Origin of the sequence: Brevibacterium sp. CBA3109 (genome assembly GCF_040256645.1) — a bacterium.
In the GTDB taxonomy this organism is placed as follows: domain Bacteria; phylum Actinomycetota; class Actinomycetes; order Actinomycetales; family Brevibacteriaceae; genus Brevibacterium; species Brevibacterium koreense.
In genome coordinates this window covers 917776-973946 of sequence record NZ_CP158281.1, presented here as the reverse complement: position 1 = coordinate 973946, position 56171 = coordinate 917776, and the positions used below count along the sequence as shown (strand labels likewise).

The following is a 56171-nucleotide window of genomic DNA, read 5'->3' as shown; positions in this document are numbered from 1 at the left end:
ATCACCCCCGCCTCCGCGAGAGGGGCGAGCGCATAGATCAACGGTGCGGAACGGGACCCGGGCGCGATGACGACCTCGGTGACTCCGGACGAGACCAACCCACGGGCAATCTGCTGCGCCACTGCGCTCGAATTCAACATCACCTGATATTCAACCACTAACCCACCTGCAGTTCACATTGGCTCCCTACGGTTGACCCATGCGCCGATCGATTCTCATCGCAGTTGGGGCGCGTGCAATCCGTTCGCTGACCGCCGCCCGTTCCCGCAGCGGACGCTTCCCCGCCCTCGACCAGAACAGCTCATTCCTCGGCCCTGAGCCTCAGGGCAAGGACACGAGGAAATGGCACATCCGAGACAAACGCAAACTCTCGAACCGGCTGCGGGAGTTCTTCATCTACTCCCCCGCACTCGGTCGCACCGTCGGCGTGCGTGTACTGCTACCGGGCATCCCGCAGGAGGTCAGCCCGGTCATCCACCTCTACCACGGTAGCGGAGACGACTTTCGGTCATGGACGGACTTCGGGTCTGCCGAGGAGCTCACACTCGACTCGCCCTACCTGGTGGTCATGCCCGATGCCGGAGCCGGCACCTACTCTCGAGTAGCGGTCGACCGCGAGGTCCACGACTGGCCGACCTTCCACACCAAGGAGATCCCGGAATTCCTGCGTAAGAACTTCTCCGTAGACTTCGCACCAGAGAACCAACTCCTGGCGGGACTGTCCATGGGCGGATACGGGGCGATGAAATACGCCGCCTGGCACCCGGACCGCTACAGCTGGGCCGCAGCCTTCTCCTCACCACTCGACCCGCTGTCAGCGATCCCGGCATTCGACATCATCGCGATGCGGGAGGGCGCAAAGTCGATGACACTGTTCGGCGATCCCGTCACCGACCGCAGCGAATGGATCGCCAACTCCCCCTACGGCCTCGCGGAGAACCTGCACGGCCTGCACTTGTGGCTCAGTGCGGGCTCCGGCAGTCTCGAAGAGTCAAGGGACCGCGACCTCCTCGAAACGATGGTCAACCAGCAGGGTGAGCGTTTCTCAGCGCGATTGAATGCGCTGGACATCCGCCACTCGTGGTTTCCCCGCACCACGGGCCTGCACAACTGGACCAGTTGGGAGCGAGAGCTGGGCGCTTGGCTGAAGACCCTGCGCCGTCAGCGCGACTATGCCAGCTCCGATCACCGCAGCATCGAGCGCCGAGGCGGCAGTCCCGATGCTTACCGAGGTGGCAATTCCAGCATCCGCCGAGGCAAGCCACGTGTCGCGGACGGTGGCGAGTTCTCCTATCTGACCGGACATGCCCTGTTCGACATCCACGGATGGAGAGTTGAGATCTCACGACGCAGAGCACAGATCGTGTGTTTCGGCTCCGTGAGCACAGCCGGATTCTCCCTGACCGGGACAGGAAGCTTCCGGGTCCGCACACCGGGCCTGTACGATCCCGGTCGCCGGTACGACGTCTCCGTCAGCGGACCAACAGGCTCAAGCAACTATTCGCAGCGCGCCGACAAGAAGGGGCGGCTGACGTTCACCGGGCGATTGGCGGCGGCCATGCACGACCCGATCATCCCGAGCAAGCGCACTCAGCATTTCTCGACGGTGGGCCAGTCCGAGGTCACGACGGTGCACATCGCATCGGCACCGGATGATTCGACTGTGCCGGATACGGCACATGCCGATGCGGATTCTCACTTGGAGACTACCTCTGGTGATAGAGGCTTTCGCGGTACCGTGTCCTTCACACCTGCAACTGAAGGCTGACGTCGAGAGGTCACCCATGAAACCCGTATTCTTAGCCGTCGCTCTCATCGCCGGACTGAGTCTGACTGGCTGTTCGGGAGCTGACTCCCAGACTGGTTCGGCAGAGGAAACGGACAGCGCCGCCAAGCCCACTGCGGAGGAGCCTCCGCAGGTCACGCGGCTCGACGTGAACCAGCTCAAGCAGATCATCGAATCCACTGAGGTCGACGGCCGGACGTTCAAAACCCACGACGTCGGTGCGGTCTCCGGCAGCGAAGCAGCCAAGGCCGATGACACCGCCGACTACGAACCTGCCGAATGCAAGCAATTCTCGATGGCCGCCCCCAACGCCACCGAAGCAGGCAACGGGACCGCCCTCTCCGGCGTGTCCTCGGACTCGACGATGAGCGTGGAACTCATCAGCCTGGCCGATGAGACCGCCGCTGGTTCACAGCTGGCGCACTCAACCGAGCTCGCCGAGGCGTGCAGCGAAGTGACCGTCAAGTTCCAGAGTATGGAGACGACCATGTCCTATGCGACCTTTGATGTCACCGTCGCCGGTGCCGACGAAAGCGTGGGAGTCTGTGCCGCCATCGATGCTGGAGGGAAGGCGGTCCTCAACTCCGACACCGTCACCAGCCGCGTCGGCGACACCATCGTCACCATCGCCAGCCTCGCCGACACAGCAGATGAGCAGGTGGTGACCACGACCGCCGAGGAATTCGTCGCCTCGGTCAACAACGTCGGCTGAACCCCACTCGTTCTTTCGCGTCAGTGACGCGCACTGGGCAGAGACGGCCGCAGAGCATTCCAGCACTCGTGCAGTCGCGTCGACCACCAGTCGAATCGTCCCGGCTCCACGGCCAGCCTCTCCAGCCGCTGCGGGTCCGGGACGATTCGCCTCACCGGGATCTGACCATCGACAGGGCTCAGGCTCAGATCCGGGTTCACGACATCTTCGGCGAGCAGTCGCCCCGTGCCCAGACCACACGCAGGGTGCTCACCGAGGAGTTCCCGACTCAACTGCGTGCGCGGCAGTGTCGCCGCCAGTTGGGCACCAGCGGCCAGCCCGACAGAGGATTCCAAGGCAGAAGACACCACAGCGGGCAGACCGCAGGCTTCGAGGACCGAACGTGCGGCAGTGATGCCACCCAGTGGCTGGACCTTGACGATGACAACCTCGGCGGCTCCCAGCTCTGCCACACGTAGTGGGTCCTCTGCCTTGCGAATCGACTCATCAGCAGCCAGGACCACAGGCAGTCCGCGTCCGGACAGCTGTTCGCGCAGCCGCGCCATATCCTCAACGCCCGCGACGGGCTGTTCGAAGTACTGCAGGTCAAAAGCCGCGAACTCAGCACAGGCGATGAGCGCTTCGGGAAGCGTATACCCAGCATTCGCATCGAGTCGCAGTGTCGTTGTGGGAGACAGCCGACGGAATTCTCGCAGCCGCTCCAGATCCTCGGACAGGGAAGCGATCCCGTGTTCGGCCACCTTCGCCTTGACCGTACCGACGGACCCGTAGCGGGCCAGGATCGACTCGACTTCGGATGTCGCACACGCAGGCAGGGTCGCGTTGACGGTGACGGATCGGGCGACTGCCTCACCCGAGGAGCTGCCAGCAGAGTCCAGACCCGCAGATCCCAGCTCGGCGGCTCCCGGCAACAGCCCTGCGAACTCGAGTGCGGCCTGCAGCCACCGTGAGGATTCGGCTGCGCCGTATTCGGTGAACGGGGAGAATTCCGCCCACCCATCAGGTCCTTCGAAGAGCATGACCTCACGCTCGGTGATTGACCGAAATCGGGTCACCATGGGCAGCTTGAGAACGTGGAAATTCGGCACGAGTTCGGCGATCGACTCGGGGATCTGCTCCATTTCAGCCATGGAGCAACTCTAGCTCTCAGACGACAGACGATAGGCTTGGGGCCATGACGGTTTCTGAAATCTTTGACCCCTCCCAGTGGCGTGAAGTCTCCGGATTCGACTTCACCGACATCACCTACCACCGCGCGGTCAAACCCGACGGCAGCGACCTGGGATGCGTGCGCATCGCCTTCGACCGTCCCGATATCCGCAATGCCTTCCGCCCCCACACAGTCGACGAGCTCTTCCGAGCCCTCGACCACGCCCGCCAGACCTCGGACGTCGGCGCGGTGCTGCTCACGGGCAACGGCCCCAGTTCACGCGACGGCGGCTGGGCCTTCTGCTCCGGCGGCGACCAGCGCATCCGCGGTCGTTCGGGCTACCAGTACGCCTCCGGTGAGACCCGCGAGTCCGTGGACCCGGCCCGTGCCGGTCGCCTCCACATCCTCGAGGTCCAACGACTCATCCGCACCATGCCCAAGGTCGTCATCGCCGTCGTCCCAGGCTGGGCGGCCGGCGGCGGCCACAGCCTCCACGTCGTCTGCGACATCACCATCGCCTCCCGCCAGCACGCAAAGTTCAAACAGACCGATGCCGATGTCGGCTCCTATGACGCCGGCTATGGCTCCGCCTACCTGGCGAAGATGGTAGGACAGAAGAAGGCCCGCGAAATCTTCTTCCTCGGCCGCACCTACTCGGCTCAGGACATGGCAGACATGGGCGCCGTCAACGAGGTCGTCGACCACGAGGACCTTGAGACCGCGGCCCTGACCATGGCCAAGGAGATCCTCGGCAAGTCCCCCAACGCCCAGCGGATGCTGAAATTCGCATTCAACCTCGTCGATGACGGTCTCATGGGCCAGCAGGTCTTCGCAGGTGAGGCCACCCGTCTGGGGTATATGACCGACGAGGCCGTCGAGGGCCGTGACTCCTTCCTGGAAAAGCGCGACCCCGACTGGTCCCCCTACCCCTGGTACTACTGAGCGCCTCGACTCCATGAACGCACAGTCCGTTGAGGATCTGCCCAGCGCGATTGATCGCGCCCTGGACGGCCGGTCGATCCTCATCCTGCCCCGCACCCGTGATGCTGCCGTCACCGAGGTGGCTCACAGTCAGTGGGCGGGTTCCGGCCGGGCGCCGGCGCTGGTGCTCTTCACCTCTGGTTCCACAGGCACGGCCAAGGCCGTCGCCCTGTCCGCCGAGGCCCTGACCACCTCGGCGCGTGCAACCGAGCGGTTCCTGGCCGGTCCCGGCGATTGGCTCCTGAGTCTGCCCATCAACCACATTGCGGGATTCCAGGTGGAGCTTCGCGCCCGGCTCGCGGGACGGGAGCCGATCAGGACCACCTCGGCGACATTCACCGCCGAGGCCTTCGCCGACGAGGCTGAACACCTGTTCGCACACTCCGGGCAACGGCCGACCTACACCTCCCTGGTGCCCACCCAACTACACCGGATCCTTGCCAACGAACGGGCCACACTCACCGCGACGAAGTTCGACGCCATGCTCCTCGGCGGATCCGCGATCTCACCCGTCCTGCTTGAGCGCGCCGCCGGTCGAGGCCTACACATAGTGCGCACCTACGGGATGAGCGAAACCGCAGGTGGATGCGTGTACAACGGGGTTCCCTTCGACGGTGTGGAGATCACAATCACCGAGTCCTCGACGATCGACCTGCGAGGTCGCGTCGTGGCCGATTCCTACGTCGAAATCACCGCTGAGGGCCACATCGCCCCCGTCGACACCCCGGGCCTGACCACCGACGATGACGGTGCACGGACCATGCACACGAGCGATCTGGGTCGGATCGACGAAGGGGTGCTCACGGTGCTCGGTCGCTCCGACGACATCATCGTCTCCGGAGGCACGAACGTCTCGCCTCATGCCCTCGAGACCGGACTGCTGCCCACCTGGCAGCACCACGGGATCGCCGAGGTGCTCGTGACCTGGGTGCCCGATGATGAGTGGGGCAAACTGCTTGTCGCCCTCGTCCGCATTGATGATCAGGTGCCCAAGCCCGTGGCTGAATCGATGGGTTCACCGTATGAGTTCGCGCGCTGTCTGGACGGGCTCGCCCATGGAATGCACGACCAGCTTCTGCCTCGGCTGGTTTTTCCTGTTGCTGAGATCCCCAAACGTTCGATCGGCAAACCCGACCGACAGGCTGCGGCCCGGGTTGCGGCGAAGCTGGCCGAGACAAAGATCCACGGAGCCCCAACGCCCGAATACCCTAATGAGTGAACAATCGCTAATATGAGACGGTTCAAATTTTCATGAGGAAGGTATCGCGCCCAATGGCAACTGCCGCGCAGTGGATCTCCGGAGCCCGACTACGAACATTGCCACTGGCTGTTGCCCCCGTTCTCATCGGAACCGGCGCCGCAATCGGCTCCGTCGGCGGCTTCACCTCATTCATCATCGACGACTACACGCGCAACGGCCACGACCATTCGCTGCCGCAGATCTTTCTCCGGGCGGCGCTTGCCCTCATCGTCTCGCTCTGCCTGCAGATCGGGTCGAACTTCGCCAATGACTACTCCGACGGCGTCCGCGGCACCGACGATGTACGCGTCGGTCCCGTCCGACTCACGGCCGCCGGCCTCGCCGAGCCGAGCACGGTCAAACGTGCAGCGTTGCTGTTCTTCGGTATCGCGGGAGTGGCAGGAATCGTCCTCGTCCTCATCTCACAGGCGTGGTGGTTCCTCATCGTCGGCGCCGCCGCTGTGGCGGCTGCCTGGTTCTATACGGGCGGCCGGAAACCCTACGGGTACATGGGGCTGGGCGAAGTCTTCGTCTTCGTCTTCTTCGGCCTGGTGGCCACGCTGGGCACGATGTGGATGCAGGTCGGCGGACTCAGCCTCAGCGGCTGGGCCGGTGCGATCGCCATCGGTTCACTCGCCTCGGCGGTGCTCATGGTCAACAACCTGCGCGACATCCCGACCGACATCGAGGCCGACAAGATCACTCTGGCCGTTCGCCTCGGGGACAACCGGTCACGGATCGCGTATGCAAGCCTCGTACTCGTACCCTTCGTCCTGCTGGTACTGCCCATCCTCGATGGGCATCCGGCCGTAGCGCTGGCCATCCTCGCACTGGTGCTCGCGCTCAACCCGTTGAAGACCGTGATGCGTGGAACCACAGGCCCCGGGCTGATCCCGCCGATCAAGTCGACGGGTCTCACCGCTCTGGCCTTCGCCGCCCTGATGGGACTGGGACTGGCTCTCTAGTCTGGTTCAGCCCTCGTCGTCGACGTCTTCGTCGTCGACGATCTTGTCTTCTGCATCCTCGTCGGCGCTCTTCCGGTGAGGGGTCTTGGCCCGCTTCGCCACCCGTTTCTCGATGTCGTCTGCCACCTTAGCGCGCATGCCGCCCAGAAAGAGGTAGCTGAGGATCGCGCCGACGATGATTGCAGCCATCGCCATCACAAGGTTGAATCCGAGGAATGGCTGCAGAATCAGCCCAACGGCGACGATGATGCCCAGACGAGCCAAAGTATAGATCCAGAAGTTGCGCATTGGGCCTATTTTAGTCCGTCCACATCAGTGATTCATCACCGCCCATGTGGGCGTGTGTTCAGCTTAGTGGACTATCCTGGTTGTATGGCTCGAATACTCATTGCCGCGATCGTACTTGCGGCAGCAGTCACATTGTACGGACTCTTCGATTGCCTTTTGCGCGATCGTGGTCTGATCCGAGTCCTGCCCAAACCTGTCTGGGCGATCATCATCCTGTTCATCCCCGTGATCGGCTTCGTTCTTTGGCACCTCTTCGGCCGCGGAACTGAGGACAAGCCCACAGCCGCACCTCGTCGTCGCGGCCCCAGTGCCCCAGACGATGACGACGACTACCTGCGGAAGGTCGATCGCGACGTCAAGTTCGGAAAGCACGCTCCCGAGGCGCAGAAGCCAGAGGACAAGACTCCCGATGCAGACGACATCGGTGATGATGCCTCCACCGATTCCAACACACATTCCGCCGACACCGACGATAACGGTCCCGGCGGTCCCTCCGGCGATGGCCGCGGCCACTCGAACTGAACTTTGCTTTGCCCCGCACTGGCCCCGGCGGAGCGCACCGGCCCTGGCGGAGCGCTGAGCAAGCCCTCCAGCGCCCTAGGAGGCCCTGCTCTCAGGCTGATGTCCTGAGCCTCACACCCTCGTCGAGATCCTCTTGACTGCGCACAGCAGTTGCACACCGCCGTTGCGCACAGCAGTTGCACACCGCCGTTGCCGGCCGCTCAAGGCCCTTGCAGACCGCAGAAGGTCTTGATTAGGCGCATCGCCCCTGAATGGGCGCATCGACCGCAGATCAGCGATAGACCATCGAACTCCGACGTGATCTGCCTCGGAGCTCCGGCGTGATCTGCCTCGGCTCTGCCGTCGACAGATGGCACGTTCATCGCACGAGTCCGGGACAGAGATTGCCCACCGAACGCGGTCGAGGACTTATCGTCCCGGCAGGGCTGAGATAACGCCTCTCAAACCGTTCCCGGTCACCGCTGTACAGCCGTGACCGCCGTGCAGGCGCGCCACTCAGCCCTGGCTGCAGATCAGCCGAGTCCCGAGTACGAGTGCAAGCCGTTGAAGTACATGTTGACGACGGTGAAGTTGAAGATCACGGTGGCGATGCCGACGAGGTTGAGCACGGCGACCTTAGTCGGTCCCCAGCCACGTGTGGCGCGGGCATGCAGGTATGCGGCGTAGATGACCCAGACGACGAACGTCCAGATCTCCTTCGAGTCCCAGCCCCAGTAGCGGCTCCAGGCCACCTCGGCCCAGATGGCGCCGGCGATGAGGGTGAACGTCCACGTGATGAATCCGACTGCGGCGATCGTGTAGGAGAACCGTTCCAGGTCGATGCTGGAGGGCATGCGGCGCATGAACCGCAGCCGCTTCGGGTCCTTGATCTCATGTGCGTTCTTGAGGAGCTGGAATACGGCCAGGATTGCGGAGATGTAGAGCAGCGAGGTCGACAGGATTGCGATGGGCACGTGGATGGCGATCCAGTACGAATCCAGTGCCGGAATGACCTTCGCAGCTGGTGTGTAGAAGACGGTGATGGCCAATCCCAAGCACAGGAGCACTCCCCCGGCCACGATGGTTCCCAGGTAGCGGATGTCCTTCTTCACGTTGACGATGAGGAAGATGATGACGGTGATCGCAGTGGCGGTGAGGACGTACTCCATCATGTTGCCCCAGGGCACACGCATCACAGACAGCGCGCGGGTGAGCACAGCGGCCACATGGAGGAGGCCGGCGAGAACGAGGAGCGAGGTGCCGATCCGCGCCCCACGCCGAGGCTTTTCCCTGCCTGAGCCGGTCGTGATCTCGGCCGAAGCCTCGGTCTCTGGCGGGTCGAGAAGTGCCGTGGTGGCCTTCCTGTTCGTGCGTCGCACATTCGAAGGTTTGGCGAAGTTCCTCACGCCGGCTTCGGTCTGTTTGAGTTCGCGCCCGCCGAACAGGTCGAAAGCATAGAAGATCATTGCGACGGCGTAGACGACCATCGCCGAGATGATGAGCTGGTTCGACCACATTGCGAGGTCAGTGTTGACGTCCATACATCCTCCGCACCTTACGGTGCTCTTCCATTGCGTTGTGGGTGTTGCTGTAGTCGGGCCACCCGTGTCGGTGCCGACCCGCGACAATTCTACTCCGCGTAGTACCTAAAGCGAATCATTCGTCTCCCCCGGCATTCCGGGCCTGTGCAGTTCGAGCCTATACATTCCGATCGTCAGGATCATCAGCAGGATCGTCGGCGAGGTCCTTCGCCAGGTCCTTCGCCGCCCGTTCGACCATCTGGTCCTCACCGCGGGCCAGAGCCGCAACTTCGGCCTGACCGTCCTTGATACGTACCCACATGCGTCGGCGTGGGATGAACAGGGACAGACCCAATCCCAACAGCACGGCGATCGCGCTGACAAGCATCAGTCCCTGTGTCGGGTCCTGGGAGATATCGACGGCGATGTAGCGTTTGACTCCGTCGAAGGTCACCGAACCGCCGTCAGGCAGCTCCTGTGTCTCACCCTCGGCGAGTTGTATGAGCAGAGGATTGCCCGTGGCATCGGTCATCTCCGTCATGTTCTCGGCATCGATCGTGTACACCGACTGCGGAGTTCCGTCGTCGAGGCCCAGGTCACCGGTGTAGCCGCTCATCACGAGGTAGGGGTTGCGCAGACCGGCGAAGCTCGAGACCAGTTCGCCGTTCTCGTTCTGAGTCGCGGTCGGCAGGAAGACACCGACGAAGCCCAGCTGGGTTCCGGCGGAATCGGGGACCTTGATGACACCCTCCGAGGTGTATCCCGGGTCTCCACCATCGGGGATGAACACCTGCGGCCCGGACTGTACGACCTGCCCCTTGGCGTCCTTGACCGTGACCTCCGGGGCATACCCGTTTCCGGTCAGGTACACGCCGGTGCCGTTCACGCGCACGGGTTCGTTGACGCGCAGTGTGTGCTGCTGACTCTTCCCGCCGGCGGTGGCCGTGACCTTCGCGTCGAAGGTCCTGGGCTGACCGAACTGGCTGCCTGGGGCCTGATCGTCGAAGACGGCCTCGAAGTCATCGAGCCTGAGTCGGAAGTCCGACAGATTGTCCGCGTTGTAATAGGAGCCTGGCTCGAAGGAGTCGTAGGCCACCAGGGAGTTCGTGAAGGTGTCGCCCTCGACGAGGATCCGCTGGCCCTGATAGCCGAACAGGGAACCGATCGCCATCGTCAGAGTCGCGACGAGGAGGGCGATGTGGAAGACCAGGTTGCCGGTCTCACGCAGATAGCCGCGTTCGGCAGACACATGATCCTGGTTGCGCACGGTCCGGTAGCCGAGCTTCTTCAGCCGGGCCTGAGCAGCATCGAGGAAATCCTGATCTGCGGCCTCACGTGTTTCGGCTGATCCGGTCGCCGAGGTGAAGGTTTCGTATCCGGGCATCCGACCCAACCGCCTCGGCGCCTTGGGTGGGGCCGAACGCATGGCCTTCCAATGCTGGGCCGAGCGTGGGATCACGCAGCCGATCAGCGAGATCATGAGCAGAAGGTAGATCGCGGAGAACCAGATCGAGGAGTACACGTCGAACATCTGTATGCGATCGAGGAACTGGCCCCACGCACCATTGGATTCGAGGAACGTGTTGACCCGGCCCGGATCCTGAATGCGCTGCGGCAGCAGGGAGCCCGGGATCGCTGCCAGGGCGAGGACGAGGAGGAGGATCAGTGCCACCCGCATCGTCGTCAGCTGACGCCACGCCCACCGGCACATGCCGATGAATCCCAGCTGCGGCTGCGTCACAGCAAGTTTGCTGCTCCCAGCGTGCTTGCTGCTCCCAGCGTGCTTGCTGCTCCCAGCGTGCTTGCTGCTCCCAGCGTGCTTGTCGGCGGTCTTCTTCGCCACTAGATCACCACTTCGAAATCATAGATCAGACCCTGCAGAGAGGTCATCCATACGTTCCACAGCCCCGAGGCCATGAGAACGCCCAACACAATGAGCACGATGCCGCCGGCACGGACGATCGCCGTCTGGTGTCTGCGCACCCAGGTCAGGCGACCGGCGCCCTTGTGGATCGCCACTGCCAGGATGATGAACGGAACGCCCAGGCCAAGGCAGTAGACAAAGGCCAGCAGTGCTCCGCGCCAGATGGTTCCGTCTCCGCCGAAGCTCACCGACATCGACAGAACTGCCGACAGCGTCGGGCCCACGCAGGGAGCCCAACCGAGGGCGAAGGTGGCACCGAGTACCGGCGCACCCCAAAGTCCGGCCTTGGGTCGTGCCCGGATCCGGTGCTCGGTCTGGAGCAGACCGAAACCGCCCATGAAGACGAAGCCGGCGATGATGACGACGACGCCCAGGATCCTGATGAGCAGGCCCTGCCACTGTGAGAACAGCGCCCCCAGGGCCGAGAACCCGGTCCCCAGCAGGACGAAGACGACGGTGAACCCGAGGACGAATAGGGTGATTCCAACGACGACCCGCCAGGTTTCCTTGTCCTTGAGGGAGGATCCGCTCAGCCCGGTGACATAGCCGACGTAGCCGGGGACCAATGGCAGCACGCAGGGCGAGACGAAGGAGACGAGACCGGCCAGTGCGGCCGCGCCGGCGGCCAGAAGCAGCGGCCCGTCGAGAACCGTTTGGGCGAAGTCCGCCCCGATTCCACTCACTCCGCCTGCACGTCCTCGATGAGTCCTTTGAGCGTCGACTCATCGACCTCTCCCACGATTCGGGCCGCGGCGCGACCCTTCGCATCGAGGACAACCGTGGAGGGGGTGGCCTGCGGCGGGAGGACTCCCGAGAGCAGAGCCACCATGTCGCCGTTGGTGTCGAGCATGTTCGCGTAGGGAATCTGGTAGTTCGAGACGAAGGCGTTGGCGGCGGCTTCCTGGTCGCGGACGTTGACGCCGAGAAACTGGACGTCATCGCCGAATCCCTCGGCCAGGGACTTCAATGCCGGAGCTTCCTTCCGGCAGGGCGGGCAGGCCGCGTACCAGAGGTTGATGACAACCGGGGTGGGCCGGATGTCGGCCAATGACATCGATTTCCCGTCGAGGGTCTCGAAGTTCAGCTCCAGAGGTTCGCCGCGCTTGTCCCGGGCCACCTGTGACACGACACCGGATCCGGACACATACCCTTGATCGGATCCGGCCTGATCAGCCAATTTGTCATTTTCGCTGCAGGCGCTGAGCACCAGAGCCGTGCCGGCGACCAGTCCGGTCAGGACGGTGCGACGGTTCATCGGGTTGCGGGCATTCATGCCCCCGCCACCGCTTGCCCGGGCTGCAGATCTGCACAGATGCTCTCGTAACTCACGGATACAAGTGTGGACGATTCGAATGTGAAACTGGTGATAGATGCCAGGTCACATTCCCGTTTCCTAGGGTCGTGGACGAGTGAGCGCTGCTCCCCCGCCCGGCGTGTCATCCAGATCGGCAGCTGATGGGAGACGATGACTCCCTCAGCCTCGGGCCCGTGTTTGGCGAGTTTGGCGCGCAGGCTGGCCATGGCCGCCTGCATCCGCAGCACGATCTGCCGGTAGGGCTCACCCCAGGACGGTGTCAGCGGGTTGTACAGCCGCAGCAGATTGCGTGGTTCGCTCAGTCTGCGGGCGTTGACCTGCTGGCCTTCGAAGAAGTTCGCGGCTTCGATCACGCGGTCGTCGGTGAAGACTGGCAGCTCGAGTCGTTGGCGCAGCGGTGTGATCGTCTGTTGGGCCCGCAGCAGCGGGGAGCACACGAGCTCCACCGGGGGCGCCGAGGCTGTGGCGAAGTGTTCGCCGACGCGTCGGGCCATCTCATGTCCGCGTTCGGTGAGCCCGAAGTTCGGCAGCCGCCCGTAGAGGATGCCCTCGGGGTTATCGACCTCCCCGTGCCTGACCAGGTGGATCCTCGCCATCAGTTCCCCTGCGTGTTCGGTACGTCAGCTGCGGCCTTGGCCGCGGCAGGCAGTGCTGTGATGATCCGATCGAGGATCTCATCGGTGTGGGCGTAGGAGAGGAACCAGGCTTCGAACGCACTCGGCGGCATGTGGATGCCCTGGTCGAGCATGGCGTTGAAGAACGCGGAGTAGCGCTCGACGTTCTGCATCCGAGCGCCGTCGTAGTTGATGACCTCACGGTCGGTGAAGAAGACAGAGAACATCGAGTTCGCCGACTGAATGGTGTGTTCGACGCCTTCGGCCTCCAGGCTCGCAGCGACTGCGGGCCGCAGGATGTCCGCGGCGCGCGAGATGTGTGAGTACACGTCGAGTTCGGTTGTCAGCTTCAATGTGGTCAGGCCGGCGGCGGTGGCCACCGGGTTTCCGGACAGGGTTCCCGCCTGGTAGACCGGGCCTGTCGGTGCCAGATGCTCCATCACGTCGGCGCGTCCGCCGAAGGCCGCGGCGGGGAAGCCGCCGCCCATGACCTTGCCGAAGGTGAACAGGTCGGCAGGCCCGTCCGGGTAGCCGAGTGATTCGGAGTCGAAGCCGTACCAGCCTGCTGCAGAGACGCGGAAGCCGGTCATCACCTCGTCGCTGACCATCAGCGCACCGTGGGCCTTGGTCAAACGACGGATGGTGTTGGTGAAGCCATCACGAGGAGGCACGACGCCCATGTTTCCTGGACTGGCCTCTGTGATGACGCAGGCGATCTCATCACCGTGTTCGGCGAAGACGGCCTCCAGGCCGGCCGTGTCGTTGTAGTCGACGACGATCGTGTCCGACGCCTGAGCACCGGTTACGCCCGGGGTGTCGGGCAGGGAGAAGGTGGCCAGACCGGATCCGGCTTGGGCCAGAAGCGCGTCGACGTGCCCGTGGTAGCAGCCGGCGAACTTCACGATCTTCGCCCGGCCCGTGTATCCGCGGGCCAGTCGGATGGCGCTCATGGTCGCCTCGGTGCCCGAGGACACGAGCCGGACCTGTTCGACGGGGTCGACGCGGGCGACGATCTCCTCGGCGAGTTCGACTTCACCGGTCGACGGGGTGCCGAAGGAGAACCCCTTGACTGCGGCTTCCTGCACAGCGGCGACCACCTCGGGGCGGGAATGGCCCATGATCATGGGGCCCCACGAGCCGATGAGGTCGATGTAGTCATTGCCGTCGGCGTCGCGCAGCCATGCTCCGGTCGCCGAGGTGATGAAGCGCGGGGTGCCTCCGACGGCCTTGAAGGCCCGCACCGGTGAGTTCACTCCACCGGGGATGACGTGTTCGGCGCGCTCGAACAGCGCGGCCGACTTCGCAGTCTCTTGTTTCATGGGTTCTCCTGAAGAAGTCGCCGGATCGGTGGTCGGTTCAGATGTTAGCTGAGTCAGTGCACTCAGGTGCAGACGTCGAGGCTTCGACATCGGCCGGTGGTGTGTCGACGGGGCCCTTGCCGATCTCAAGCATGTGAGCGGTGACCTTTCCGAACACCCGCCCCAGGGTCGCCATCTCCTCTGGTTCGAGCAGGTCGACGAGGTGGTCGCGGACGCCTCCCACATGTGTGGGGGCCGTGGTGACCAGGAGCTCCCAGCCTGCCTCGGTCATCTGGCAGTTGACTCCGCGTCCGTCTTCGGGGATCGAGAAGCGTTCGAGGAGACCCTTCTTCTCCATCCGGGTCACACTGTGAGTGAGGCGGGAACGCGACATGGTCGTGTCCATCGCGAGAAGCGCCATCCGCATCGTCCGGTTCTCATGTTCGCTCAGCCGCACCAGGATCTCGTATTCGGGCAAGCCGATGCCGTGATTGTCCCGAATCTCCTTATCCAGCTGCACGGTCAGCAGCTGCGAACCGGTGAGATAGCTCCTCCAGGCCTTCTGATCGGGACCGCTCAGCCAGCGCGGCTCGCTCATCAGCGTGCTCCGCCCGGAGTCTCTGAGGTGAGTCGCTGCGCGACTTCCGTGGCCCAATAGGTGAGGATCGCGTCGGCACCGGCACGCTTGAACGCGACAAGGGACTCCTCAATCGCGCGTTCGCGTTCGATGGCGCCGGTGGCGGCCGCGAACTCGATCATCGCGTATTCCCCCGACACCTGGTAGGCCCACACTGGCACCGGTGATTCGCAGGCCACCTCGGCGAGGACGTCGAGGTAGGGCATGCCGGGCTTGACCATGACGATATCGGCGCCCTCGGCCAGGTCGAGGTCGAGTTCACGCATGGCCTCACGGCCGTTCGCGGGATCCTGCTGGTAGCTCTTGCGGTCGCCCTGGAGCTCCGAATCCACCGCCTCGCGGAAGGGACCGAAGAACGCAGAGGCGTACTTCGCGGAGTAGGCCATCACGACCACGTCGGTGAAGCCTTCGAGGTCCAGAGCCTCCCGGCAGGCCGCGACCTGACCGTCCATCATCCCGGAGAGTCCCACCACGTGGGCTCCGGCGCGAGCCTGCGCCACGGCCATAGAGGCATAGCGCTCAAGCGTTGCGTCATTGTCGACGCCGCCCGCGGAATCGAGGACTCCGCAGTGCCCGTGTGAGGTGAACTCGTCGAGGCACAGATCTGCCATGATGACCGTCGTATCGCCGAGGTTGTCCCGCAGCAGGGTCAATGCTCGGTTGAGGATGCCCGCGGGGGCATCGGCTTGGGAGCCCTCATTGTCCTTGTGCTCAGGAATTCCGAAGAGCATCAGTCCGCCGACTCCGGAGTCCACAGCCTCGTTGGCTGCTTCGAGAAGGGAGTCCAGCGTGTGCTGGACGACGCCGGGCATGCTGGTCAGCGGCGCTGGTTCGCTCAGCGTCTCCTTGACGAACATGGGCAGGATCAGATCGGCCGGGTGCAGGCGCGTCTCGGAGACGAGACGGCGCAGGGCCGGTGTCGTTCGCAGCCGACGGGGCCGAACGGTGCCGGGGACCAATGTCATGTCAGGCCTTCTTTCTGCGGCGCTTCTGGCTGGGGCGCGTCGGGGTGATTCCCGCCGCCAGGTCGTCCTCGCGTGCCGACATCGCGAATTCGACCAATCCGTCAATAAGGGAGGTGAGATTGGCTTCCTCTGCGAGGACGTCGACTCGCAGGCCGTGTTCGGCTGCGGTGTTCGCCGTGGCGGGTCCGATGCAGCAGATCACCGAGGTGGAAGCCGGTTTTCCGGCGATCCCGACGAGGTTGCGCACCGTAGAGGAGGAGGTGAAGAGGAAGGCGTCGAAGTCACCGGCTTTGATGGCTTCCCGGATGGGAGCCGGAGGCGGTGAGGCGCGCACCGTCCGGTAGGCCGTGACGTCGTCTGGGTCCCAGCCCTTCTCGAGGAGTCCTGCTACAAGCACCTCGGTGGCGATGTCGGCGCGCGGCAGCAGCACGGTGTTCATGGGGTCGATATCGTCGACGTAGTCCGGCCAGGCCGCGGCCAAGCCACGAGCCGAGTGTTCGCCGTCGGGGACGAGGTCGGGGGTGATGCCCCAATCGATGAGTGAGGCGGCGGTGCGGCCGCCGACGGCCGCAACCTTGACACCAGAGAGCGAGCGGGAGTCGAGACCGAAGTCCTCGAACCACATGCGCACCGCGCGAACAGCGTTCACCGAGGTGAAGCCCACCCATTCGTAGGACCCGTCGACGAGGCCCCGGATCGCCTTCTCCATCTGAGTCGGTGTGCGCGGGGGCTGGACAGCGATCGTCGGCACAACAGTGCCGACAGCACCCAGCTCCCCCAGCGCCTCGGCGGTGGAGGTGCCCTGTTCCTTCGTCCGTGGGACGAGTACCTGCCAGCCGAAGAGCGGCTTGGTCTCGAACCAGCTGAGTGCGCCTCGCGATTCCACGCCTTGTCCCATGATGACCACCATACGTTCTCCACCGGTCTGAGCCATCGTCAGGGCCTGTCCCAGTGTGGTCTCCACACTCGTCTGATCGGTTGTGGAGATGCCCCACCCCAGGAGCACCTTCGTATCCACGTCCCATCCGTCGTCGAGCAGAGCCCGGATCGCCTGTTCGTGGTCGGCTGAAGTGCCTGTGAGCACATGGGTCGTGTTGCGGTGTCTGGAGACATCGACGTGGGTCTGCGGACCGGCCTCGATGAACCGGACCGAGCGCACGCGGTTCGTCGTCAGCGCGGTGCCGGTGTATGCGGAGGTAGCCGCGGACAGTCCGACTCCAGGGACGATTTCAACGTCGACGTCGGCCTTGCGACACACGGCGGCTTCTGCTGTAGTCGTCGTGAATAGGATGCCGTCATCAGAGCTCAGACGCACCACAGTCTTATCAGGTCGTGCCAACTCAGCGAGCTTACGTCCCCGTGTGGAGGCGGTCGCACCGAGCTGAGCAGCCTCGATGATCTCCGTGGCCTGCGGCACGTAGGCGGTGACGATCTCCGAATGCACGTGGGTGTCGTAGACGACGATCTCGGCGTACGCGAGGATATCGGCGCCTCGAATCGTCATCAGACCCGATTCACCGGGCCCGCTGCCGACGAAGACGACGCGAGGTGAGACGGGCAGAAGACGACGGGGCTGAACCTGGCCGGTGGTCATACCTGCTCCTGGACTTTGACAGGGGTGAGGTGATCCGCGGACTTCGCGGGATCGATGCCGAGGCGTCCCAGCAGGTCTTCGGCCGCTGCGGTGCCGAGTTCGTCAGCGAGCCGAGCCAGCTCCTTGCCGGTGATCGACAGTTGGTTCGCACTGCTCGAGTCCAGATCCACGTCCGGAGTCATGGGCAGTGGGGCGCTCTGGCGAGTGCGGGCGAGGTTCCCGTCGTCATCGGCCATGACCGCGTCGACGACGAAGTCCGAACCCTGGATCGTGGCGAGTGCTCCGATGGGGGCTGAACATCCGGCCTCTGCCCGGGAGAGGATCGCCCTCTCGCAGGTCACGGCCAGGTCAGTGGTCTCATCGTGGAGGCGCTTGAGTGCGTCGCGGACCTCAGCATCGGCTGCCATGACCTCGTTGTCGAGGGCGAAGGGGCTGTCTGCTCCCCGCGTCTCAATGGCCAGGGCTCCCTGCCCGGGGGCCGGGAGCATCGTGTCGAAGTCGAGGGAGTCGGTGGCCTCGGCCAAGCGACCGATGCGACGGACTCCGGCCGCGGCCAGCACGACGGCGTCGAGTCGTCCGTCACGGACGTGGGCGATACGGGTGTCGACGTTTCCGCGCACTCCGCGGACCTCGATGTCGGGCCGGGCGGCGCGCAGCTGCACGGCGCGGCGCGGAGAACCGGTGCCGATTACGCTGCCCGCAGGCAGATCCGCGAAGCTCAGGCCATCACGGCCGATGAGGACATCGGCAGGATCGACCCGGGGCGGGATGGCAGCCATCTGAATGCCCGCCTCGGGGGTAGTGGGCAGATCCTTGAGCGAGTGCACTGCGATGTCGATCTTTCCCTGGTGCAGGGCCTGCCGGACGGCGGAGACGAAGACGCCTGTGCCGCCGAAACCGGTCAGGGGCGACATGTTGACGTCGCCTTCGGTCACGACCTCGACGATCTCCACGCGCCAGCCGGTCAGTGCCGCCAGCTGGTGGGCGATCGCTGTGGACTGGGAGCGTGCGAGCTTCGAGCGGCGGGTGCCCAGGCGGATCGTGCGACCGGAGAAGTGCTCGGGTTCGACGATGTCGAGGGTGTGGTCGGCTACTGGCCGCACACCGTCCGCCTCAACGTAGTTGGCACTCGAAGCAGTGGCGACCTTGGTCTCTGGCTTCGCAATCGAATGGGCGACCTTGTTCGTCGGCAGGTCGAAGAGCTGCATGAGCGCCTGTGCGTAGTCGACGTCAGATTCGGTGACGGCCAGTTCCTTGACCTTGACCGTCGGCGTGTGGATCAGCTTCTCCGCCACCCGGTGCAGGGATTTGCGGATCTCGGCGAAGGCCTTGTCACCGACATCGGCACCGATCTTCTTCTCCAGCCGACTCGTCTCCGCATCGAGCACGTCCTCGGCGTGGCTGCGCAGTGCCGTGACTGTGGGTGCGACAGCTCGTTCCTTGGCGCCGGATTCGAGCTTGGTCAGCTCCTCGGCGATGATTGCGCGCACTGCCTCGACGGTTTCGACGACCGCGGCGTCGCGCTGGTTCGCGGAACTGGTGAGCAGGGTGCGGATCTCGCCGAGACCGAAGAGCGCAACATGTTCGAACTCGCGCACCGTGGGGTCGATGTCGTGCGGCAGGGCGAGGTCGACGAAGGCCTTGTTCGCTGCGCCCTTGGGATTCTGGGACAGACCGGCCTGGATGTCTTCGCGGGTGACGACGACTCCTCGGGCACCGGTGCAGGAGATGATGAGGTCGGCGTCGGCGATTTCCTCGGCGAGGATCCGCGAGGTCAGTTCGCGGGCACGGCCGCCCACCTCGGCGACGAGACGCTCTGCTGTGTCCACGGTCCGATTGAGCACCGTGGTCCGCGCCACGCCCTCCTTGTGCAGGCCTGAGACGACGAGGCCTGACATGGCTCCAGCACCGATGACCAGTGCATTCGCGGCGCGCAGGGAACCGATGTGTGCCTGGGCGGCTTCAAGTGCTGCGCTGAACAGTGAGCGGGCGACCTCGTCGAGACCGGTCTCCGAATGCGCTCTTTTGCCCACCCGCAGGCTCTGCTGCAGTGCGTGGGAGAGACCGGAGGTCAGTGCCCCGGCCGAGAGTGAGTCGGTGAATGTCGAGCGCAGCTGTCCCAAGATCTGGGCCTCGCCGATCGCCATCGAGTCGAGACCGCAGGAGACCTTGAGCAGGTGTTCCTGGGCCTGAGTGTCGTAGTGGGCGTAGAAGTGCCCGGCGATGTCCTGCCATTCCTTGTCGATCGAGGACACGAGGGCATTGCCGAGGTCGGAGAGGCCGCCGTGGAAGGCGGTGACATCGGCGATGAGCTCCAGGCGGTTGCACGTCGAGAGAACCGCGAGTCCCTCCACATTGTCGCCGGCCAAAGCGTCGGCGCGCAGTGATCCGACCTCACCGGAGCCGAATGCCAGAGCGTCCAACATGTCGATCGGGGCCGAATGATGGGATATGCCGAGAACCAAGAGAGTCAATTCCTGTGCTCCTCAAAACCTGGATTGAGCGGTGCCGAATCAAGCGCCGAATAGTATGCGAGTACTTGCAGCTCACTGGCCAGATCGACCTGATGCACGCGGATAGAATCCGGGGCGTCGAGCACGGTGGGTGCGAAGTTCAGAATGCCGCGTACGCCTGCCTCGGCGGCGATGTGTGCCGCCGCCGGTGCCGCGGACGCGGGTACTGCCATGACGACGAGGTCGATGTCCTCGGGCCAGGTGGCAAGTTCGGTGAGGTCGGAGACCGGCAGAGTGCCGATCACGGTTCCGATCTTGGCCTCATCGGTGTCGAAGATTGCGGTGAGTGAGAGTCCGCGGCGTTTGAATCCTGCGTAGTCGGCCAGGGCCGAACCCAGGCGGCCGGCGCCGATGATGGCAACGCTGCGCGCCCGGTCGAGACCGAGGAATGTGCGCAGAGTCGAGGCGAGGTCCTCACAGGAGTAGCCGACTCCGCGACGACCCGAGCGTCCCAGTTGAGACAGGTCCTTGCGCAGGATCGACGACGACACGCCGCTGCGGGCCGCCAACGCCTCCGAGGAGATCGTTGCCTGGCCCGTTGCGGCGATCGTCTCAACCGTCTGCAGGTAGATCGGGAGTCGGGAGATGACGCGTTCGGGCACGTCCTTGCGAACGACACCCTCAATGCTGTTGGCGGACAGTATCTCGCCCACGAAAACGCGTCACTCCTTCAATCGATCTCATGCGCCCAAAGCCTCTAGGGCTCTCGACAGCCGGTCCGAATCGACCCGATGGAAGCTGTGCTGCCGACCGTTGAGCAGCACGACTGGGACGTCCCAGCCGTACTGTCCGGCAAGATCATCATCGCTGTCGATGTCGATCTCACTCACGCTGACGTCTCTGCCGGCCACAGCCTCGGCGATGGCATCCCTGGCGGTTTCGCACAGGTGGCAGTCGGCGCGTGTCAGGAAGGTCAATGTGACCACTGCAGACTCCTCATCGGGCGACAACAAACCCCGCCGAATTCAGATTCGAGCGGGGGCGTAGGACCGTATTCGGTCTTACTTCTTGTTGCGACGCTGGTGACGTGTCTTGCGAAGCTGCTTACGGTGCTTCTTCTTGGACATACGCTTGCGGCGCTTCTTGATGACTGAGCCCACGCGGGTACCCCTTGTGATCGTCGGTGGAGGTGAACATCTGGTGCCCACCCTTTGAACTAACCGTGCAATTCTATCGCTTGGGCCTCTGCTTTCCCAAAACTGTGTCCGGATCCACAGCGTCGATCGCACGATCCGATGGATTGGCGGTCGAACGATCCCCGAGGACGCGGGCTTCAGTCGAAGCAGGTGGTGAATTTCAGTCGAAGTAGGCGTCGAGGCCGAAGAACGGGAACAGGTTCTTCCGGGTGCCCATTACGGCGCGGTCGAGTTCGGATTCGGGGTCGTAGCCGTTCGACCAGCGGGTGAATGATCCGTCGAATCCGTCGGTCATCGACATGGGCGCTTCCCGCCCGGTCTTCGTCTGCGCATAGTTTGCCCAGCGGCCCGGAATGCGAGCACCTGGATCGATGTCGAGCCCTGCGGAGATCGCGAGCACGTTGGTCCAGGCGCGGGGCACCACGTCGATGATCGCATAGCCTCCTCCCCCGGTCGCCAGCCATTTTCCGTCCGAGTATTCGGCGGCCAGGTCGCGGACCCATTCTGTGGCCACCCGCATCGCATCAACGCTGAGCCGCATGTGCGTCAGAGGGTCGTTGCGGTGTCCGTCGCAACCGTGCTGGGAGACGATGACCTGCGGCTCGAATCCGCCGATGATCGCGGGGATCGTGGCATCGAAGGCCCGCAGCCAGTCCGCATCGAGCGTGCGCGGAGGCAGCGCGATGTTCGCCGCCGAGGCGGCCGCGCGCAGTCCGCCGATGTCGGCGGGGTAGCCGGAGCCGGGAAACAGGAACTTCCCCGATTCGTGCATAGAGATCGTCAGCACTCGGGAATCGTCCCAGAAGAACTTCTCCACACCATCGCCGTGGTGGGCGTCAAGGTCGATGTAGGCGATGCGTTCGTATCCCGCGCCCAGAAATTCGGTGATGGCTCCGGCGATGTCGTTGTAGACGCAGAAGCCGCTCGCGTGATCGGGCATCGCATGGTGCATTCCGCCGGTGAAGTTCACGGCGTGAGAGTAGTCGCCGGAGATGATGGCCCGCGCCGAGTCGACCGATCCCTGGAACAGCATCGCCGAGGCGGCATGCATGTTTTCGAAGCCGGGAACGTCTTCGGTGCCGATGCCGTACTTCTTCGCTTCTTCGTCGCTGAGTCCGCCTCCGTCGCCGACCTTCTTCACCGCTGCGATGAAGTCCGCGGTGTGGAGGTTGCCGAGTGTGCTCTCTTCGATCTCATTGACACCCCGGACGTGGACGTTGTCGGCATCGAAGAGGCCGAAGTCCATGGCCAGCTTCGCGGTCAGATCGAGTCTCAGGGGATGCATGGGGTGGCTGGGACCGAAGTTGTACCCGGTCACCGCATCGTCCCAGACGACGTACACATCGCTATCGACCATGGGGACCATGGTATATGGCACAGCTCACCTACGAAGATTCTGGGGTCTCACGATCTACCATGGAGCTTGTGTCCAAGAATTCCACGCCGCGCTTCGACCTGATCCTGCGACCAGGTCGGTGGGCGCGCGACTTCGTCGACGAACTCGCCGTCGCTTCGCCTGCCCGCCTGGCGATCGGATCCTTCATCGCGGTGGTGGCATTCTTCGCGATCCTGCTGATGCTGCCTGCGAGCATGCGCGACCCCGGTTCGGTCCCGCAGACGCAACACATCGCGAATGCCGTCTTCGTGGCTGTCTCTGCCGTCTGTGTGACCGGGCTGACCCCGGTGGTGACGGAGACCTACTGGTCCGATTTCGGGATCTCGGTCATCACCGCCGGTATCCAGGTGGGCGGCCTGGGCATCCTCACTCTCGCCTCGGTGCTGGGCATGGCGGTCTCACGCCGACTGGGGGTCCGGCAGCGCCTCATCGCCCAGCAGGCCACCTCGGCGCTCAATTTGGGGCAGGTGGGCACGCTGCTGAAGGCCGTTGTGATCACGATCGTCACAGCCGAATCGATTCTGGCGGTGCTGTTCTTCCCGCGATTCCTGATGCGGGGCGAGACCATCGGCGACGCCGTCTGGTATTCGGTCTTCTACTCGATCTCATCGTTCAACAACGCAGGCTTCACGATTCACCCCGGCGGAGGCGCCTACTTCGCCTCCGATCCGTGGATCCTCTCCCTGATCATGATCGGCGTCTTCGTCGGCGCCCTCGGATTCCCTGTCGTCCTCATGGTGGCGATCAACTGGAACCATCCGAAGAAGTGGGATCTGCACACAAAGCTGACGCTGACGACGACGACCGCAATCCTTGCCATCGGCCTCCTGTTCCTCCTCATCTTCGAGTCCGCCAACCCTGCCACCCTCGGTGACAAGAACGCGGGTCATACCTTCGTTGAGATCCTGTTCATGGCGGTGATGCCGCGCTCGGGCGGGTTCTCAACGATGGAGATCGCGGATATGAGCCAGTCCTCGCATCTGCTCATGGATCTTATGATGTTCATCGGGGGAGGTTCCTCGTCAACGGCCGGCGGCATCAAAGTCACGACGGTGGCGGTGCTGATTCTCGCTGCCTTCGCCGAAGCGCGCGGCCTGCAGGACGTGCACGTCTTCGGCCGGCGCCTGACCTCGTCGACGATCAAGCTCTCGATCTCGGTTCTGCTCACGGGTGCGATCATCGTCTTCATCGGCACTCTGGCGATGCTCCAGATCAGCGCCGAGCCGCTGGACAGGGTCCTGTTCGAGGTGATCTCCGCATTCGGCACCGTCGGGTTGAGTTCCGGGGTCTCTGCCACCGTCAATGAGGCGGGTCTGTACTGCCTGTCCGTGATCATGCTCATCGGTAGGCTCGGTACGATTACACTGGCGGCAGCCCTGTCCATGCGAGACACTGCACGCCTGTACCGTTACCCCGAAGAAAGGCCGGTCGTTGGCTAACGAACACACCTCAATCCTGGTCATCGGTCTCGGACGCTTCGGATCGTCGACCGCCGCCACCCTGGCCAAACTGGGCCGTGAGGTCATGGCGATCGAGCACAGTGCCGAACTTGTCAAGGACTGGAGTGGAAAGCTCACCCACGTCGTCGAGGCCGATGCCACGAACATCGATGCGCTGCGCCAGGTAGGTGCCGGTGACTTCTCCACGGCTGTGGTCGGCATCGGCACGTCGATCGAGGACAGCGTGCTGACGACGGCCAACCTCGTCGATCTGGGTGTGGGGCAGGTGTGGGCGAAGGCCATCTCCCCCTCACACGGAAAAATCCTCCACCGCATCGGCGCCCACCATGTGCTCTACCCCGAATCGGATGCCGGCCGGCGAGTGGCGCATCTGGTGAGCTCACGGATGATGGAGTACATCGAATTCGACGAAGGTCACTTCGCGGTGGTGAAGATGCGGCCCCCGCGTGAGATCCAGGGCTTCACTCTCAGTGAGTCGGGTGTCCGCGACAGGTACGGGGTCACGATCGTGGGCATCAAGAGTCCCGGCCGCGACTTCACCTACGCCGAGCCCACGACCCGTGTGGGCAAGCAGGACCTGCTCATCGTCGCCGGCCACGTAGAGCTGCTGGGCCGCTTCGCCGGCCGACCATAGGCCGAAGGCCCAGCGGAGGCCCGCCGGGCGCGGGCGCGGCTGCGCGGGCCGGGCCGGTTGGGCAAGCGGGGAGCTGATTTTCGACGACAATGCCGCAGGAAAGAACGCGCATAGGGCAATGTGACCGCACAAACGTGTACGAGAGCGGGCGACGGGAATCGAACCCGCGTCATCGGCTTGGGAAGCCGAGGCTCTACCATTAAGCTACGCCCGCAATTCGCCGCCGGAACCTGGTCTCACCAGCGCAGATAACTTGCTGTGGCGAGAGTGTACCCCGAGCGACTCCTCCAGTGTATATCCTCGGCGCGGAGTCCCTGCAGGGTGGTCCAAGTGCTGGGTGGTCCAAGTGCTGGGTGGTCCAGCCCCTGCAGGGGAACACTGCGGCAACGACTGAGGGGGCGGCCGCAGCCACCCCCTCAGCTGAAATTCCCTCACTCTCAGTGTTCGACAGCCTCCTCGGCGCCGAAACCGGTGTGGGCGCGCACGTCCATCTCAGCTGCCAGCTCCGGGCTCTCGACGGTCTTGTCGGTGATCGACGCAATCCAGCCGAGGATGAAGCCCAGCGGGATCGAGATGATGCCGGGATTCGACAGCGGGAAGATCGCGAAGTCGGCTCCCGCGATCATCGCGGTCTCGGAACCGGAGACGACCGGGGAGAACGCGATCAGCAGAATCGCCGAGCCGAGACCGCCGTAGATCGACCAGACCGCACCACGAGTCGTGAAGCGCTTCCAGAACAGCGAGTAGATGATCGTCGGCAGGTTCGCACTGGCCGCGACGGCGAAGGCGAGCGCCACCAGGAATGCGATGTTCTGGCCTTGGACTCCGATGCCGCCGATGATCGCCACGGCACCGATGACGATGACCGTGCGACGCGCGATTTTGACCTCGGCGTCGGGGTCGTCGACCTTGCCCTTCTTGATGACACTCGCGTAGATGTCGTGGGCGAACGAAGCGGCCGCCGTGATCGCGAGGCCCGCGACGACGGCGAGAATCGTCGCGAATGCCACGGCAGAGATGAAGCCCATGAGAACGGGCCCGCCGAGGTGGAGTGCCAGCAGCGGTGCCGCCGAATTCACTCCCCCGGGTGCGTTCTCGATCGCCTCAGCACCGACGAGAGCTGACGCACCGTAACCGAGGACGAGGGTGAACAGATAGAAGAGACCGATGAGCCAGATCGCCCAGACGACAGAGCGACGGGCTTCCTTCGCCGAAGGCACCGTGTAGAAGCGCATGAGAACGTGTGGCAGACCAGCCGTGCCGAGCACCAGAGCCAGCGCCAGGGAGATGAAGTCGAGAGGATTCTCTCCGTACTTCTGACCGGGGGCCAGGATCTCCTCACCCACGCCTGAATTCTCGACCGCGGAGGCCAGGAGGGTCGAAAGATTGAATCCGTTGAGTGCGAGCACCCAGATCGTCATTGCGAACGCGCCCGCTATGAGCAGGACCGCCTTGACGATCTGCACCCAGGTGGTTCCCTTCATGCCTCCGACGAGCACGTAGATGATCATGAGCGCACCGACCACGGCGACGACCAGCGACTGCCCGACCTTGCTGTCGATGCCCATGAGCAGCGACACGAGTCCGCCTGCTCCTGCCATCTGTGCCAGGAGATAGAAGAAGCAGACAGCCAGGGTCGACAGGGCTGCAGCCATCCGCACGGGGCGCTGCTTGAGGCGGAACGAGAGCACATCGGCCATCGTGAACTTGCCCGTGTTGCGCATCAGCTCGGCAACGATGAGCAGGGCGACGAGCCATGCGACGAGGAAGCCGATCGAGTACAGGAAACCGTCGTAGCCATTGACTGCGATGGCCCCGCAGATACCGAGGAACGAAGCCGCGGACAGATAGTCACCCGAGATCGCAAAACCGTTCTGCGGTCCGGTGAAGGACCGCCCACCCGCGTAATAGTCGGATGCCGACTTGTTGTTCTTACTGGCCCGCAGGACGATGAACATCGTCACCGCGACGAAGGCGGCGAAGATCGTGATGTTGAGAACCGGGTTGTTCTCCACCTCAGTCACGCCTTGGGACACTTTGTCGAGGCCGGAGGCGAACAGGTCTTCTATGGCAATGGCGCTCATGGCGTGGTTCCTTCCGACTGCTGCTGGAGGCGTTCACGGATCGCCGATGCCGGCGGATCGAGCTTCTTGTTCGCGAACGAGACGTAGAACATCGTGATTGCGAAGGTCGTCACGAACTGCAGGAGGCCGAGGACCAGGCCGAGATTGATCTCTCCGACGACCTTCGTGGACATGAAATCGTGCGCGTAGGTGCTCAGGATGACGTAGAGGAAGTACCACGCCATGAATCCGATCGACAGTGGTATCACCACCGAGAACCTCTTGCGCTTCAGTGCTTTGAATTCGGGATTCTCCTCTTCGACGAGGAAATCGACCCGAGTGCTGACGGGATCGGTCATTGCTTCTCCATTCGAAAGGTGCGTCGAACATCAGTGGTCTGAATCACACCGTCTCAAACTAACTCCCAGCTTGCGCTGGGGAATACCACCCAAAGTTGGTAGCTTGTTCACATGGATGTCCAAGCCAGAGAAGCTCGGGCGCTGAAGGCCGAGACGCGTCGGCTCTTCGCTGAAGCCGTTGATTCCCTGCATCGAAGCGGGACCGGTGATGTCGTCTTCGGCGGCATGGTCGAAGAAGGCGAGGTCTCTGTGCAAGCGGTGGCCGGAGGCGGCCAAGATCGCCTGTCCTCGCTTATCGTCAGCACCGGACGCGGCCTCGGTGGACGTGCCCTCACCGAAGGCACCCCACAGCTGACCAAAGACTACGGGCTCGATCCCTTCATCACCCATCACTACGACGAGCAGATCCTCGGAGAGGGGATCCAGGTTCTCATCGCTGTGCCGACCCTGCGCGGCGGTGACGTCACAGGGATGATCTACTGCGGTCACCGCAAGAACTACAATGCGGCGGCCCCGCAGACCAGCGACCTGGTCAAACGTGTCAGGCAGCTGTCAGTGGATCTGGGTCGGCTCGGTCAGCCCCGACCGACCGAGGAACCGGTCGACCCTGAGCATCGGTACTCCGACCTCGAGTCTTCGAGCAGGGAAGCTCTGCGCCGCACCTACGCGGAACTGCGCTCAATCCGTTCAGGCGTCGATGAGAACGAGATGCGCCAGCGGCTGACCGTCGTGGAGAATCGCCTGGCCGATATCCTCTCCGGCCACAATTCGGATCTGTTTCCGAACCCGTCGCCTGCTGTCAGCCTCTCCCCCAGGGAAACCGACATTCTCTCGCACGTGGCACTGGGATGGTCGAATGCCCGGATCGCCGCGGGGCTGGGGCTTCGGGAGTCAACCGTGAAGTCCTACCTGAACACGGCCATGGTCAAGCTCTCGGCCAGCACCCGGCATGAGGCGGTGTCCATCGCGAGGTCGGCCGGGGGCCTCCCCTGAACCAAGCTGTCGAGCTGGCCGGTTTCTCAACCGTTGATGACCTTGGAGTTCTCTTTCTCCATTTCGAGGGAACGGTTGCCTGCAGCCTGCACAGCCGCCTCGGCGGTGTCGAAGAGCCCCGCATCGATGAAGGTCTGCAGTCCGGCGAGCGTGGTGCCGCCCTTGCTGCTGACGGCCTGACGCTGTGCGCTCGGGTCCGGCTTCTCACTGAGGAGCCGACCGGCTCCGTCCGCTGTGGCCACGACCATCTGCTTGGCCGTCTCCTCGCTGAGCCCCATCTTCACGCCAGCGGCGATCATCGTTTCGGCGAGGAGGAAGAAGTAGGCCACTCCTGAACCGGAGATCCCGGTCATGGCGGGGATCTCGGTTTCATCAAGGGCCACGACGAGACCGGCTCCAGACAGCAGCGTCCGCAGTGTGTCCACTGTGGTCTCGTCCACCTCGGCGGAGGGTGCAAGAGCGATCACACCGTGCCCGATGGAGCTGGGGGTATTGGGCATGATCCGCACGATCTTGTTCTTCGGTGCCAGTGTGGCCAGGTCGGCCATGGCGACACCGGCAGCCATCGAGACGAGCACGCTGTTCGCGCTCAGGCTCGGGGCGAGGTCGGCCACTGTGTCGGCCATCATCCACGGCTTGACGCCGAGGAAGACGAAGTCCGCTCCAGCGGCGGCCTTGCTGTTGGCCTCGGCATCGTCCTCCAGCGAGGTGATGGTCGCACTCGGGAGCTCCGCAGCGAGTCGCTTCGCCGAGGTGGCCGAATTGGTCGTCGCGCGAACGTCGAGCTTCTCGTCGGCGCTCATGATTCCCTTGATCAGTGCCGTGCCCATGTTTCCGGTGCCGATGGAGGCGATGGAGGTCAAATCAGACCTGCCTTTCTGTGGTGGTTCAGTTGGTGTGAGTTCCGTGTTCATTTGTTCGACGGTTTCTCGCTCGCACCCGTTTCGCTGGTCCGCACATGGCTCGAGGCGTTGCGGTGGCGGTGGCGGTGGCGGTCATCGGCCTCAAGCCCGAGATGGGTGCGAGCGAAGGCGAGGGAGTCGGCGAGCATCTGCTCCCGGGTGGGCTTCTTCGTCACGAAGCGGGTGTTGACTTCGACGACGACGTCGCCGGACCAGTTGTGTTTGGCCAGAAGCTGCAGAGTCTCGGCCACGGGCATGGTGCCGGCACCGGGGATCAGGTGTTCGTCCTTGAGCGATCCGGAGCCGTCGGTGAGATGGACGTGGCGGAGTTTGTCGAAGATCTCCGACACGGTCTCGACGGCGTTCATTCCAGCCGTCGAAGCGTGGGAGAAGTCGAAGGTCAGGGCATCGTAGTCCTCATCAAGGGGGTTCCAGTCGGGATAGTAGACGAGGATCTCGCGCACGCCTGCACGCCAGGGATACATGTTCTCCACGGCCAGGGTGACTCCGGTCTCCTGCGACACCTGGCGCACACCGTCGACGAAGCCCAGCGCGTATTCTCCCTGCCACCGAAATGGCGGGTGCAGGACCACAGTTTTGGCACCGACCGCCTTCGCGAGGTTCGCGGTGATGCGCAGCTTCTCCCAGTGGTCCTTGTGCAGCACGCGGGGCAGGAAGAGCAGAGTCGGCGCGTGCAGGGACATGACCTCGAGTCCCGTCTCCGCAGCCAGGCCGTTGATGAGGTCGACGTCGCGGGTCTCGGCATTGTGGGTGACCATGATCTCGACACCGTCGTAGCCGTGTTTGGCAGCTTGGGAGAAGGTCTCGGCCACGGTCATCGGGGACACCGAGGAGCTGGAGAGTCCGACCCGGATCCGGTGCTCCGAACTGTGCTGGGTCTCGTGGTCATAGACCTCGTGGCTGTCGAAGTACTCCCTGTGGCGTCGGAAATTGGACCGCGCGGAATTCTTCGCGGTGTACACCTTGCGTGCTGACTTCGACCGTTTCGCCCTGCTCATCTCACCCAGTTTAGTCCTCGAAGTTTCCGTATTCCCTCAGAAAGCATAAGCCCTGAAGTGGCTGAGTTGGATCGATGGCTGATTTTCGAGTCCACTGGGACAGAGCCGATGATGCCTCCCGCATCGCCGAAGTCCACATCGCCGTGTGGGAGGCTGCCCATCGCGGCATCATGGCCGACGAGATCCTCGGCCTTCTCGACCGACTCCCCGACGCCTCGGGACTGGGGCAGCTGGCAGCGATCAATCTCCACCCGGATGCGCTCCGGCGCCGCACGGAGATCACTCACGTCTTCGACGGAGTGTCCCCGGCGGCGCCGGAGTGCATGTTCACGATCGGCCTCAACAGAGGCAAGCCCCCACTGAGGCCGACCTCGGCGAGGTTGAACCTCGGTCGGAAATCAGTCGGAGAGGGCCTCGACGTCCTCGTCGACCCAGTTCTTCGACCTTTCGACAGCCTTGTTCCACAGACGGTAGGCGCGAGCGACCTTGTCCTCGTCCATCGAAGGCAGCCAACGCTTGTCCTCGCGCCAGTTCGCCTTGACGTCTTCCTCACCGTTCCAGAACTTCACGGCGATGCCGGCAGCGTAGGCCGCACCCAGCGCCGTGGTCTCGACGACCTCGGGGCGGATGACTGGCACGCCGAGGAGGTCGGCCTGGAACTGCATGAGCGTCTCATTGGCAACCATGCCGCCGTCGACCTTGAGCTCAGTGAGTTCGACGCCCGAGTCGAGGTTCATCGCATCGAGGACCTCACGAGACTGGAACGCCACGGACTCGAGCGCCGCACGCGCGATGTGGTTCTTGTTGACGTAGCGGGTCAGTCCCACCATCACGCCACGTGCATCCGACTCCCAGTGCGGGGCGAAGAGACCCGAGAAGGCGGGCACGATATAGCAGCCGCCGTTGTCATCGACATTCTTCGCCAGCTTCTCGACCTCGGGGGCCTCGGAGATGATTCCGAAATTGTCACGAAGCCACTGCACGAGAGAACCTGTGACCGCGACCGAGCCTTCGAGGGCGTAGACCGCGTCAGCGTCGCCGATCTTGTAGGCCACGGTCGTTAGCAGGCCATTCTTGCTGGCCACCGGTTCGGTTCCCGTGTTGATGAGCATGAAGTTGCCGGTGCCGTAAGTGTTCTTGGCCTGACCCTTCTCGAAGCAGGCCTGGCCGAAGGTCGCTGCCTGCTGGTCACCGACGATGCCGCAGATCGGGGTGTCGATGATGAGGCCGTTCTTCGCACCATAGCCGTAGACCTCGGAGCAGGACCTGATCTCTGGGAGCATCGAGAGGGGAATGCCCATCTCGCCGGCGATCTCCTCGTTCCAGTCGAGGCTCTTGATGTTCATGAGCATCGTCCGTGAGGCGTTCGTGACGTCGGTGACGTGGATGCCGCCGTTGACGCCGCCCGTGAGGTTCCAGAGAACCCAGGTATCCATGGTGCCGAAGAGCAGTTCACCGGCCTCAGCCGACTCCTTGACGCCGTCGACGTTGTCGAAGATCCATTTGGCCTTCGGCCCGGCGAAGTAGGTCGCCAGGGGCAGGCCGACGCGCTCCTTGTACTTATCGGGTCCATCGTCTCCGGCGAGTTCGTCGCAGATCTTCTGAGTTCTGGTGTCCTGCCAGACGATCGCATTGTAGACGGGCTTTCCGGTGTTCTTGTTCCAGATGACCGTGGTCTCACGTTGGTTCGTGATGCCCACACCCTCGAGCTGGTGGCGGTTGATGTCGGCCCGGGTCAGGGCCTGACCGACCGCCTCATTCGTGTTCCTGATGATCTCCATCGGGTCGTGTTCGACCCAGCCGGCGCGGGGGAAGATCTGTTCGTGCTCGAGCTGGCCCGAGGACACGATCTGCCCGTCGTGGTTGAAGACGATGGCCCGCGACGAGGTAGTGCCCTGGTCGATGGCGAGGATGAACTTTTCCTGACTCATTCTGACTCCTATGTCGAGGTGATGCTGTGGATTGCTGGTGACTCAGACGAGGGTCTGATGGACTCAGACGAAGGCCTGGGAGGCCAGCCCGGCGATGACGCCGCCGACGAGTGGGCCTGCGATCGGCACCCACGAATAGGCCCAGTCGGATCCGCCCTTGTTGCGGATCGGCAGCAGGGCATGGACGATGCGGGGTCCGAGGTCACGGGCCGGGTTGATCGCGTAACCGGTGGGCCCGCCCAGCGATGCACCGATGACGAGGACGAGAAGGCCGACCGCCAAAGGTCCGAGCCCGTGCGGGGTTCCTCCGAAGAGGAGGATGACGAACACGAGGACGAACGTGGCGATGACCTCGGTGAGGAAGTTCCAGCCGTAGCTGCGGATCTCGGGTCCGGTCGAGAAGGTGGCGAGAATATTACCGGCTTCCTTCTCTTCGTCGTAGTGCTTCTTGTACACGGCCCAGGCGAGAACCGCACCGATCATCGCACCGATCATCTCGGCCGCGAGGTAGGCGATGGTGTTGCCGAAGTTCACGGCGATGCCGGGCGCGTACTCTTCGGCCCCGCTGGCGAAGATGCCGAAGGTCACTGCCGGGTTGAGGTGCGCTCCGGTCTTGAAGGCGACGAAGACACCGGCGAAGACTGCCAGACCCCAGCCGAACGAGATGAGGAGCCAGCCTCCCCCGTTGCCCTTCGTCTTACCCAGAACCACATTGGCGACGACGCCGACGCCCAGCAGCATGAGCATCGCCGTGCCGGCGATCTCATAGAGGAAAATAGTACCCATATCTCACAAACTCCTATTGTTTGTCTGTCCTTTTTGCAGGTATTACGACTTCTGGGACTCTGCGAGGAGTGCCGCAGCCGAGGCATCGTCGTGGGTCGATTCCGCAGCGATCTGTGCGTCGACGTGGGCGTTGAAGTCTGCGATTTCGCTCGCTTCCCGCTCCTCGTCCCACCCGAGGATGGGTGCGACGATGGCGGCGACCGCCTCGGCGGCGCTCTTGCCTCGATCTTTGACCTCATAGTTGAGCCGCATCCGGCGTTCGAGAATATCGCCGAGGTGGACGGCACCTTCCGATGTCGCCGCGTAGTGGGCCTCGACGCGCAGGTAGCGCTGCGCGCCGGGCAACGGCCGGCCGAGTTCGGGATGCTCGTCGACGAGGTCGAGGATGTCCTCGACCAGGGTGCCGTAGCGACGGATGAGACGCTTCACACGGTCCTCGTCCCACCCGTACTTCTCGGCGATGCCTGCCTGACCGCGTCTCACGGCACCAACGCCTTGGGCGCCGAGCAGCGGAATCGATTCGGTCAGCGAGCGACGGTCCTTCGCATCGTGACCGAGGGCGAAGTCGACAGCGTCTTCGGCCATCACCCGATAGGTCGTGTACTTTCCACCGGCGATCGCAGACAGGCCGGGTTCGACCTCCATCACCGTGTGCTCGCGTGAGACCTTCGTCGAAGCCTGTCCCTCCTTGGCTACCGGCTGGAGCAGCGGTCGCAGACCCGAGTAGACGCCGATGACATCATCGCGGGTCAACTTCTCCGCCAGAATCGCGTTCGCATGTTTGAGCAGATACTCGATGTCATCGGAGTTCGCCACCGGTGAGTCGACGTCCTGATCCCACGGGGTGTCGGTGGTGCCGATGACCCAGTAGCCATCCCACGGGATGACGAAGAGCACGGACTTCTCCGTCTTCGAGATGATGCCTGTGTCCGGATCGGCCTTGATCTTGTCTTGGTCGACGGTGATATGCACGCCTTTTGAGGCGAGCACCTTGAGGCCGGCATCGGCCTGGGCCAGGTCCTGCTGCTCCTCGGTCCAGACTCCCCCGGCGAGGATCGTGCGGCGGGCGTGGATGTCGAACTCGCGGCCGGTCATCTCATCTCGGGCACGGACGCCGGAGACCCTGTCGCCGTCGTGAAGGTAGTCGATGACGGACACGTGGTTGGCTGCGGCTGCGCCGTAGCCAACTGCCGAACGGATCAGCGTCATGACGAAGCGGGCGTCGTCGACCTTCGCATCGTAGTATTCGAGGGCACCGACGGCAGCGTCATCTGCCAGGCCGGGGAAGTGAGCGCTCAGGGCCTTCTTGCTCAGGTGCCGGTGCATCGGCACGGCTCGTTTTCGGCCGGGCCGAGTAGCCATGGTGTCGTAGAGCAGAACGCCGGAGCCGATGAACGCACGGTCGATGAGGCGATGCTCGAAGGGGAACACGAAGGCGACGGGCTCAACCAGGTGCGGAGCCGTGTGCTGGAGAAGGAGATCGCGCTCCTTCAGAGCTTCGGCCACGAGTTTGAAGTCGAGCATCTCGAGGTAGCGCAGTCCCCCGTGCATGAGCTTCGAGGACCGCGACGAGGTGCCCGAGGCCCAGTCCTGAGCATCGACGACCCCGACCTTCAGTCCGCGAGTGGCCGCATCGAACGCCGAGCCGGCTCCCGTGACCCCTCCACCCACGACGAAGACGTCCAGGGGGTTGTCAGGGGTGGTGTTCTCTAGTGTGTGCAGGGCCTCATCGCGGAACGATGGGGACAGCTCGCCATTTCTCATTGACAGTTCAATTCCTTCTTCGAGCGTGTGAGTTCCCACCATTATTGCGCCCCGAACTTAACATCTGTTCGATGCGCGGCAGTTAGGGAAAATCTAGCAGGCAATGCGCCGAAGGGAAAGACAAGGGCCAGAAGCCAAAGGGCTCAGACCAGTTCCACCCGCATCGCCGAGGAGGTCTCCGCGGAATCGAGCAGGTCGAGTTTGCGCATGATGATGCCTTCGCGCAGTGCCCATGGGGAGATGCTCATGACGTTGACGTCGAAGATGGCGAAGGCAGCGTCGGCGACGATGGCGCCGGCAAGGACCTGACCGGCCCGAGCCTGGGAGACCCCGGGCAGCGTCGCACGCTCTTCGGGAGTTCGGGAGGCCAGGGTCTCGATGATCCCGGCGAGGTCGCGGCGGAAGAGTTTGCGTGGGGCGTAGATGCCGTCCCCGCTCGGAGCGGCACCAGCGATGCGGGCCAGGGAACGGAACGTCTTCGATGAACCCACCACCTGGTCGGCGGCGCCCACTCGGTTGATCTTGCCCGCGATGCGACCGATCTGGGATCTGGCGTACTTCTGCAGACTGTGAATATCCTCGGCACTGGGCAGAGCGTCGGGGAGGAAATCGGAATAGGTGCGGCCCGCGCCCAGTGGCACGGACACGGCCGCCTCCGGGTATTCGTCCTGCCCAGCCGCGATTTCGAGGGAGCCGCCCCCGATGTCGAGCAGCAGGATCTTCCCTGCCGACCAACCGAACCAGCGCCTGACCGCGAGGAACGTCACCCGCGCTTCGTCCTTGCCCGACATCACATTGAGAGTCACACCGAGCTGAGCATTGATGGCATCGATGAGCTCGGCACCGTTCGGTGCATCCCTGACCGCCGAGGTGGCGAACGCCAGGATCTGCTCCGATCCTTGGTCTTCGGCGATCTCCACCGCCTCGGCGATGAAGTTGTGCAGTCGTTCCTGACCCGCGGCATCGATCATCCCGTCATCACCGAGGTACTCGGCGAGGCGCAGGACCTCCTTGTGGGAGGTGGCAGGCAGAGGAGGAGCTCCGACATGAGCGTCGACCACGAGAAGGTGGACGCTGTTGGACCCGATATCGAGGACTGCTAGGCGCATTCGATCAGTCTAACCACAGTACGCAGGTTTCCCGGACGACAGTTGACGGTCTGAGAAGCAATTCCCAACCCGGTGCTCACTGCGCTGACCAATCCGTGGCGGCGAAGCCGAACTCGGGCGGGCGTTTGGCGAAGAAGGCTTCCTGTCCCGCTGCTATCTCCATGCGGTAGGCGTCATCGAGCCATCGCGGTGGGTTGAAGGCGGCCGTATCAAGGGCGTGCGCCTTCTCTGTCAGTTCGCCGGCGAGGACCGCCTTCGAACCGATCTGGGACAGCCGTGAGAGTCCCACGATCTTCTCCCCCATCGTCTGTGCCGTGGCCAGCGGAGTCTCGGAGACCTCGTGGAAGAAGCCGAGCTCGCGCATCGTCTCGTACTTCACGATCGATGCCGTGACCAGCAGATACCTGGCCCAGGAGTCACCGAGAACGGTGGCCAGGCGGCGTGTAGGACCGGGCGGATAGACGAGTCCGAGCTTTGCTGCGGTGACGCCGAAGATCGAGCCCGGGGCGCCGATGCGGATGTCGCAGGCGGCCGCTATCTCGGTCCCGCCGCCCACGCAGTTTCCTGTGATGGCCGCGATGGTCGTGGTGCGGGCATTCGCCACGGCCGCCTCGGCGGTGGAATTGAGCTCCCAGAAGTCGGCCAGGGCAACGTTGAGGTCCGCGATGTCGGATCCGGCGGAGAAGTGCCCGGCCGCGCCGGTGATCACCAACGCCCCGATCGAGTCATCGGCATCGATGCCGGCGATGATGTCCGGCAGCGCCCGCCACATGGGACGGGAGATCGCGTTGCGTTTTTCGGGCCGATCGATGACGAGGGTTCCGACTCCACCTGTGACTGTGAAGTCGAAACCCTCGAGATCGACCGGACGGTATGTGCCGTCAACGGTCATGTGCGTAGCCTTTCAGCTGTGGCGCTTCAGCCCCGGTTTTCGGGAACTTCGCGCTGGTCGTGACCGTCGTAGGCGCTCAGCGGACGGATCAGAGCGTTGGACGCCTGCTGTTCCATGATGTGAGCAGTCCAGCCGGTGATGCGGGCCATGACGAAGATCGGGGTGAACTGATCGGTGTCGAAGCCCATCAGGTGGTACGCCGGACCTGAGGGGTAGTCGAGGTTCGGGTAGATGCCCTTGCGTCCGACGAAGTCGGATTCGAAGGCGTTGTAGAGATCGAGCAGATCGGTTGCGCCCTTGGCCGCGACCATGTTCTCGAAGGCCTTGCGCATGGTCGGCACGCGCGAGTCGCCGTTTTTGTAGACACGGTGTCCGAAGCCCATGATCTTGGCCTTGTTGGCCAGCGCATCGTCGATCCAGGCCGATGCCTTGTCGGCGCTGCCGACCTCTTCGAGCATCGCCATGACGGCCTCATTGGCACCGCCGTGCAGGGGGCCTTTGAGGGCGCCGATACCACCGGCGACTGCCGAGTAGAGGTCAGACGTCGTCGAGGTGATGACGCGGGCGGTGAACGTCGAGGCGTTGAACGAGTGCTCTGCGTAGAGGATCATCGAGATGTCGAAGCAGCGCACGACCTCCTCGGTGGGAACCTCGTCGAAGACCATCTTGAAGAAGTTCGCGGCGTAGTCGAGGTCCTTCGTCGGCGCAACCGGGTCGAGTCCGTGGCGGCGACGGTGGTCGATGGCCACGATCGTCGGCAGCTGCGCGTAGAGGCGCTCGGCCTTGGCCAGGTTGGCCGCTTCACCTTCGACGTCTGCTTCAGGATCGACGGCGCCGAGGTAGGACACGGCCGTCTGCACCACGTGCATCGGGTGGCAGTCCTTGGGCAGGTCGAGGATGAGCTGGACGAGCTTATCGTCGATGGTCCGCTGTGAGCGTTCGCGGGCCTTGAACTCCTCGAGCTGAGTCTTCGTCGGCAGTTCACCGTTCCAGATCAGGTAGGAGACTTCCTCGGAGCTGCACTTGGCAGCGAGTTCCTGCACGGGGTACCCGCGATAGGTGAGCGAGTTAGTTTCCTGGACTACCTTCGAAACGGCCGTGGTATCGACGACGACGCCGGCAAGGCCCTTCTTGATTTCTTCGGTCACTGGTGACCCTCCTGTGAAAAGTTGAATACGGCCGCATCAAAATCGTTGTACGCAGCGTAGTCGATCGTGTCGTACAGGTCCGCACGGGTCTGCATTCCCTCGAGCAGGTCCACCTGAGTGCCCTGGTCGCGAATGGTCTGCAGGCCCGATTTGATCGCACCCATGGCGAGACGCAGAGTTGTGACCGGATAGATCACGACTTTGACTCCGACGTTCGCCAACTGCTCGGTCGTGAACAGTTCGCTCTTTCCGAATTCTGTCATGTTCGCCAGAATCGGCACATCCACGCTGTTGGCGAACTTTTCGAATTCGCTCAAGTCCCGCATGGCTTCGGGGAAGATCAGGTCCGCCCCGGCGTCGGCGTAGGCCTTCGCGCGGTCGATCGCCGCATCAAGACCTTCGCCTGCGCGGGAGTCGGTGCGGGCGCTGATGACGAAGTTCTCGTCCCGGCGGCCCTTGACTGCGGCGGCGATGCGCTTGGACATCTCAGCCGCGGTGACAACCTCTTTGCCGTCGAGGTGGCCGCAGCGCTTCGGGTTCACCTGATCCTCCAGGTGCATTCCCGAGATTCCGGCATCTTCGAATTCCTGGATGGTGCGGGCCACGTTCATGGCCTCGCCCCAGCCGGTGTCAGCATCGATGAAGGTCGGCAGGTTCGTCACCCGGGCGATGTTGCGCCCATGATCGGCCACCTCGGTGAGCGTGGTGAGCCCGATATCGGGCAGGCCCATGGCTGCAGAGAAGGCACCGCCGGAGATGTAGACGCCCTCGAAGCCGGTCTGCTCGATGATCTGAGCGTTGATCGGGTTGATGGCACCGGGGAACTGAACGATCTGGTCACCGGCAAGAAGCTCACGGAACTTCGCGCGGCGTTCGGCCGGCGTTGCGGTTGCCCCCAACATCAGAAGATGCCCTTCGACCCGGTGTGCTCGAGTCCGTCGACGGTGAAGCTGAGTTCGGCAACACCCTTGGCATCGAGATTCTCGAGGTTCTCGGCCAGGTCGATGAAGCGAGTCTGCTCGGCACCGGAGAGAATGCCCTCGGACAGAGTCTTGAACTTCTCGATGTAGTTCGCGCGAGCGAAGGGGCGTGCGCCGAATGGATGGGCGTCGGCCACGGCGATCTCGTCGACAAGGGTCGAGCCGTCGTCGAATTCGATCTCCACGCGGCCGCCGAAGGCCTTCTCATTGGGATCGGTGGAGTGGTAGCGGCGAGTCCATTCCTTGTCTTCGGTGGTCTCGATCTTGTGCCACAGCTCAACGGTCTCCGGGCGTCCGGCACGCTCAGGAGCATAGGAGTGTTCGTGGTGCCAGCCCTGGTCCTCCATGGCCACTGCGAAGATGTACATGATCGAATGGTCGAGGGTTTCGCGGCTGGCCTTGGGATCCATCTTCTGCGGGTCGTTCGCGCCGGTGCCGATGACATTGTGCGTGTGGTGCGAGGTGTGGATGACGATGCGCTTGATCTTGCTCAGATCCTCGATCTCGCCACCGAGCTTGCGGGCGAGGTCGATGAGCGCCTGCGCCTGGTACTCCGCCGAGTGCTCCTTGGTGTAGGTGTCGAGGATCGCGCGCTTGGCCTCGCCTGCACCGGGCAGTCCGATGGTGTAGCGAGCCTCAGGGCCCGACAGGATCCAGGCGATGAAGCCGTCTTCACCTTCGTAGATCGGGTTGGGTGCACCCTCGCCGCGCATGGCACGGTCGACGGACTCGACGGCCATCTTGCCGGCGAACGCGGGGGCGTGCGCCTTCCACGACGAGATCTCGCCCTTGCGGGACTGACGGGTCGCGGTGGTCACGTGCAGGGCCTGCTGGATCGCCTGGAAGGTGATTTCCGTATCCAGCCCGAGCATGGCGCCGATGCCGGCGGCCGCGGATGGGCCGAGGTGGGCGACGTGGTCGATCTTGTGCTCGTGCAGGCACATTCCCTTGACCAGGTCGACCTGGATCTCATAGCCGGTGGCGATGCCGTTGATGAGGTCCTTGCCGCTGATGCCCTTGTGCTGGGCAACGGCGAGGACCGGCGGGATGTTGTCGCCGGGGTGTGAGTATTCGGCGGCGAGGAAAGTGTCATGGAAGTCGAGTTCACGAACGGCGACTCCGTTGGCCCAGGCGGCCCATTCCGGAGAGAAGCGCTCTCCCAGGGGCAGACCGAAGACGGTTGCACCCGGTGAGTACGGGTGAGTCTGAGCCTGCTCACGAGCGTGCAGCGGGGCCGAGCGGCGCACCGAGGCTGCGGCCACCGCGGCATTGTCGATGACGCGGTTGATCACCATTTCGGTGACCTCCGAGTCCACCGGAGTCGGGTCTGAGGCGACCTCGGCGATCTTCCAGGCGAGCTGGTCTTCGCGAGCCAGGTTCTCTGAACTCTTGTGCGTGCGGACTTCATGATCGATCATGGTTAACCCCTTCAAACGTCCTTGACCGTTCAGGTCTTCCAGTGGCTGACACAACTGTAGGCTACGTCACGTCACTGTCACGGTCTGGCCAGAATTTTATCTCGACATCAAGATACTTTACCCGACCACACCGAGTTCCCACCACCCGGGGCCCATCCAGCGGGCCACTCGAGCGCGCCGGTGAACTGTGCCACAATTGAGTCATGACGCGCACTGCTCTGGACTTCGACGAAAACTGGTTCGATGATGCCGAGTTCGCTCAGCTGAGACGGCGACTGCCCATTCCCTATGTCAATGCAATCCCCGTGCGCGTGGGCGAATCGGGAAACGTCGAGCGGATCGGCCTCCTGCTGCGCAGCCTGGACGACGGGACGCTGGGTCGAGAGGTCGTCGGCGGGCGGATCCGCTTCCATGAGAGCATCCGCTCAGCGCTGATGCGTCACGCGGAGAATGACCTCGGACCGATGGCGCTGCCGGTCATTCCGCCTGCGATCGCACCGTTCCACATCGCCGAGTACTTCCCCACCGAAGGCTCGTCTCTGCTCCATGACCCGCGCCAGCATGCGATCTCTATGTGCTTCATCCTCGAGGTCCGTGGAGAATGCACTCCCCGCGCCGATGCACTGAGCCTCGATTGGCTGACACCGGAGGAGACGCTGCGCGCCGATATCGTCAACGAGCTGTGCCACGGTCAGGAGCACATCCTCAGATATGCACTGGCCCACATGGGCTTCGCGATCTGAAGGTTCTTCTACGCTCCGTAGAATTGCTTTGGTATACTGAGTTGCACGGGGACGGTTCTCATGATCGGGGCCATCGTCCTCATCTGGGTATAGCTGGCCCCATCAGGAGGCTTGCCATGACTGCCGAGAATCTCTCCACCGACCGCACGCCGACAGGACTCGGAGTCCTTGTCGGGTATGACGGGTCCGAGCCTGCCGCTCAAGCCCTCGAATACGGGGCTGCGGAGGCGATGCGCCGAAATACTGCCCTCACCGTCGTCACTACCTACATGGTCCCGGCGATGCTCTACCCGAACATCGCATCCATGCCGAAGATCGATGAGCAGGAGGCCGCACGTCGAGGGGTTGAGAAACGACTGGCCGAGGCAACCGGAGCTCTTCGAGATCATGCTGGTCCCGTCTCCTATCGCGCCGAACTCGGCGACGCCGCCGGCGTCTTGGCAGGCCTGAGCGCACATGCACTCACAGTGGTCGTCGGAGCCAGAGGACGTGGTGGTTTCGTCGGTCGGCTCCTCGGCTCGGTGTCCACCGCCCTGCCTTCGCACGCCCACTGCCCGACGATCGTGGTCCCCAGCCATCATTCGGAATCAACAGGGACCTCGGTTGTCGTCGCGGTCGACGGCTCGCAGGCTGCGCGCCTGGCGATGTTTGCCGCCGCCGAGATGGCCAACATACGGCAAGCACCGCTCGAGATCGTCTCTGTCCTCCCCACAGGCGACGAATGGCTCTACTGGTATCCCGAACTGGAGCTGAGTGCAGAGGTCTCAGGCCGCCGGCAGAAACAGCTTGAGTCGTCTCTGAAAAATGAGGTCGCCGCCGTAACTCAGCAATTCCCCGACCTGAAGACGAGCGGGTCGGTGCCGACCGGAGATCCGACCGAAGTTCTCGTCGGGATGACAAAGTCGGCGCAGCTGACCGTCCTTGGCACCCGTGGACGTGGAGCAGTGAAAAGTGCCCTGATGGGTTCCGTGTCGCGCGGAGTCCTCCATCAGGCGGAGGGGCCGGTCATGGTCATACCGAACTGATCACAGCTGTTCTGATCGAGAATCGATTCGTGGTCGCCGACGCCCGGAACCATTGGCGAACTCTTCGCACCGGGTCCCGGTCTCAGGCTGATGTACAGTGGGTGCCACGACAGGGGAGCGCCGACTAAGGCGCTGAGAGTGCAGATGAAGCTGCAGACCCTCGAACCTGATGTGGTTAGCACCGCCGAAGGAAGTCGAGACTCTTCTACCCCTCCTTGATCTGAGGAGGCACAATGCCAAAAACGACCGCGCCGGATACCACCACCGGATTCAAGCCGAAGTATTCCCACGTCCCCGTGACGAAGCAGTGGAGGGTCGTCGACTACGTCGTCACCGCCGTGCTCGGAATCTCCGTCGGACTCATCTTCTGGGTGCTGGCCCTGAGCTGGAAGGTTCTCGAACTCGGGTTCCAAGCCTTCCCCCCATCGATCGGCCTCATTGCCGGCCTGTGGGTCCTCGCGGGACCATTGGCTGCGATCATCATCCGCAAACCCGGTGCCGCACTGCTATGCGAGATGATCGCCGCCATCGTCGAGGCCGTCCTCGGCTCGCACTTCGGCGCCACAGTTCTGCTCTCCGGGTTCATCCAGGGTCTCGGTGCCGAACTCATCTTCGCCGCCTTCGGCTATCGAAAATTCAGTCTGTGGGTCACGAGCCTGTCCGGACTGCTGGCTGCGACATTCATGTCCGTGAGCGAGAACATCATGTACAACGCCGAATGGCAGCTGGGCTTCCAAGCCGCCTATGCGGTGTGCGCCATCATCTCCGGCATCGTCATCTCCGGCATCGGAGCCTGGTTCGCCTACCGTGCGATCGCGAAGACCGGTGCGCTGAGCTCCTTCGCCTCTGGCCGCATGCGCTGATGGCTCTGCCGATCACCGCCCGCGGGTTCTCATGGCAACATGCCGATCGTGATGAACCTGCCGTCGGTCCCATCAACCTGCACATCGCCGCAGGTGAGAAGGTCCTCCTGCTCGGCCCGTCCGGGGCAGGCAAGTCCACCCTGCTCCACGCCATCGCCGGTGTCGTGCCTTCCGAGTCCGGTACGGCGACCGGTGAGCTCCTCATCGGCGACTGTCCACCCGACCCTCGCCGAGGTGAGATCGGGCTGGTCCTGCAGGATCCCGATTCGCAGGTGATCTTCTCCCGCGTCGGCGACGATGTCGCCTTCGGCATGGAGAACCTGGGTCTGCCCGCCGAGGAGATCGAGGCCCGGATCGCCTCATCGCTGGCGAGGATGGGCCTCGCCCTCCCCCAGTCACATCCCACTGCGGCACTGTCTGGCGGCCAGAAGCAGCGTCTGGCCCTCGCCGGCATCCACGCGATGAGACCTGAGATCATCGTCCTCGACGAACCGACGGCAAACATCGACCCCGACTCTGCCGGGGCCGTTCGCGATGCCATCCTCGAGACCCAGGCGGCAACCTCGGCGACGATGGTCATCGTCGAACATCGAGTCGGCCTGTGGCTCGATCACGTGGACACCGTCGTTGTGCTCGGCCGCCAGGGGCTCATCACCCAGGGCTCGCCGAGGCGGGTCTTCGGTGATCCGCAGATCGCCGGGGAGCTCCGCGACTGCGGCATCTGGGTCCCAGAAGACCCGGAGGCTGCGGCGAATCGTGAGCCGATGGCTGGGAATCGGGCCACACGAGCCACTCCGAATCCGGCTCCAGGCTCCACCGGAGAGGTGCTGCTGAGCACGCATCGCCTCGGCGTCGCTCGTCCACGGGCGAAGGTCGTGGCGGCGACGGACATCGACCTCGATGTCCGCGCCGGTGAGGCCCTGGGCATCATCGGGGCCAACGGGGCGGGAAAGTCGACGACGGCGCTGACGCTTGCCGGTTTGATCTCCGAATTCGACGGTGAGGTCAATGCCTTCGGGTCCCTGCGATCGGGGGCGAAGCAGGCTCGACCATTCCGCTGGCCCTCGGCATTTCTGGCCCCGCGGATCGGGATGGTGTTCCAGGAGCCGGAGCATCAGTTCCTGGCCTCGAGTGTCACCGAGGAACTGGCCCTGGGGCCGCGACTGGCCGGATGGTCGAGTTCCGATGTCGACGAGCGTGTCGAAGAGCTGCTGCATGTACTGGGTCTGGAGACGATAGCCGAGGCACATCCGCAGGGTCTGTCCGGCGGTGAGAAGCGCAGGCTCTCGGTCGCTGCGATGATGGCCCCGCGGCCCAGGGTCCTCATCGTTGACGAACCGACGTTCGGGCAGGACGCCCTGACGTGGGCGGGGCTAGTCGAGCTGTTCATCGATGTGCTTGCCCGCGGCAGTTCCGTCGTGGCTGTCAGCCACGATCATTCATTCCTCGATGCGATCGGCGCCAGGCGGATAGAACTGGGGCAACCAGCTGCCAACGCCTCGCCCGCAACTCTTTCCGAGACCGCCTCCGATCGGCTGCCAAGGAGTGAACGAGTTGAGTGATCTGAGGAATGCTCCCGCGAAGGTGGAGGTTCAGGATCCCGGTCAGCTCATTCCTGTGGTTCGCTCCACTCCCTTGGGCAGGTGCAATCCGCTGACGAAGATCGCTGTGGCGCTCATCCTCATGGTCGGTGCCCTGCTGAGCATCGACCTCGTCTCGGCCGGTGTGGTCCTCGGGTTCACCCTGATCGGCCTGCCAGCCACTGGGCTCGACATGATCGCCGCACTCAAACGGCTGTGGTTTCTGCCGCTGGGAGCATTGTTGGCAGCCTGGGGCACAGCGATCTTGGCGGAGAAGTCCGGTGCCGTGCTCGTCGATCTCGGCCCGATTCTGATGACAGCGGGATCCCTTGATGCCGCGGCAGCGATCTTCGTCCGGGCTCTGGCGCTGGCGATTCCGCTGATCGTGCTCGCATCGACGATCGATCCCAGGGACCTCTCTGATGCGCTGATCCAACATCTGCGCCTGCCCGAGGTCGTTGTCGTCTCGGTTCTAGCCGCCAGTCGGCTCTTGGGCCTGCTTGTCATCGAGTGGCAGACGCTGTCGATGGCCAGGCGGGCCAGAGGTGTTGCCGGGGGTTCGGTCGTGCGGCGGACGAGAAGCCTCTTCGCCGGCATCTTCGTGCTGCTGGTGCAGTCGATTCGACGAGGTACGACCTTGGCGATGGCGATGGAGGGCCGCGCGTTCGGCAGGCCCGGGCGGACCTGGCGCAGGCAGTCGGTCTTCGGCGCCGGGGATGGGGTGGCCGTGGCGGTGTCCCTCGGAGTCTGTGTGCTCGCGATCGTGGCCGCACATGCGCTGGGGACGTGGAATCCGATCATCGGCGGCTGAGTCCCTGGGATGGCAGGCCCAGGGCAGCTGCGAACCCGTCACAGTTGACTGAGGAGTTCCTTCAGGTGAGTGCGCCGATCTTCGAGCGCCTCGGCGCTGGGCAGTTCGGAGATGGTGAGCACGAGACGCGTCCTGCCCTCGGACTTGGGTTCGGCGGCCGCTTCGAATCGGGTTCCGTCTTCAAGGTTCGCCCGCCAGAATGAGCGCTTGTCCGTCTTCGATGTGCGAGGCTCACCGTCGATGGCCACACCAGCCAGCGGACCTTGGTCGACGAGGAACGCAAACCGGGTGATGACGTCGTCACGGTCGCCGGTCACGGTGCGAGAGACCGCGACATCGAAGGTGCCGTCGGCGCGCTGGCCGGGCACACGTCGGCCGATCTCCTGCTCGTAGGCGACGACCGCGCCTTGGACCCACCAGCCATGTTTCTCAACGACGCCGTCGAACTGCGGATAGAGGGCATCAGCGAGTTCCTTATGACTCGCCGATGACCCCCCAGCCACCTCGAGGCGAGCTCGGGTTGTCGCCCAGGGTTCTCCGAGGGCGTTCTCGATCGCCTGCACATTGACTGCCTTGGTCGTCATGGGAGAAGTATAGGCAATCGAGTCGTCAATGACTATGGTTCAGCCGACGACCATAGCTCAGTCGACTTTGAGTTCGCCCATCTCGTCCCAGCCCTCGCCGTCGATCTTGCGGGAGATGATCTTCGGTGTCGATGCCAGGTGCGGGCGCATGGCCTCGAGCCCAGCGGCGAAATGGTCGCTCTTGACGTGGGGTTCGGCACCTTCGTCGGTGAATGCCTCGATGAGGACGAACTCATTGTCCTTGTCCAGGCTCTTCGACCATTCGAACCAGAGGTTGCCCGGCTCGGCGCGGACCGCCTCGGTGAAGGTGCGCACCGCCTCGGGGAAAGCCTCGACGCTCTCGGGCTTCACGTCGTACTTCACAACGATGAAAATCATGCTGACCGCTCCTGTTCGTATGAGAAAACCGTCGGACCGTATCGAGTCGACGCAACCAGCCAATCATGTTTCGGCTGACGCTCCAAGAGCCACGTCAGTGCGCCCCGAGCCGGTGCACGTCGGCATCACGTTCGCGGTTCGTCTGCGCTGACTGCCTCAATGATCATCAGCGGTTCGTCCGCGGATCCTGTGAACGGAATACGGTCCCAGTTCCGCCAGACGTCGCTCACTCTCAGACCAGCGGCACCCAGATCGTCACGCAGAGTGGCGAAGGTCCTGAACTGCAGTCGCTGACTGACGTCGACCACCTCGTCGGCATCGAGAAATTCGTAGACGCTGTCCATGGTGATGATGCCCAGCTCGTCCGGCGCCGAGGTAGTCGTTGCTTCGCGCAGGCGCCCCACTGCGGTGTCCCGTGTCTGGGCAGGTGTGTTCCACTTCTGCCAGGCCTGAGCCAGAGGATTGCGAGCCTCGAAAGCCAGCACACCGTTTTCGCGCAGCCCTCGGCTGATGTCGCGCAGAGTCGCAGTCCAAGCATCGCCGAGGATGTGCATCGCGACATTGCCGCTCATCACAATGAGGTCGCTGGAGTCGGTTTCGATCAGTTCAGATGTACCGCGACGCCATTCGACCTTGTCGCCTTCGGGCCGTGCTGCGGCGCGCTCAAGCATGGCCGCGGAAGGGTCGATGCCGACGACGATGCGCCCCGGTCCGGCCATCGTCGCGGTGAGGATTCCCGTGCCGCATCCCAGATCTGCGATCTGAGTCGCCGACAGTTTCCGTGCACGTGCACGAAAGTAGTCGTGATCTGGCCCATCCGGGTTGTCATCGTCGTAGATGGCGGCGAGGAGTTCCTCCTCGTAGGCGCGATTGCTCATCTCGGAGTCCTCGTTCACGCACGTTCGGCGATGAGGACGAGGAAGTTGCTGTCGGGCTCGTAGGGGTGGATCTCCCAGGTCGAGAGTTTGAGGTTGACGAGCATTCCGGTCGACGTCACATCGTCGATGAAGTCAGCGAAATCATAGCCTCGTCCGGCCCCGAAGCCGGCGACGAAGCGTCCTCCGGACTTCAGCGTCGATTTGATGTTGGATAGGGTCTGCCGCCGTGAGGCGGGGTCGAGGAAGGAGAGGACGTTGCCCGCGCAGAAGGCCACATCGATGTCGTTGATGCCAGCTGCTGAGAAGTCGAATTCGGCGAGATCGCCCGTGTGCCATTCACCGCTCGGGAAGTCCTCCTCGGCGACGGCAATGAGGAACTCGTCGAGGTCGACGCCGTAGACAGTGTGTCCTTCGCTGATGAGCAGACCACCGGCACGACCTGTGCCGCAGCCGGCGTCGAGGATGCGTGCTCCGCGCGGGGCCATCGCGTTGACGAATCGCGCCTCTCCCCCGATATCGTGCCCTGCGGCGGTGAGCTTCCGCCACCTGTCCGCGTAATTCGCAGAGTGATCGGGGTTGGTCTCACGGATGCGGTTCCACTGATGATCGAAGTTCATGGCCCCATCCTAGGGCGAAAGCTGTCGGCGAAGACGTCGGTGACCACCTCGGCGACGGCCCCGACCGGGTCTGCCGGGTCCGGGGAAGTCAGGACGATGATCGCTCTGCCGCCTGCCTCGTCGATCGGATGCAGGTCGACTTCGGGTCCGCCCAGGGACATCATGATCGGCGTGGCCAGGGTCAGTCCGAGCCCCGTGCCTGCCAGGGCGAGCGCGACGGCGGTGTCGGTGACGATGTGGGTCTCCTTCGCAGCGATCCCCATCGCCGAGGTGGCAAGGCGCATCGCTCGGCCGAAGAGCTCCTCGGCCGGCGGCAGGATCCAATCGGCCTCGGACAGGTCCGTCTGTGTAGGTCGCGGGGCGCCTGCGGGCACCACGATGCCGAAGGCCTCTCTGGCCACGGTCGTCCAGCTCAGACCCCGCATAGGCGGCAGAGGCACGGCCGGATAGTTGATGCCGATACCCAAGTCGATCGCTCCGTCGATCACGGCCGCCGACATCGTCTCGACGTTGATCTCACGGGCTCGGACTTCGATGTGCGGATGCCGCTGACCCAGGAGCCTCACGATGGAGGGCAATGCCTTAGTCGATGCCGAACCGAAGACGCCGAGGGTGACGATGGCTTCGCTGCGGAAGTCTCTGCCCAGCATCGCCATCTCTGCCTGCTTCTGAGCAGCGAGGATGCTTCGGGCACGCGGGAGCAGCGTTCGGCCGGCCTCGGCGAGGACCATTCCCCTGCCTCGGCGCAGAAAGAGCTCGGAGCCGACGGCGCGGCGCAGGGCGCTCATGTGCTGGGAGACAGCGCCGATGCTGTAGCCCAGCTGTTCCGCGGCTCTGGTCATCGACCCCAGTTCGGCCACGGTGACGAAGGTGCGCAGCTGTCCGAGAGTCCATGCCATGGCTACAGCCTAGCTCTTTTCACGTTTCCTAAAAACAGTTTTCATGAACTCGCTCTTGCCCTTAAACGTGACTGGAACCACAATGGGCAGTGAGCCGCAATTCGCCGACATCGACGTCGGCACTCCCCGTTGCTGCGACGACCCAGGACGGACGTTCGCAGCAGAAGACAGTGAGGTGGAAGTTGGAGAGCACATCACCGACAGGCACGGCCCCGACGAGCGCCGAGGTCGTCATCATCGGCGCCGGAGTCATGGGAGCATCCATTGCCTATCACCTGGCCAAGCATGGCGTGGAAGACATCGTTCTCGTCGAACGGGACGTCCCCGGTTCGGGTTCGACGTCGAAGGCCGCCGGTGGGGTGCGTTGCCAGTTCTCCGATGAGGTCAACATCGCCCTGTCCACGCGCAGCCTCGAGGTCCTGCGCAACTTCGAGGCCGAGTTCGGCGTCGACATCGATCTGGTCAGCAATGGGTACCTGTTCCTCCTCGATTCCGCCGAGACGGCCGACACCTTCGCTGTCAATGTCGAACTCCAGCAGCGGATGGGTCTGGATTCCCGGATGCTCACCGTCGCCGAGGTGGCTGAGCTGGCCCCGTATATCAACACCGAGGGTCTCGTGGCGGGGGCGTTCAATCCCACTGATGGGCACTGCACCCCCGAGGCCGTGGTGTCCGGGTACATCAGCGCCGCACGAGAACTCGGAGTCACGGTGGTCAAGAACTGCGAGGTGACCGGGTTCGAGTCGACTGCGGGTGAGGACCCGAGCGGCAGCACCCGTACGGTGCAGTCTGTGCTCACGACGAAGGGCAGAATCGAGTGTGTGCAGGTTGTCTGTGCCGCCGGTGCCTGGTCCGGGCTCATCGGCGAGGCTGCCGGTGTTGACCTGCCGGTGAAGCCCCTGCGACGGGAGATCATGGTCAGCGAGCCCGTGGATGAAGCGGAACTGGGCATCGACCTGTCGCGGATGCCGTTCACCATCGACTTCTCCACGAGCTTCTACGTCCATCCGGAGGGTCCGGGCCTGCTCTTCGGATGCCCCGACGAGACGGATGTCTGGGATTTCGACGACAAGCGCAATCCGGACTGGCTGCCCACTCTGGCCGAACTCATCGAATCACGGGCTCCGGGCTTGGGCGAGGTCGAGGTCAAGCGCGGCTGGGCGGGACTCTACGAGATGACGCCCGATCACAATGCACTCATCGGCGAGGCCGAAGAACTCTCCGGATTCTTCTACGCCTGCGGGTTCTCCGGACATGGATTCCTCATGGGACCGGCAGTCGGGGAGGTCGTCGCCGACCTCATGACCGGTCGCGAACCGTTCGTCGACGTCTCCGGCCTGGACAAACGACGCTTCGCCACCTCGGGACTGCGCAAGGAGCTCAACATCGTGTGACCTGCCACCCACCACCCCAACCCACACAAGCACCAGCGAAAGGACAGCAATGACTGCATTGCCCACTGACCAGACGATCACCGACCTCCTCACCTCCGGGCTCACCGCCTGCGGAGTCGAGGCCTCCGTGCTGACAGCAGGGTCCGGTGCCCCCGCGAACCTTCCTGCCCGCTCCCCCATCACCGGTCAGAGCCTGGGCACGCTGGCCGCGGACACCAAGGAGTCTGCTGCCGACAAGATCGTCGCAGCCTCCGAGGCGTTCGCCACGTGGCGTGACGTCCCAGCACCCGTGCGTGGTCAGCTGGTGCAGCGCTGGGGGCAGCTGTTGGGTGAGCACAAGGAGGATCTTGCGAAGATCATCACGGTCGAGGCGGGCAAGACCCCGTCCGAAGCCGCCGGTGAGGTGCAGGAGATGATCGATATCTGCGAATTCGCGCTCGGTCAGTCCCGGCAGCTGTGGGGCAAGACGATGCCCAGCGAACGCCCCGGACACAGGCTCATGGAGACCTGGCATCCGCTCGGAGTCGTCGGCGTCATCTCCGCCTTCAACTTCCCTGTGGCCGTCTACTCCTGGAACACCGCACTGGCACTGGTCGCCGGGGACGCTGTGGTGTGGAAGCCCTCGGAGAACGCCGTGCTCGCCGCCCTGGGGGCCCAGTCACTGCTGGCCCGTGCCGCCGCCGAGGTGGGGGCTCCGGAGAGGCTCGTTCCTGTCCTAGTCGGCGGTCGGGACATCGGTGATGCCATGGTTCGCGATGAGCGTGTGGCCCTCGTCTCGGCCACGGGCTCGGTGCGCATGGGCCGAGAGGTCGGACCGGTCGTGGCCGAGCGCTTCGGTCGGGTCCTCCTGGAACTCGGCGGCAACAATGGTGCGATCGTGGCCCCGAGTGCGGACATCGATCTGGCGCTGCGCGGTGTCGTCTTCGCCGCTGCGGGAACCGCGGGGCAGCGGTGCACCACTCTGCGCCGCCTCATCGTCCACGAATCGATTGCCGATGACCTCGTGGAGAAGATCGTCGCCGCTTATAAGACCTTGAGCATCGGCTCCCCCACCGAGGACGGCGTGCTCGTCGGGCCGCTCATCAACAAGGGATCGTTCGAGGCGATGCAGTCTGCACTCAAGCAAGCCGAGTCCGAAGGCGGCACGGTCCTCTGCGGTGGCAGGCGGGTTCTCGACGACGAGCGGCCCGAAGCCCACTATGTCGAGCCCGCGGTCGTGCGGATGCCCAGCCAGACCTCGGTGATGGAGTCCGAGACCTTCGCCCCGATCCTCTATGTCGTCACCTATTCGGATCTCGATGAGGCGCTCGACATCCACAATGGCGTGCCGCAGGGGCTGTCCTCTGCGATCTTCACCTCCGAGCTGGCCGAGTCGGAGAAGTTCCTGTCGCGTTCGGACTGCGGCATCGCCAACGTCAACATCGGCACCTCCGGTGCGGAGATCGGCGGCGCCTTCGGCGGTGAGAAGGAGACCGGTGGCGGGCGTGAGTCGGGCACCGATTCCTGGAAGGCCTACATGCGCCAGGCCACGAACACGGTCAACTATTCGGGTGAGCTACCGCTGGCTCAGGGAGTCGAGTTCCTCTGAGAGCCACGAATCAACGAGGCTGTTCTGGTTCCTGACCTGATTCGCGGGGATTCGGGCGTCGGTGCCGGCGCCGGTTTTCTGTGCTTGAGAAGCAGGGAAACGATTCCTACCAGCACGGCGAGCGGGAAGACGATGAGTTCCAAGATCCACGTCGCACCACCGTCATTGACCGACTCGATGCCCGACGTCGCCGAAAGCCCAAAGGCAATGCCCCCTGATGACTGTCAAAACGATGTCCCTCATGATGTGAAACCGATCTGCCAACAAAAGTCCTTACAATCACATTCGCGCACAACTGTCTGCTTGATCACGGACAGGCAGGGCGACCGCGACGGAAGAGACGCAAACGACTAAAGTTGAGGTTGAGCCCGTGAAGACTGAAGGAGAACACCCGTGATTGAGCTGAAGACACCCGCCGAGATCGACAAGATGGCGGTCACCGGCCGATTCGTCGCGAAGACATTGGCCGAGCTGTCTTCGCTCGCGGAACCAGGCATGAACATCATGCATCTGGAAAAGCGGGCGCGGAAGCTCATCGAGGAGGCCGGGGCCGTCTCCTGCTATTGGGACTACGCTCCATCGTTTGGCGAAGGCCCTTTCAGAAATGTCATCTGCCTCTCAGTCAACGACGGAGTCCTCCACGGCAAACCCCATGACTACGTAATGAGGAACGGCGACCTGCTCACCCTGGACTTCGCCGTGTCCATCGATGGCTGGGTCGCCGATGCCGCACGCTCCGTCGTCGTCGGTGACGGCAGCGACGAGGACCAGCGCCTCATCGACTCCACCTGGGCAGGGCTGGAAGCCGGCATTTCGGCAGCGCAGCCGGGCAACCGCCTCGGCGATATCTCGAAGGCCATCGGCGATGTTGCCGATGAGCAGCGGATTCCGGTGAACCTCGACTTCGGCGGCCACGGGCTCGGCCATACGATGCACGAAGATCCACATGTCGCCAACCGGGGCAAGGGCGGACGCGGCCTGGTACTCAAACCAGGCCTGACACTGGCGATCGAGCCATGGTGGTCGTTCACCTCGAAGAAGCTGGCCGTCGACAAGGACGGCTGGACCCTGCGCCTGGCAGACGGATCGAACGGCGCGCATTCGGAGAACACGATCGCCATCACCGAGGACGGCCCGCGAGTTCTCACCACCCTGGACTGAGATCGCCAGCGCTCGCCCACTGTACGTGCGGCTGTGTCAGTGGGACGTGCCAGACTTGTCGTATGTCTTTCACCTGCACCGAATGTGGCTATTCGACCGTCAAATGGCTGGGTCGCTGCCCTGAATGCCAAGCCTGGGGCACACTCGAGGAGAAGGGCGCGGGGAAGACCTCGGTCAAGACGAAGGTCAAGAAGTCCACCGGGGCGAAATCGATCAACCAGATCGATTCCACCCTGGCCCAGGCGAGAACCACGTATGTCAGCGAATTCGACCGCGTCCTCGGCGGTGGCATCGTCCCCGGTGCTGTCGTTCTCCTGTCTGGTGAACCGGGCGTAGGAAAATCGACTCTTCTGCTCGACGTCGCTTCACGCCTTGCCAAATTCGGCTCCAAGGTCCTCTACGTCACCGGTGAGGAATCCGCCGGACAAGTCCGGCTGCGGGCCGAGCGCATCAACGCGCTCGAGGACTCTCTGCTGTTGGCGGCGGAGACCGACCTCGGCGCTGTCCTGGGAATGATCGAGGCTGAAGAGCCCGACATGCTCATCGTCGATTCCATCCAGACACTCGCCTCATCCGAGATCGACGGTGTGCCGGGAGGAGTCACTCAGGTCCGAGAGGTGGCTGCTGCCCTCATTCGGGAGGCGAAGTCTAGGTCGCTGCCAACAGTGCTCGTTGGCCACATTACGAAGGACGGCACGATCGCCGGACCCCGGCTTCTCGAGCACCTCGTCGATGTGGTGTGCAACTTCGAAGGGGAACGCCACTCCCGACTGCGTCTGCTGCGCGCTGTGAAGAACCGGTTCGGGCCGACCGACGATGTCGGCTGCTTCGACATGGAGGAAAACGGCATCAAGAGCCTCGAGGATCCCTCTGGCCTCTTCCTCTCCCGCAGCGGCAGCAATCCCCCAGGCACCTGTCTGACAGTGACGCAGGAGGGCAAACGTCCGCTCCTCGTCGAAGTTCAATCGCTCATCACCGAATCCGCGGGCGGGCAGTCTCGCAGGTCCGTCTCCGGTGTGGACTCCTCACGAGTGGCCATGATGCTCGCCGTGCTCAGTCAGAAAATCGGGACTATCAGTTTGGCCAAGTCCGATGTCTTCACCGCCACGGTCGGAGGCGCAAAGCTCAGTGAACCGGCCAGCGACCTCGCGATCTGCCTCTCGCTGGCGTCGGCCGCGATCGGTAAGTCCATGGCCGCAAAATTTGTTGCGATCGGTGAGATCAGCCTCTCGGGAGAGATCCGCAATGTCCCTAACCTGGGCCAGCGGCTCAATGAGGCCTCCCGCCTCGGCATCACCCATGCGATCGTCGCTCACGGCGCATTGCGAAACGTCTCGACTCCCCAGGGAATGCGCGTCAAGGAATGTGAGCACGTCTCCGAAGCCGTTGAGCTGCTGCTGGGAGGCAAATGAGCTAGACATCGCACGGAGATCACAGTTGTGTGAAAGTTCGGGACATCTGCACATAAATAGCGCATCCTGGAAGTATGACCACGACAGTTTTTCCGGCAATGAGAACCACGGACGCGGCCGCCACGACCGCTCTGTTGGCAGCACTCGGTTTCACTGAGCGGCTCACAGTCAGGGACGAGGCCGATCCCGAGCTCATCGTCCATGCCGAATACGCACTCGGTGATACGGGTGGAATCATGTTCGGCTCCGTCCGCAACGACGGGTCAGCACTCGACAGCGTCGGCGGCAACTCTCTCTACATCGTCGTCGACACGGAACGAGAAGTCGACCGGCTCTACGAGGAGATCACGGACATGGGCCATGCGATCGTCAAGCCGGTGGCAACACAGCCCCATGGCGGCCGAGAGTTCGACTTCCGCGACCACGATGGCAACTCCTGGGGCGTGGGCTCCTACCGCGGAGCCTGAGCCCGCAGCCGCCCCACCGACGCGAACTGCTCAGCCGTCCGCGGAACCTGAACCGTCGGAATTCTCGTCCGACTTCTTCTCGTCAGGCTTCTTCTCGTCAGGTTCCTCGGACTTCTTCTCCTCAGCCTTCTTCTCCTCGGCTTCTCTCTTCTCTTTGGCCTTGGTGGCTGCGTCCTTCTCCAGTTCGAACTTCGCCGGCTTGCTCTTCTTCTCACCAAGCTTGACGACCAGTTCGTACTCCCCCGGACCGAAATCCTTGTTCGTTCGGTTGCAGTTCTTGTCCACCTGGACCCGGTTCCATTCAAGCTGGGCAGTCTTCTCCGACTCAGGTGCGAACTCGGTCGAGACCTCAGCGTTCTCGTCTTCACCTGCAGCGCAGAACTTCGAGGACCAGACCACGTCACCGTTCTTCTGAACGAGGTACTCCTGTTCCTTGGTGCCGACCTCGATCAGGCAGGTGGCCGTGTGATTGTTCTCAATCACCATCTCGAACTTGGGCTTCGCGTCCTCGTCAAAGCTCTTCTCGTCGACACCGGCTTTGAGTCCGACCTGGTCCTCCGGGCATTTTCCGCTCGCGGCCTTCTCATCCGGCACCGGCGCTTGTGTCGTCGGACTCGCCGACGGCGTGTCTTCGGCAACAGGTTCTTCCCCGCCGCCTCCGCCCAGTCCCCTGACTATTCCGACGGCTCCAAGCACCACCAGGGCGACCACCACGAGGCTGGCAAACAACAACATGTAGCGCCGCCGACGGTACACGCGCGCTGGCAGCTTCCCGCTAGACTGGCGGGGCTGCCTGGCGCCGTTCTTCGGCTGCGAACCACGATTGGAAGGAGTCATCGCTTTGAGCCTAAGCCGAAGCGTTTGAGCATCCAAATGACACACCGAGCCACCGCCGAATCGAGATCTTCGCGTCCCGATTCCCCATTCCCCACAGTTGCAGACACGGATATTCACCGCGTTCGCCAGACGATCATCACTTGGTTCGAAACCGCGGCTCGCCCCCTGCCCTGGAGAGATGCCGACACCAGCGCGTGGGCGGTCCTCGTCAGTGAGATCATGTCACAGCAGACTCCCGTCTCCCGGGTCGAACCCCGCTGGCGGGAATGGCTGCAGAAGTGGCCCACACCCGCGGATCTGGCGCAGGCGACCACCGCCGAAGTGCTCCATAGCTGGGACCGTCTCGGCTACCCGCGAAGGGCTCTGCGGCTGCAGGAAGCCGCGCGGGTGATCGCCGAGGAACTCGACGGAAGCGTGCCCCAGACCGCACAGGAACTCGAACGTCTCCCCGGCATCGGTGCGTATACCGCAGCCGCTGTGGCCTCCTTCGCCCACGGTGAACGCACCACCGTGCTCGACACAAATGTGCGACGTGTTCTCATCCGGCTCTTTGCGGGACGTGATCGCCCTTCAGCCTCACCGGGCCGTGCAGAGACCGAGTGGGCAGGCCAGTTCGTACCCGAGACGGACCATGAGAAGTGGAACGCCGGGGTCATGGAATTCGGCGCACTCGTGTGCACGGCCAGGAATCCCGGGTGCCAGACCTGCCCGCTCAATGACATCTGCGCCTGGCAGAAGGCGGGAAGACCTGCCTCGGCGGAGAAACCGAAGACACAGAAGTGGGCAGGCACGGACCGTCAGCTGCGCGGCGCCATCATGGACGTGCTCAAGTCTGCGCATGCGGAGGCAGCAAGCGACTTCCCGGATTCTGTGACCCTCGACCTCTTCACAGCGTCGACCACGACGATCGATTCGGATCTCTTAGACACCCTCGGCCATGC

General features: G+C 63.6%; 56 protein-coding genes, 1 tRNA gene and 1 riboswitch (2 of these 58 only partly in view). Of the genes, 21 read left to right on the top strand and 36 right to left on the bottom strand.

From position 1 onward, the window contains the following. Window positions 1-140: the beginning of a thiamine pyrophosphate-binding protein gene (locus AAFP32_RS04430; protein ID WP_350270802.1), read on the bottom strand. It extends 1804 nt beyond the left edge of the window; only the first 140 of its 1944 coding nucleotides appear in the window; it begins with the start codon at window positions 138-140; the stop codon falls past the left edge of the window. Window positions 141-199: 59 nt separating this feature from the next. On the opposite strand from AAFP32_RS04430, the gene AAFP32_RS04425 reads away from it, so the two are divergent. After that, window positions 200-1768, top strand: a complete 1569-nt coding sequence (locus tag AAFP32_RS04425; protein WP_350270801.1) for an alpha/beta hydrolase family protein — start codon at window positions 200-202, stop codon at window positions 1766-1768. A 16-nt stretch (window positions 1769-1784) separates the two neighbouring features. Next, window positions 1785-2498 carry a hypothetical protein gene (locus tag AAFP32_RS04420; RefSeq protein WP_350270800.1) on the top strand — a complete coding sequence of 238 codons (714 nt, stop codon included), beginning with the start codon at window positions 1785-1787 and terminating at the stop codon, window positions 2496-2498. A gap of 20 nt (window positions 2499-2518) precedes the next feature. Here the strand turns inward: AAFP32_RS04420 and AAFP32_RS04415 are convergent, their stop codons facing one another. After that, the gene (locus AAFP32_RS04415; protein WP_350270799.1) at window positions 2519-3628 is read right to left on the bottom strand and encodes an o-succinylbenzoate synthase; all 1110 of its coding nucleotides are present in this window, start codon (window positions 3626-3628) and stop codon (window positions 2519-2521) included. Window positions 3629-3672: 44 nt separating this feature from the next. On the opposite strand from AAFP32_RS04415, the gene AAFP32_RS04410 reads away from it, so the two are divergent. The 3 genes from AAFP32_RS04410 to AAFP32_RS04400 are packed head-to-tail and all read left to right on the top strand — an operon-like array spanning window position 3673 to window position 6834. Further along, entirely contained in the window at window positions 3673-4590 is a 918-nt protein-coding gene (locus AAFP32_RS04410) for a 1,4-dihydroxy-2-naphthoyl-CoA synthase (RefSeq protein ID WP_350270798.1), read from the top strand. 13 nt (window positions 4591-4603) lie between these two features. Beyond that, window positions 4604-5848: an AMP-binding protein gene (locus AAFP32_RS04405; protein ID WP_350270797.1), complete on the top strand. Its 1245-nt coding sequence runs from the start codon at window positions 4604-4606 to the stop codon at window positions 5846-5848. A 53-nt stretch (window positions 5849-5901) separates the two neighbouring features. Continuing rightward, a complete protein-coding gene (locus tag AAFP32_RS04400) occupies window positions 5902-6834 on the top strand; it encodes a 1,4-dihydroxy-2-naphthoate polyprenyltransferase (protein WP_350270796.1) in 933 nt (310 codons plus the stop codon). Window positions 6835-6840: 6 nt separating this feature from the next. Here AAFP32_RS04400 and AAFP32_RS04395 read toward each other — a convergent pair whose 3' ends face one another. Then, window positions 6841-7122 (bottom strand): DUF4229 domain-containing protein, encoded by a 282-nt coding sequence (locus AAFP32_RS04395; RefSeq protein WP_101619494.1) that lies wholly within the window; start codon window positions 7120-7122, stop codon window positions 6841-6843. Window positions 7123-7206: 84 nt separating this feature from the next. On the opposite strand from AAFP32_RS04395, the gene AAFP32_RS04390 reads away from it, so the two are divergent. Continuing rightward, entirely contained in the window at window positions 7207-7644 is a 438-nt protein-coding gene (locus AAFP32_RS04390) for a PLD nuclease N-terminal domain-containing protein (RefSeq protein WP_350270795.1), read from the top strand. A 512-nt stretch (window positions 7645-8156) separates the two neighbouring features. Here AAFP32_RS04390 and ccsB read toward each other — a convergent pair. From ccsB to AAFP32_RS04320, 14 genes are all read right to left on the bottom strand, one after another. Next, window positions 8157-9164: a c-type cytochrome biogenesis protein CcsB gene (gene ccsB / locus AAFP32_RS04385; protein WP_350270794.1), complete on the bottom strand. Its 1008-nt coding sequence runs from the start codon at window positions 9162-9164 to the stop codon at window positions 8157-8159. Window positions 9165-9321: 157 nt separating this feature from the next. Continuing rightward, window positions 9322-10884, bottom strand: a complete 1563-nt coding sequence (gene resB, locus AAFP32_RS04380; RefSeq protein ID WP_350270793.1) for a cytochrome c biogenesis protein ResB — start codon at window positions 10882-10884, stop codon at window positions 9322-9324. 101 nt (window positions 10885-10985) lie between these two features. Next, window positions 10986-11741, bottom strand: coding sequence for a cytochrome c biogenesis CcdA family protein (locus tag AAFP32_RS04375; protein WP_101619564.1), 756 nt, complete (start codon window positions 11739-11741; stop codon window positions 10986-10988). 5 nt (window positions 11742-11746) lie between these two features. Then, window positions 11747-12340, bottom strand: coding sequence for a TlpA family protein disulfide reductase (locus AAFP32_RS04370; RefSeq protein ID WP_101644062.1), 594 nt, complete (start codon window positions 12338-12340; stop codon window positions 11747-11749). Next, the gene (locus tag AAFP32_RS04365; protein ID WP_101619490.1) at window positions 12337-12978 is read right to left on the bottom strand and encodes a histidine phosphatase family protein; all 642 of its coding nucleotides are present in this window, start codon (window positions 12976-12978) and stop codon (window positions 12337-12339) included. The genes AAFP32_RS04370 and AAFP32_RS04365 overlap by 4 nt, the downstream gene beginning before the upstream one ends. Then, entirely contained in the window at window positions 12978-14315 is a 1338-nt protein-coding gene (gene hemL, locus AAFP32_RS04360; RefSeq protein WP_350270792.1) for a glutamate-1-semialdehyde 2,1-aminomutase, read from the bottom strand. Before hemL ends, AAFP32_RS04365 begins: the two co-directional genes overlap by 1 nt. 37 nt (window positions 14316-14352) lie before the next feature. Continuing rightward, window positions 14353-14892, bottom strand: a complete 540-nt coding sequence (locus tag AAFP32_RS04355; RefSeq protein ID WP_350270791.1) for a MarR family winged helix-turn-helix transcriptional regulator — start codon at window positions 14890-14892, stop codon at window positions 14353-14355. Then, window positions 14892-15896 carry a porphobilinogen synthase gene (gene hemB, locus AAFP32_RS04350; protein ID WP_350270790.1) on the bottom strand — a complete coding sequence of 335 codons (1005 nt, stop codon included), beginning with the start codon at window positions 15894-15896 and terminating at the stop codon, window positions 14892-14894. The genes AAFP32_RS04355 and hemB overlap by 1 nt, the downstream gene beginning before the upstream one ends. 1 nt (window position 15897) lies before the next feature. Then, window positions 15898-17490, bottom strand: a complete 1593-nt coding sequence (locus AAFP32_RS04345) for a uroporphyrinogen-III synthase (RefSeq protein ID WP_350270789.1) — start codon at window positions 17488-17490, stop codon at window positions 15898-15900. After that, window positions 17487-19964 (bottom strand): glutamyl-tRNA reductase, encoded by a 2478-nt coding sequence (hemA, locus tag AAFP32_RS04340; RefSeq protein ID WP_350270788.1) that lies wholly within the window; start codon window positions 19962-19964, stop codon window positions 17487-17489. Before hemA ends, AAFP32_RS04345 begins: the two co-directional genes overlap by 4 nt. After that, on the bottom strand, window positions 19961-20656 hold the full coding sequence (locus tag AAFP32_RS04335; RefSeq protein WP_350270787.1) for a redox-sensing transcriptional repressor Rex: 696 nt from the start codon (window positions 20654-20656) through the stop codon (window positions 19961-19963). Before AAFP32_RS04335 ends, hemA begins: the two co-directional genes overlap by 4 nt. Before the next feature lie 27 nt (window positions 20657-20683). Then, window positions 20684-20929: a glutaredoxin family protein gene (locus tag AAFP32_RS04330; RefSeq protein WP_101644068.1), complete on the bottom strand. Its 246-nt coding sequence runs from the start codon at window positions 20927-20929 to the stop codon at window positions 20684-20686. 75 nt (window positions 20930-21004) lie between these two features. Next, on the bottom strand, window positions 21005-21103 hold the full coding sequence (locus tag AAFP32_RS04325; RefSeq protein ID WP_009882927.1) for a 30S ribosomal protein bS22: 99 nt from the start codon (window positions 21101-21103) through the stop codon (window positions 21005-21007). Between the two features lie 196 nt (window positions 21104-21299). Then, a complete protein-coding gene (locus AAFP32_RS04320) occupies window positions 21300-22505 on the bottom strand; it encodes an acetoin utilization protein AcuC (RefSeq protein WP_350271451.1) in 1206 nt (401 codons plus the stop codon). Between the two features lie 50 nt (window positions 22506-22555). Between AAFP32_RS04320 and AAFP32_RS04315 the strand changes: the two genes are divergently transcribed. Then, window positions 22556-23974, top strand: a complete 1419-nt coding sequence (locus tag AAFP32_RS04315) for a TrkH family potassium uptake protein (RefSeq protein ID WP_167389402.1) — start codon at window positions 22556-22558, stop codon at window positions 23972-23974. Next, the gene (locus AAFP32_RS04310) at window positions 23967-24629 is read left to right on the top strand and encodes a potassium channel family protein (RefSeq protein WP_101619480.1); all 663 of its coding nucleotides are present in this window, start codon (window positions 23967-23969) and stop codon (window positions 24627-24629) included. Before AAFP32_RS04315 ends, AAFP32_RS04310 begins: the two co-directional genes overlap by 8 nt. A 143-nt stretch (window positions 24630-24772) precedes the next feature. Here the strand turns inward: AAFP32_RS04310 and AAFP32_RS04305 are convergent. The 3 genes from AAFP32_RS04305 to AAFP32_RS04295 form a co-directional block, all read right to left on the bottom strand. Beyond that, window positions 24773-24843: transfer RNA gene (locus tag AAFP32_RS04305), tRNA-Gly, on the bottom strand. A gap of 223 nt (window positions 24844-25066) precedes the next feature. Next, window positions 25067-26713, bottom strand: coding sequence for a cation acetate symporter (locus AAFP32_RS04300; protein ID WP_350270786.1), 1647 nt, complete (start codon window positions 26711-26713; stop codon window positions 25067-25069). Beyond that, window positions 26710-27051 carry a DUF485 domain-containing protein gene (locus tag AAFP32_RS04295; protein ID WP_350270785.1) on the bottom strand — a complete coding sequence of 114 codons (342 nt, stop codon included), beginning with the start codon at window positions 27049-27051 and terminating at the stop codon, window positions 26710-26712. The genes AAFP32_RS04300 and AAFP32_RS04295 overlap by 4 nt, the downstream gene beginning before the upstream one ends. Before the next feature lie 111 nt (window positions 27052-27162). Between AAFP32_RS04295 and AAFP32_RS04290 the strand changes: the two genes are divergently transcribed. Continuing rightward, window positions 27163-28044, top strand: coding sequence for a LuxR C-terminal-related transcriptional regulator (locus AAFP32_RS04290; RefSeq protein WP_350270784.1), 882 nt, complete (start codon window positions 27163-27165; stop codon window positions 28042-28044). Window positions 28045-28070: 26 nt separating this feature from the next. Here the strand turns inward: AAFP32_RS04290 and proC are convergent, their stop codons facing one another. The 10 genes from proC to AAFP32_RS04240 all read right to left on the bottom strand — a co-directional run bounded on the left by proC (window position 28071) and on the right by AAFP32_RS04240 (window position 39993). After that, complete coding sequence (proC, locus tag AAFP32_RS04285; RefSeq protein ID WP_350270783.1) at window positions 28071-28907, bottom strand: pyrroline-5-carboxylate reductase; 837 nt, start codon at window positions 28905-28907, stop codon at window positions 28071-28073. A gap of 47 nt (window positions 28908-28954) precedes the next feature. After that, a complete protein-coding gene (locus tag AAFP32_RS04280) occupies window positions 28955-29965 on the bottom strand; it encodes a sugar phosphate isomerase/epimerase (protein WP_350270782.1) in 1011 nt (336 codons plus the stop codon). 398 nt (window positions 29966-30363) lie between these two features. Continuing rightward, window positions 30364-31896: a glycerol kinase GlpK gene (gene glpK / locus AAFP32_RS04275; protein WP_101619475.1), complete on the bottom strand. Its 1533-nt coding sequence runs from the start codon at window positions 31894-31896 to the stop codon at window positions 30364-30366. A 63-nt stretch (window positions 31897-31959) separates the two neighbouring features. Beyond that, on the bottom strand, window positions 31960-32682 hold the full coding sequence (locus tag AAFP32_RS04270) for an MIP/aquaporin family protein (RefSeq protein ID WP_350270781.1): 723 nt from the start codon (window positions 32680-32682) through the stop codon (window positions 31960-31962). Between the two features lie 42 nt (window positions 32683-32724). Continuing rightward, window positions 32725-34446, bottom strand: a complete 1722-nt coding sequence (locus AAFP32_RS04265; RefSeq protein WP_101619561.1) for a glycerol-3-phosphate dehydrogenase/oxidase — start codon at window positions 34444-34446, stop codon at window positions 32725-32727. 143 nt (window positions 34447-34589) lie between these two features. Next, complete coding sequence (locus AAFP32_RS04260) at window positions 34590-35555, bottom strand: Ppx/GppA phosphatase family protein (protein WP_101644082.1); 966 nt, start codon at window positions 35553-35555, stop codon at window positions 34590-34592. 76 nt (window positions 35556-35631) lie between these two features. Then, window positions 35632-36447, bottom strand: a complete 816-nt coding sequence (locus tag AAFP32_RS04255) for an enoyl-CoA hydratase/isomerase family protein (RefSeq protein WP_350270780.1) — start codon at window positions 36445-36447, stop codon at window positions 35632-35634. Between the two features lie 26 nt (window positions 36448-36473). Continuing rightward, a complete protein-coding gene (locus AAFP32_RS04250; RefSeq protein WP_350270779.1) occupies window positions 36474-37595 on the bottom strand; it encodes a bifunctional 2-methylcitrate synthase/citrate synthase in 1122 nt (373 codons plus the stop codon). Further along, entirely contained in the window at window positions 37592-38497 is a 906-nt protein-coding gene (prpB, locus tag AAFP32_RS04245) for a methylisocitrate lyase (protein ID WP_350270778.1), read from the bottom strand. Before prpB ends, AAFP32_RS04250 begins: the two co-directional genes overlap by 4 nt. After that, entirely contained in the window at window positions 38497-39993 is a 1497-nt protein-coding gene (locus AAFP32_RS04240) for an MmgE/PrpD family protein (protein ID WP_350270777.1), read from the bottom strand. The genes prpB and AAFP32_RS04240 overlap by 1 nt, the downstream gene beginning before the upstream one ends. Window positions 39994-40196: 203 nt before the next feature. On the opposite strand from AAFP32_RS04240, the gene AAFP32_RS04235 reads away from it, so the two are divergent. The 5 genes from AAFP32_RS04235 to AAFP32_RS04215 all read left to right on the top strand — a co-directional run bounded on the left by AAFP32_RS04235 (window position 40197) and on the right by AAFP32_RS04215 (window position 45015). Next, complete coding sequence (locus tag AAFP32_RS04235) at window positions 40197-40736, top strand: DUF4916 domain-containing protein (protein ID WP_101619468.1); 540 nt, start codon at window positions 40197-40199, stop codon at window positions 40734-40736. Between the two features lie 116 nt (window positions 40737-40852). Further along, entirely contained in the window at window positions 40853-41761 is a 909-nt protein-coding gene (locus tag AAFP32_RS04230) for a universal stress protein (protein ID WP_350270776.1), read from the top strand. 101 nt (window positions 41762-41862) lie between these two features. Further along, window positions 41863-41971: riboswitch (TPP riboswitch) on the top strand. Between the two features lie 23 nt (window positions 41972-41994). Continuing rightward, window positions 41995-42624: an ECF transporter S component gene (locus tag AAFP32_RS04225; RefSeq protein ID WP_350270775.1), complete on the top strand. Its 630-nt coding sequence runs from the start codon at window positions 41995-41997 to the stop codon at window positions 42622-42624. After that, window positions 42624-44186, top strand: a complete 1563-nt coding sequence (locus AAFP32_RS04220; protein WP_350270774.1) for an ABC transporter ATP-binding protein — start codon at window positions 42624-42626, stop codon at window positions 44184-44186. Before AAFP32_RS04225 ends, AAFP32_RS04220 begins: the two co-directional genes overlap by 1 nt. Beyond that, window positions 44170-45015, top strand: coding sequence for an energy-coupling factor transporter transmembrane component T family protein (locus AAFP32_RS04215; protein WP_420883384.1), 846 nt, complete (start codon window positions 44170-44172; stop codon window positions 45013-45015). The genes AAFP32_RS04220 and AAFP32_RS04215 overlap by 17 nt, the downstream gene beginning before the upstream one ends. 38 nt (window positions 45016-45053) lie before the next feature. On the opposite strand, the gene AAFP32_RS04210 is transcribed toward AAFP32_RS04215, so the two are convergent. From AAFP32_RS04210 to AAFP32_RS04190, 5 genes are all read right to left on the bottom strand, one after another. Next, a complete protein-coding gene (locus tag AAFP32_RS04210; protein WP_350270772.1) occupies window positions 45054-45599 on the bottom strand; it encodes a hypothetical protein in 546 nt (181 codons plus the stop codon). A gap of 57 nt (window positions 45600-45656) precedes the next feature. Beyond that, window positions 45657-45977 carry a putative quinol monooxygenase gene (locus AAFP32_RS04205; RefSeq protein WP_101619462.1) on the bottom strand — a complete coding sequence of 107 codons (321 nt, stop codon included), beginning with the start codon at window positions 45975-45977 and terminating at the stop codon, window positions 45657-45659. Between the two features lie 125 nt (window positions 45978-46102). Then, complete coding sequence (locus tag AAFP32_RS04200) at window positions 46103-46855, bottom strand: class I SAM-dependent methyltransferase (protein WP_350270771.1); 753 nt, start codon at window positions 46853-46855, stop codon at window positions 46103-46105. A gap of 14 nt (window positions 46856-46869) precedes the next feature. After that, window positions 46870-47472, bottom strand: coding sequence for a class I SAM-dependent methyltransferase (locus tag AAFP32_RS04195; protein WP_350270770.1), 603 nt, complete (start codon window positions 47470-47472; stop codon window positions 46870-46872). After that, window positions 47469-48371: a LysR family transcriptional regulator gene (locus tag AAFP32_RS04190; RefSeq protein ID WP_350270769.1), complete on the bottom strand. Its 903-nt coding sequence runs from the start codon at window positions 48369-48371 to the stop codon at window positions 47469-47471. The genes AAFP32_RS04195 and AAFP32_RS04190 overlap by 4 nt, the downstream gene beginning before the upstream one ends. An 89-nt stretch (window positions 48372-48460) precedes the next feature. Here AAFP32_RS04190 and AAFP32_RS04185 point away from each other — a divergent pair, with 89 nt between their 5' ends. The 6 genes from AAFP32_RS04185 (at window position 48461) to AAFP32_RS04160 (ending at window position 54393) form a co-directional block, all read left to right on the top strand. Continuing rightward, window positions 48461-49765 carry an FAD-binding oxidoreductase gene (locus tag AAFP32_RS04185; RefSeq protein ID WP_350270768.1) on the top strand — a complete coding sequence of 435 codons (1305 nt, stop codon included), beginning with the start codon at window positions 48461-48463 and terminating at the stop codon, window positions 49763-49765. A gap of 49 nt (window positions 49766-49814) precedes the next feature. Then, window positions 49815-51353, top strand: coding sequence for an aldehyde dehydrogenase family protein (locus AAFP32_RS04180; RefSeq protein ID WP_350270767.1), 1539 nt, complete (start codon window positions 49815-49817; stop codon window positions 51351-51353). A gap of 80 nt (window positions 51354-51433) precedes the next feature. After that, on the top strand, window positions 51434-51571 hold the full coding sequence (locus tag AAFP32_RS04175; protein ID WP_350270766.1) for a hypothetical protein: 138 nt from the start codon (window positions 51434-51436) through the stop codon (window positions 51569-51571). Between the two features lie 175 nt (window positions 51572-51746). Then, on the top strand, window positions 51747-52514 hold the full coding sequence (gene map / locus AAFP32_RS04170) for a type I methionyl aminopeptidase (RefSeq protein ID WP_350270765.1): 768 nt from the start codon (window positions 51747-51749) through the stop codon (window positions 52512-52514). 62 nt (window positions 52515-52576) lie between these two features. Then, on the top strand, window positions 52577-53926 hold the full coding sequence (radA, locus tag AAFP32_RS04165; RefSeq protein WP_350270764.1) for a DNA repair protein RadA: 1350 nt from the start codon (window positions 52577-52579) through the stop codon (window positions 53924-53926). Window positions 53927-54000: 74 nt separating this feature from the next. Next, window positions 54001-54393, top strand: coding sequence for a VOC family protein (locus tag AAFP32_RS04160; RefSeq protein ID WP_233430378.1), 393 nt, complete (start codon window positions 54001-54003; stop codon window positions 54391-54393). Between the two features lie 30 nt (window positions 54394-54423). On the opposite strand, the gene AAFP32_RS04155 is transcribed toward AAFP32_RS04160, so the two are convergent. Next, window positions 54424-55230 carry a hypothetical protein gene (locus AAFP32_RS04155; RefSeq protein WP_350270763.1) on the bottom strand — a complete coding sequence of 269 codons (807 nt, stop codon included), beginning with the start codon at window positions 55228-55230 and terminating at the stop codon, window positions 54424-54426. Between the two features lie 36 nt (window positions 55231-55266). Between AAFP32_RS04155 and AAFP32_RS04150 the strand changes: the two genes are divergently transcribed. Then, window positions 55267-56171: the 5' portion of an A/G-specific adenine glycosylase gene (locus AAFP32_RS04150; protein ID WP_350270762.1), read on the top strand. It continues 130 nt past the right edge of the window; 905 of the gene's 1035 nt are visible here — the first part of the coding sequence; it begins with the start codon at window positions 55267-55269; the stop codon falls past the right edge of the window.

What these genes read in the sequence shown, in the direction of transcription:
- AAFP32_RS04225 (WP_350270775.1), top strand. Translation starts at nt 41,995, where the DNA reads ATGCCAAAAACGACCGCGCCGGATACCACCACCGGATTCAAGCCGAAG.
- AAFP32_RS04290 (WP_350270784.1), top strand. Translation starts at nt 27,163, where the DNA reads ATGGATGTCCAAGCCAGAGAAGCTCGGGCGCTGAAGGCCGAGACGCGT.
- AAFP32_RS04390 (WP_350270795.1), top strand. Translation starts at nt 7,207, where the DNA reads ATGGCTCGAATACTCATTGCCGCGATCGTACTTGCGGCAGCAGTCACA.
- hemL (WP_350270792.1), bottom strand. Translation starts at nt 14,315, where the DNA reads ATGAAACAAGAGACTGCGAAGTCGGCCGCGCTGTTCGAGCGCGCCGAA.
- glpK (WP_101619475.1), bottom strand. Translation starts at nt 31,896, where the DNA reads ATGAGTCAGGAAAAGTTCATCCTCGCCATCGACCAGGGCACTACCTCG.
- AAFP32_RS04280 (WP_350270782.1), bottom strand. Translation starts at nt 29,965, where the DNA reads ATGAGCAGGGCGAAACGGTCGAAGTCAGCACGCAAGGTGTACACCGCG.
- prpB (WP_350270778.1), bottom strand. Translation starts at nt 38,497, where the DNA reads ATGTTGGGGGCAACCGCAACGCCGGCCGAACGCCGCGCGAAGTTCCGT.
- AAFP32_RS04355 (WP_350270791.1), bottom strand. Translation starts at nt 14,892, where the DNA reads ATGAGCGAGCCGCGCTGGCTGAGCGGTCCCGATCAGAAGGCCTGGAGG.
- AAFP32_RS04155 (WP_350270763.1), bottom strand. Translation starts at nt 55,230, where the DNA reads ATGACTCCTTCCAATCGTGGTTCGCAGCCGAAGAACGGCGCCAGGCAG.
- AAFP32_RS04295 (WP_350270785.1), bottom strand. Translation starts at nt 27,051, where the DNA reads ATGACCGATCCCGTCAGCACTCGGGTCGATTTCCTCGTCGAAGAGGAG.
- AAFP32_RS04410 (WP_350270798.1), top strand. Translation starts at nt 3,673, where the DNA reads ATGACGGTTTCTGAAATCTTTGACCCCTCCCAGTGGCGTGAAGTCTCC.
- ccsB (WP_350270794.1), bottom strand. Translation starts at nt 9,164, where the DNA reads ATGGACGTCAACACTGACCTCGCAATGTGGTCGAACCAGCTCATCATC.
- AAFP32_RS04255 (WP_350270780.1), bottom strand. Translation starts at nt 36,447, where the DNA reads ATGACCGTTGACGGCACATACCGTCCGGTCGATCTCGAGGGTTTCGAC.
- hemB (WP_350270790.1), bottom strand. Translation starts at nt 15,896, where the DNA reads ATGACATTGGTCCCCGGCACCGTTCGGCCCCGTCGGCTGCGAACGACA.
- AAFP32_RS04405 (WP_350270797.1), top strand. Translation starts at nt 4,604, where the DNA reads ATGAACGCACAGTCCGTTGAGGATCTGCCCAGCGCGATTGATCGCGCC.
- AAFP32_RS04315 (WP_167389402.1), top strand. Translation starts at nt 22,556, where the DNA reads ATGGAGCTTGTGTCCAAGAATTCCACGCCGCGCTTCGACCTGATCCTG.
- AAFP32_RS04320 (WP_350271451.1), bottom strand. Translation starts at nt 22,505, where the DNA reads ATGGTCCCCATGGTCGATAGCGATGTGTACGTCGTCTGGGACGATGCG.
- AAFP32_RS04420 (WP_350270800.1), top strand. Translation starts at nt 1,785, where the DNA reads ATGAAACCCGTATTCTTAGCCGTCGCTCTCATCGCCGGACTGAGTCTG.
- AAFP32_RS04365 (WP_101619490.1), bottom strand. Translation starts at nt 12,978, where the DNA reads ATGGCGAGGATCCACCTGGTCAGGCACGGGGAGGTCGATAACCCCGAG.
- AAFP32_RS04230 (WP_350270776.1), top strand. Translation starts at nt 40,853, where the DNA reads ATGACTGCCGAGAATCTCTCCACCGACCGCACGCCGACAGGACTCGGA.
- AAFP32_RS04180 (WP_350270767.1), top strand. Translation starts at nt 49,815, where the DNA reads ATGACTGCATTGCCCACTGACCAGACGATCACCGACCTCCTCACCTCC.
- AAFP32_RS04400 (WP_350270796.1), top strand. Translation starts at nt 5,902, where the DNA reads ATGGCAACTGCCGCGCAGTGGATCTCCGGAGCCCGACTACGAACATTG.
- AAFP32_RS04345 (WP_350270789.1), bottom strand. Translation starts at nt 17,490, where the DNA reads ATGACCACCGGCCAGGTTCAGCCCCGTCGTCTTCTGCCCGTCTCACCT.
- AAFP32_RS04220 (WP_350270774.1), top strand. Translation starts at nt 42,624, where the DNA reads ATGGCTCTGCCGATCACCGCCCGCGGGTTCTCATGGCAACATGCCGAT.
- radA (WP_350270764.1), top strand. Translation starts at nt 52,577, where the DNA reads ATGTCTTTCACCTGCACCGAATGTGGCTATTCGACCGTCAAATGGCTG.
- AAFP32_RS04205 (WP_101619462.1), bottom strand. Translation starts at nt 45,977, where the DNA reads ATGATTTTCATCGTTGTGAAGTACGACGTGAAGCCCGAGAGCGTCGAG.
- AAFP32_RS04415 (WP_350270799.1), bottom strand. Translation starts at nt 3,628, where the DNA reads ATGGCTGAAATGGAGCAGATCCCCGAGTCGATCGCCGAACTCGTGCCG.
- AAFP32_RS04240 (WP_350270777.1), bottom strand. Translation starts at nt 39,993, where the DNA reads ATGATCGATCATGAAGTCCGCACGCACAAGAGTTCAGAGAACCTGGCT.
- AAFP32_RS04370 (WP_101644062.1), bottom strand. Translation starts at nt 12,340, where the DNA reads ATGAATGCCCGCAACCCGATGAACCGTCGCACCGTCCTGACCGGACTG.
- AAFP32_RS04300 (WP_350270786.1), bottom strand. Translation starts at nt 26,713, where the DNA reads ATGAGCGCCATTGCCATAGAAGACCTGTTCGCCTCCGGCCTCGACAAA.
- AAFP32_RS04190 (WP_350270769.1), bottom strand. Translation starts at nt 48,371, where the DNA reads ATGGCATGGACTCTCGGACAGCTGCGCACCTTCGTCACCGTGGCCGAA.
- AAFP32_RS04195 (WP_350270770.1), bottom strand. Translation starts at nt 47,472, where the DNA reads ATGAACTTCGATCATCAGTGGAACCGCATCCGTGAGACCAACCCCGAT.
- AAFP32_RS04260 (WP_101644082.1), bottom strand. Translation starts at nt 35,555, where the DNA reads ATGCGCCTAGCAGTCCTCGATATCGGGTCCAACAGCGTCCACCTTCTC.
- AAFP32_RS04265 (WP_101619561.1), bottom strand. Translation starts at nt 34,446, where the DNA reads ATGAGAAATGGCGAGCTGTCCCCATCGTTCCGCGATGAGGCCCTGCAC.
- AAFP32_RS04160 (WP_233430378.1), top strand. Translation starts at nt 54,001, where the DNA reads ATGACCACGACAGTTTTTCCGGCAATGAGAACCACGGACGCGGCCGCC.
- AAFP32_RS04425 (WP_350270801.1), top strand. Translation starts at nt 200, where the DNA reads ATGCGCCGATCGATTCTCATCGCAGTTGGGGCGCGTGCAATCCGTTCG.
- AAFP32_RS04235 (WP_101619468.1), top strand. Translation starts at nt 40,197, where the DNA reads ATGACGCGCACTGCTCTGGACTTCGACGAAAACTGGTTCGATGATGCC.
- AAFP32_RS04270 (WP_350270781.1), bottom strand. Translation starts at nt 32,682, where the DNA reads ATGGGTACTATTTTCCTCTATGAGATCGCCGGCACGGCGATGCTCATG.
- AAFP32_RS04395 (WP_101619494.1), bottom strand. Translation starts at nt 7,122, where the DNA reads ATGCGCAACTTCTGGATCTATACTTTGGCTCGTCTGGGCATCATCGTC.
- AAFP32_RS04200 (WP_350270771.1), bottom strand. Translation starts at nt 46,855, where the DNA reads ATGAGCAATCGCGCCTACGAGGAGGAACTCCTCGCCGCCATCTACGAC.
- AAFP32_RS04210 (WP_350270772.1), bottom strand. Translation starts at nt 45,599, where the DNA reads ATGACGACCAAGGCAGTCAATGTGCAGGCGATCGAGAACGCCCTCGGA.